45 protein-coding genes and 1 pseudogene are annotated in these 41378 nt (G+C 50.2%); 22 read left to right on the forward strand and 24 right to left on the reverse strand.

Annotated elements, in window-relative coordinates; all coding sequences use genetic code 11:
* The first annotated feature begins 81 nt into the window (after positions 1-81).
* The 3 genes from FDP13_RS19865 to FDP13_RS21720 all read left to right on the forward strand — a co-directional run bounded on the left by FDP13_RS19865 (position 82) and on the right by FDP13_RS21720 (position 1598).
* Positions 82-684 carry a hypothetical protein gene (locus FDP13_RS19865; RefSeq protein WP_143840238.1) on the forward strand — a complete coding sequence of 201 codons (603 nt, stop codon included), beginning with the start codon at positions 82-84 and terminating at the stop codon, positions 682-684.
* A gap of 187 nt (positions 685-871) precedes the next feature.
* Positions 872-1087, forward strand: coding sequence for an AlpA family transcriptional regulator (locus FDP13_RS19870; RefSeq protein WP_143840239.1), 216 nt, complete (start codon positions 872-874; stop codon positions 1085-1087).
* A gap of 154 nt (positions 1088-1241) precedes the next feature.
* Positions 1242-1598 (forward strand): hypothetical protein, encoded by a 357-nt coding sequence (locus tag FDP13_RS21720; RefSeq protein ID WP_199886362.1) that lies wholly within the window; start codon positions 1242-1244, stop codon positions 1596-1598.
* A gap of 586 nt (positions 1599-2184) precedes the next feature.
* On the opposite strand, the gene FDP13_RS19875 is transcribed toward FDP13_RS21720, so the two are convergent.
* Together FDP13_RS19875 and FDP13_RS19880 are read right to left on the reverse strand one after the other, a co-directional pair.
* A complete protein-coding gene (locus FDP13_RS19875; RefSeq protein WP_143840240.1) occupies positions 2185-2601 on the reverse strand; it encodes a hypothetical protein in 417 nt (138 codons plus the stop codon).
* Positions 2602-2687: 86 nt separating this feature from the next.
* Positions 2688-4316 carry a TIR domain-containing anti-phage reverse transcriptase gene (locus tag FDP13_RS19880; RefSeq protein WP_234424448.1) on the reverse strand — a complete coding sequence of 543 codons (1629 nt, stop codon included), beginning with the start codon at positions 4314-4316 and terminating at the stop codon, positions 2688-2690.
* 302 nt (positions 4317-4618) lie between these two features.
* Between FDP13_RS19880 and FDP13_RS19885 the strand changes: the two genes are divergently transcribed.
* On the forward strand, positions 4619-4969 hold the full coding sequence (locus FDP13_RS19885) for a hypothetical protein (protein WP_143840242.1): 351 nt from the start codon (positions 4619-4621) through the stop codon (positions 4967-4969).
* Here FDP13_RS19885 and FDP13_RS19890 read toward each other — a convergent pair whose 3' ends face one another.
* A complete protein-coding gene (locus tag FDP13_RS19890; protein ID WP_143840243.1) occupies positions 4970-5212 on the reverse strand; it encodes a hypothetical protein in 243 nt (80 codons plus the stop codon).
* Between the two features lie 427 nt (positions 5213-5639).
* Here FDP13_RS19890 and FDP13_RS19895 point away from each other — a divergent pair, with 427 nt between their 5' ends.
* The 4 genes from FDP13_RS19895 to FDP13_RS19910 all read left to right on the forward strand — a co-directional run bounded on the left by FDP13_RS19895 (position 5640) and on the right by FDP13_RS19910 (position 10362).
* Positions 5640-6809, forward strand: a complete 1170-nt coding sequence (locus FDP13_RS19895; protein WP_143840244.1) for an integrase domain-containing protein — start codon at positions 5640-5642, stop codon at positions 6807-6809.
* A 236-nt stretch (positions 6810-7045) separates the two neighbouring features.
* On the forward strand, positions 7046-8596 hold the full coding sequence (locus FDP13_RS19900) for a recombinase family protein (RefSeq protein ID WP_234424449.1): 1551 nt from the start codon (positions 7046-7048) through the stop codon (positions 8594-8596).
* 193 nt (positions 8597-8789) lie between these two features.
* Entirely contained in the window at positions 8790-9479 is a 690-nt protein-coding gene (locus FDP13_RS19905; RefSeq protein ID WP_370512565.1) for a ParB/RepB/Spo0J family partition protein, read from the forward strand.
* Positions 9480-9483: 4 nt separating this feature from the next.
* Positions 9484-10362 (forward strand): plasmid partitioning protein RepB C-terminal domain-containing protein, encoded by an 879-nt coding sequence (locus FDP13_RS19910; protein ID WP_143840245.1) that lies wholly within the window; start codon positions 9484-9486, stop codon positions 10360-10362.
* 208 nt (positions 10363-10570) lie between these two features.
* On the opposite strand, the gene FDP13_RS19915 is transcribed toward FDP13_RS19910, so the two are convergent.
* Positions 10571-11485 (reverse strand): LysR family transcriptional regulator, encoded by a 915-nt coding sequence (locus FDP13_RS19915; RefSeq protein ID WP_143840246.1) that lies wholly within the window; start codon positions 11483-11485, stop codon positions 10571-10573.
* A gap of 137 nt (positions 11486-11622) precedes the next feature.
* Between FDP13_RS19915 and FDP13_RS19920 the strand changes: the two genes are divergently transcribed.
* The 5 genes from FDP13_RS19920 (at position 11623) to FDP13_RS19940 (ending at position 14577) form a co-directional block, all read left to right on the forward strand.
* Positions 11623-12369 (forward strand): SDR family oxidoreductase, encoded by a 747-nt coding sequence (locus tag FDP13_RS19920; RefSeq protein WP_143840247.1) that lies wholly within the window; start codon positions 11623-11625, stop codon positions 12367-12369.
* A 79-nt stretch (positions 12370-12448) separates the two neighbouring features.
* Positions 12449-13123, forward strand: coding sequence for a glutathione S-transferase family protein (locus FDP13_RS19925; RefSeq protein ID WP_143840248.1), 675 nt, complete (start codon positions 12449-12451; stop codon positions 13121-13123).
* A 249-nt stretch (positions 13124-13372) separates the two neighbouring features.
* Positions 13373-13618 (forward strand): CopG family ribbon-helix-helix protein, encoded by a 246-nt coding sequence (locus FDP13_RS19930; protein WP_012770154.1) that lies wholly within the window; start codon positions 13373-13375, stop codon positions 13616-13618.
* Positions 13608-13892 carry a type II toxin-antitoxin system RelE/ParE family toxin gene (locus FDP13_RS19935; RefSeq protein WP_012770155.1) on the forward strand — a complete coding sequence of 95 codons (285 nt, stop codon included), beginning with the start codon at positions 13608-13610 and terminating at the stop codon, positions 13890-13892. The genes FDP13_RS19930 and FDP13_RS19935 overlap by 11 nt, the downstream gene beginning before the upstream one ends.
* A 202-nt stretch (positions 13893-14094) precedes the next feature.
* On the forward strand, positions 14095-14577 hold the full coding sequence (locus tag FDP13_RS19940) for a glutathione peroxidase (protein ID WP_143840249.1): 483 nt from the start codon (positions 14095-14097) through the stop codon (positions 14575-14577).
* 141 nt (positions 14578-14718) lie between these two features.
* On the opposite strand, the gene yajD is transcribed toward FDP13_RS19940, so the two are convergent.
* Positions 14719-15066, reverse strand: a complete 348-nt coding sequence (gene yajD / locus FDP13_RS19945; RefSeq protein WP_012770157.1) for an HNH nuclease YajD — start codon at positions 15064-15066, stop codon at positions 14719-14721.
* Positions 15067-15295: 229 nt separating this feature from the next.
* Here yajD and FDP13_RS21880 point away from each other — a divergent pair.
* A pseudogene (locus FDP13_RS21880) lies at positions 15296-15448 on the forward strand (integrase); the annotation flags it as partial.
* Between the two features lie 37 nt (positions 15449-15485).
* Here the strand turns inward: FDP13_RS21880 and FDP13_RS19955 are convergent.
* Positions 15486-16745, reverse strand: a complete 1260-nt coding sequence (locus FDP13_RS19955) for a cation:dicarboxylate symporter family transporter (protein ID WP_143840250.1) — start codon at positions 16743-16745, stop codon at positions 15486-15488.
* 114 nt (positions 16746-16859) lie between these two features.
* Positions 16860-17285 (reverse strand): VOC family protein, encoded by a 426-nt coding sequence (locus FDP13_RS19960; RefSeq protein ID WP_033576984.1) that lies wholly within the window; start codon positions 17283-17285, stop codon positions 16860-16862.
* Positions 17286-17484: 199 nt separating this feature from the next.
* Between FDP13_RS19960 and FDP13_RS19965 the strand changes: the two genes are divergently transcribed.
* Positions 17485-18378 (forward strand): LysR substrate-binding domain-containing protein, encoded by an 894-nt coding sequence (locus tag FDP13_RS19965; RefSeq protein ID WP_033576983.1) that lies wholly within the window; start codon positions 17485-17487, stop codon positions 18376-18378.
* Between the two features lie 109 nt (positions 18379-18487).
* Positions 18488-19111: a glutathione S-transferase family protein gene (locus FDP13_RS19970; protein ID WP_143840251.1), complete on the forward strand. Its 624-nt coding sequence runs from the start codon at positions 18488-18490 to the stop codon at positions 19109-19111.
* A 390-nt stretch (positions 19112-19501) separates the two neighbouring features.
* Here FDP13_RS19970 and arsC read toward each other — a convergent pair whose 3' ends face one another.
* From arsC to FDP13_RS19985, 3 genes are read right to left on the reverse strand one after another with little or no spacing between them, the layout of a single operon-like run.
* Positions 19502-19927: a glutaredoxin-dependent arsenate reductase gene (gene arsC / locus FDP13_RS19975; RefSeq protein WP_143840252.1), complete on the reverse strand. Its 426-nt coding sequence runs from the start codon at positions 19925-19927 to the stop codon at positions 19502-19504.
* A 54-nt stretch (positions 19928-19981) separates the two neighbouring features.
* On the reverse strand, positions 19982-21265 hold the full coding sequence (locus FDP13_RS19980; RefSeq protein ID WP_143840253.1) for an arsenic transporter: 1284 nt from the start codon (positions 21263-21265) through the stop codon (positions 19982-19984).
* Positions 21266-21318: 53 nt separating this feature from the next.
* Positions 21319-21651 carry a metalloregulator ArsR/SmtB family transcription factor gene (locus FDP13_RS19985; protein ID WP_033576979.1) on the reverse strand — a complete coding sequence of 111 codons (333 nt, stop codon included), beginning with the start codon at positions 21649-21651 and terminating at the stop codon, positions 21319-21321.
* 982 nt (positions 21652-22633) lie between these two features.
* Here FDP13_RS19985 and FDP13_RS19995 point away from each other — a divergent pair.
* The 3 genes from FDP13_RS19995 to FDP13_RS20005 all read left to right on the forward strand — a co-directional run bounded on the left by FDP13_RS19995 (position 22634) and on the right by FDP13_RS20005 (position 24124).
* Positions 22634-22984, forward strand: a complete 351-nt coding sequence (locus FDP13_RS19995; protein WP_143840255.1) for a DUF1304 domain-containing protein — start codon at positions 22634-22636, stop codon at positions 22982-22984.
* 87 nt (positions 22985-23071) lie between these two features.
* On the forward strand, positions 23072-23290 hold the full coding sequence (locus FDP13_RS20000; RefSeq protein ID WP_143840256.1) for a hypothetical protein: 219 nt from the start codon (positions 23072-23074) through the stop codon (positions 23288-23290).
* 300 nt (positions 23291-23590) lie between these two features.
* Positions 23591-24124, forward strand: a complete 534-nt coding sequence (locus tag FDP13_RS20005) for a hypothetical protein (RefSeq protein WP_143840257.1) — start codon at positions 23591-23593, stop codon at positions 24122-24124.
* A 73-nt stretch (positions 24125-24197) separates the two neighbouring features.
* Here the strand turns inward: FDP13_RS20005 and FDP13_RS20010 are convergent, their stop codons facing one another.
* On the reverse strand, positions 24198-24539 hold the full coding sequence (locus FDP13_RS20010; RefSeq protein WP_143840258.1) for a GlpM family protein: 342 nt from the start codon (positions 24537-24539) through the stop codon (positions 24198-24200).
* A gap of 430 nt (positions 24540-24969) precedes the next feature.
* On the opposite strand from FDP13_RS20010, the gene pemB reads away from it, so the two are divergent.
* Entirely contained in the window at positions 24970-26274 is a 1305-nt protein-coding gene (gene pemB / locus FDP13_RS20015) for a pectinesterase PemB (protein ID WP_255582725.1), read from the forward strand.
* Between the two features lie 68 nt (positions 26275-26342).
* On the opposite strand, the gene FDP13_RS20020 is transcribed toward pemB, so the two are convergent.
* The 12 genes from FDP13_RS20020 to FDP13_RS20075 form a co-directional block, all read right to left on the reverse strand.
* Complete coding sequence (locus FDP13_RS20020; protein ID WP_033576974.1) at positions 26343-27608, reverse strand: HlyD family secretion protein; 1266 nt, start codon at positions 27606-27608, stop codon at positions 26343-26345.
* Complete coding sequence (locus FDP13_RS20025) at positions 27598-29043, reverse strand: TolC family protein (RefSeq protein ID WP_050516137.1); 1446 nt, start codon at positions 29041-29043, stop codon at positions 27598-27600. Before FDP13_RS20025 ends, FDP13_RS20020 begins: the two co-directional genes overlap by 11 nt.
* A complete protein-coding gene (locus tag FDP13_RS20030) occupies positions 29033-30214 on the reverse strand; it encodes an ABC transporter permease (protein ID WP_033576973.1) in 1182 nt (393 codons plus the stop codon). The genes FDP13_RS20025 and FDP13_RS20030 overlap by 11 nt, the downstream gene beginning before the upstream one ends.
* A 7-nt stretch (positions 30215-30221) precedes the next feature.
* A complete protein-coding gene (locus FDP13_RS20035) occupies positions 30222-30899 on the reverse strand; it encodes an ABC transporter ATP-binding protein (RefSeq protein ID WP_081979800.1) in 678 nt (225 codons plus the stop codon).
* Between the two features lie 262 nt (positions 30900-31161).
* Positions 31162-31554, reverse strand: coding sequence for a hypothetical protein (locus tag FDP13_RS20040; RefSeq protein WP_143840260.1), 393 nt, complete (start codon positions 31552-31554; stop codon positions 31162-31164).
* Positions 31555-31931: 377 nt separating this feature from the next.
* Positions 31932-32426 carry an Hsp20 family protein gene (locus tag FDP13_RS20045; protein WP_033576971.1) on the reverse strand — a complete coding sequence of 165 codons (495 nt, stop codon included), beginning with the start codon at positions 32424-32426 and terminating at the stop codon, positions 31932-31934.
* Between the two features lie 167 nt (positions 32427-32593).
* Positions 32594-33889, reverse strand: coding sequence for a cytosine permease (locus FDP13_RS20050; protein ID WP_143840261.1), 1296 nt, complete (start codon positions 33887-33889; stop codon positions 32594-32596).
* 197 nt (positions 33890-34086) lie between these two features.
* Positions 34087-35094, reverse strand: a complete 1008-nt coding sequence (locus FDP13_RS20055) for a biotin-dependent carboxyltransferase family protein (protein WP_033576969.1) — start codon at positions 35092-35094, stop codon at positions 34087-34089.
* Positions 35081-35965, reverse strand: a complete 885-nt coding sequence (locus FDP13_RS20060; RefSeq protein WP_143840262.1) for an allophanate hydrolase subunit 1 — start codon at positions 35963-35965, stop codon at positions 35081-35083. Before FDP13_RS20060 ends, FDP13_RS20055 begins: the two co-directional genes overlap by 14 nt.
* Before the next feature lies 1 nt (position 35966).
* Positions 35967-37352: an acetyl-CoA carboxylase biotin carboxylase subunit gene (locus FDP13_RS20065; RefSeq protein WP_143840263.1), complete on the reverse strand. Its 1386-nt coding sequence runs from the start codon at positions 37350-37352 to the stop codon at positions 35967-35969.
* 53 nt (positions 37353-37405) lie between these two features.
* Positions 37406-37654, reverse strand: a complete 249-nt coding sequence (locus tag FDP13_RS20070) for an acetyl-CoA carboxylase (RefSeq protein WP_012770182.1) — start codon at positions 37652-37654, stop codon at positions 37406-37408.
* A gap of 29 nt (positions 37655-37683) precedes the next feature.
* Positions 37684-38466, reverse strand: a complete 783-nt coding sequence (locus FDP13_RS20075) for a 5-oxoprolinase subunit PxpA (protein WP_143840264.1) — start codon at positions 38464-38466, stop codon at positions 37684-37686.
* A gap of 128 nt (positions 38467-38594) precedes the next feature.
* Between FDP13_RS20075 and FDP13_RS20080 the strand changes: the two genes are divergently transcribed.
* Complete coding sequence (locus FDP13_RS20080) at positions 38595-39509, forward strand: LysR family transcriptional regulator (RefSeq protein WP_143840265.1); 915 nt, start codon at positions 38595-38597, stop codon at positions 39507-39509.
* Here the strand turns inward: FDP13_RS20080 and FDP13_RS20085 are convergent.
* A complete protein-coding gene (locus FDP13_RS20085; RefSeq protein ID WP_143840266.1) occupies positions 39506-40687 on the reverse strand; it encodes an MFS transporter in 1182 nt (393 codons plus the stop codon). The genes FDP13_RS20080 and FDP13_RS20085 overlap by 4 nt on opposite strands.
* A 97-nt stretch (positions 40688-40784) precedes the next feature.
* Here FDP13_RS20085 and FDP13_RS20090 point away from each other — a divergent pair, with 97 nt between their 5' ends.
* Positions 40785-41276, forward strand: a complete 492-nt coding sequence (locus FDP13_RS20090; protein WP_012770186.1) for a MarR family winged helix-turn-helix transcriptional regulator — start codon at positions 40785-40787, stop codon at positions 41274-41276.
* The last annotated feature ends 102 nt before the right edge of the window (positions 41277-41378 follow it).

Here is a 41378-nt window from a genome sequence, read left to right on the forward strand (position 1 = left end):
AACTACCTGAGTATGCTAAAACTGGGAGCGATCAGGTTATTTTTAAAGCGGTTGTTAAGTTAAGGGACACAGCCTAGCGTTATGGCATCGCAAGGTAACGAAGATGCGCCTGTATCTTACTGCGTTGATGACTTTCTGCCTGACTCCGTTCCCTATTACCACCATGAAGCTGAAACCGAAAACTATCTACAAACCATTTTTCAGGCGGTCAGATTTGGCGTAATAAAGCCGATCCGCGCCTCAGCGACACACGCATGGGGCGACACCACCAACATATGGACAACCAAGATTGACGTAGACACTATCAATCAACACACGGAAATTCACGATGCCACCTTCCTGGCTACCGAGATTTGGCCGTGGGCTAACCAATTACTTGCTGATGATTCACCCTGGTATGGCTTTTCCGATCCCAAAAAAGACACGCCATTACCAGAAAATTGGGGTGAATTCGCCAATCGTGATACCGCATTACTTCTTATCGCGGGTTTGGCAAAGGCGCTTGAAGGTAAAAGTGGTGGTGTTTATAAGTGGGGCAACAAGCTGAATCAGAAAAAACTGGCGGAAGATGCAGCGCTTGCGGTGAGTTGCGCACTTGGCACCGGTGAACCCGACAAAACAGAATCTTTTCGTAAGTTAATTGGCGAAGCGCTGGCAGCCATGTCGTTTAGCCCAGACGCATAATTGACGATCACAGACAGAATAACGGCCAGATCAGATTCTGGCCGTTACCAAACCGACACCACTCATTACCTAACTCTATTTCTGACCCAGCCAACTATTTCCCCCGACTTACCACACTTTGACCGGTAATCCCGGTTAACTATTCGTACCGAACGGATAGCATCGGTTTTACTGGAGATCCTTGTTTATGAGTCTGTTAGAAAGAAAAATCCTGCTGAAAAAAGAAGTGAAAGCTATTTTGCGTGTCAGCTCTGACAGCAGCTTTCAGGAAATGATCAACGCCGGGGAATTCCCGAAAGGCTTTCGTATTGGCCTGCGCCGCGTAGGTTGGTTTGAAGATGAGGTTAACACCTGGCTGTCACAACGGATTGCTGAACGCGATCAGCAATCCGAACACGCATAAGCCAACCCTTCATTTTTATTGCCGCGATAGCGGCATATCGGAATCCCCAAATATGATGATCCAAACATCTGGCATTAGCTGGAACAGGCATTGCTACGCCAAAAATCAGGTAGCAGCCCTTTTTATACACAATAGCTAGTCTATTTCTATCACTATGGAAAGTGCGCAGCGCTTAGCAAACCCAATACAAAACGTATTGACGATAGCAAGCCCTCTGGCTTATCGTTATTTCGTTGCCGCAAAATCGGCAACCAGGTTTAGCAGCCTGAATGTACAAGCGGACGACCGCTTTTTTATCACGCGGTTTTTTTACGTCCGTAAACCGAGTTGCGCCCAAATTATGGTGGGGCGTATTGCCGCTGGTGCGAATGCCGCTGCGTTTGCCCAGGTGCTGGCCGATGCTGGAATGCTGGATAAACCCGCCAAAGGCATTACACGTAAATCACTGCGCATTGACGGCAAGCAGCCACGCTTTGTGGTGCTCATGACGCTCGACGACGAAGAAGAGTAAATCACGGGTAAGATAAAATAAGGTCGGTTCGGTAGGTTCAGTCGGTTCATTATTTTAATACATTGATTTATCGCTATTTTAATTTGAATAGTGAACCGCCCCTGAACCGACTTTAGCCATTTTGAACCGACCTGACCAAATGCCCCTTTTCTGGCTGGCTTAATGAACCGACTTTCACACCGCGTGAACCTACCCCTAGGTCGGTTCAATTCTGAAAATAATTATCCTATCTATCAATCAGTTGACTACGTGAACCGACTGAACCTACCGAACCAAACCACTTTTGCTTATCTATAAGCATTTGCGCACACAAAAATCATGATGGGTTAATCCACTGTCAATGAAAAAGTGCGCAAAACGAAACCGAACGGCGACGGTTAAATGCGCAATGTGGTTCGCAGTGGGTGCGCATATCTGTGCGAACTGCGAACCACGCTGCAACCCGCGCGACACCTGATTTTATTCAATTTGAAATCAATTTTTTGGTCGGTACGCATGTATAGAAATGTTAAGGTTTTTTGCGCAGTCGGCGCGGCGGGAAACAGGGTGGGGAACGTGCTTGAAATGGTAAATTGGAGGATAGTTTCTATCTGTGACCGAGTAAAACAATACTAACATCAGATTCTGTTGGGAGTTTCTTTAAGCCAGCGTCTTTTCTCATGAGCATCACCATTGTGATAAAAGCATCTCGTTGAAGTTTAGTGCTCATGGATGCACCTAATTTTTCAAATTCGGCGAATGCCTGAATTACCGGAGCGGAACCATATAGGCAGATTCTTCCTTTAGCATCGGCAGTTTTCCCCAAAATTTCTCGACACTTTTCTATATCACCCGATGATATTTGCGCTTGCTCGCTAACGCTTTTTAAATAGTCCGTATATGCTTTTGTCTTCATATCACGTAATGAGCGGGAATATTCTATATGCCGAGTAAAAAAATATTGTAAAGAGGCACCAATGACAACACCAATGAAAGGAAGATAAGGAATTAATTTGTCAAACATAATTTTCTCAATGTGTTGTATAAGCGTAATGGAAATTTATCTCATACCAAAATAGCAGGGTATATGTAGTTAGAAAAACAAAGATGCTATTCCAAGAGGGATTTTATATTTTCCGCCACATCCTGAGGGTTATTTTCATAAGACATGTAGAGCTTATCTTGTAATAATGGCAATACACTAGCGACAATTTCCTCATCTTCCTTTTTTACAAGGGTCAGAAGCTTCACTTTACCCTCTGAAATCTCTCGAGCAAGAACAGAATTCAACTCTTTTCTAGGCCAATCTTTATTTACAGAAGATGCAGATAGAATAGCCATTACATATTTAGATTTAACAAGCGCAGAATTTATTTTCTCAATAAGGGAGTCTCCCCACTTTATTTCAACATGATCTATAAATGCCGATATGTTCAACGCCACCAACGCATCATAAATAGGAATAGCAATTGTATCTTTATCCTCACTTGCATGACAAATGAACACATCATAATTCTCAGTAACTCTCATAGCTCGTAATCCTTCTTTTGTTTTTCTCGGGTCATTATGGCTCATCTGAGCCATTAATTTAAGATACAGAGGAAAATCGTCACCTCTAATCATTTTTATAAAACTAAGCCTTCCATATATATGATTACGAAAAATTGAAATAGCATGTTCATTATTTATTGTTTCCAAACCTTTTGCAGCAAAAAAAATCAAAGATGCTTTTAATTTATCTTCTCTCCATTTGTGGATCATAGAACGAGTAACTCTAAGATACTTTCTATCTATATTTACCTTTTCATTTACAACTAATCCAGTAACTTTCTGACATACATTTTTTTCTTGTACCCTGAATTTTCTTAAATTTACCTTGAATCCACACCTTTCAATTATAGATATAACAGTTTCACTGAGTTCAAATTCATCTTCATCACCCAACGTTATAATATCTTTAATCTGTTCTTGGTTAAAGGAAAAAGTAATATCATCAGCATACCTTGTGTATGTTATGTTTTTTCTTCTCGCTAATTGTGTTAGTTGTTTATCAAGAGAAGTAGAGGCCAAATTTGCAAGAGCTGGTGAAGTGCAAGCACCCTGTGGCAAAATACCATCTCTGGTACAGAGTTGTGCTAACACGCTTGCGGCGGGGTGAGAAAAATTGAAGGGTTTACTTTTAAAAATACCATACACTCTTGCAAATGTTACTGAATCAAAATACCCTTCCAAGTCAATATTAACCACATATCTCTTTTTTGTATGGTTAGCAGCATTTGTATATATACTTTTCCCTATTATAAAACCATGCGCAGATTTTTTTGGTCGGTAAAAATACTCAATAATGGGCTTTAATTTTTCTTGAAGTATTGCCATCCCTCCTTGAGGGGCACTTATTGTTCTACTTCCTCCACCTTTTTTTTCGATATCAAACTGCCTATAATTACCTTTCTTATGATATAGAATATATAGCAGTTGCCCAACCGGAACCTCAAGAATATTAGCCACATCATTTGCAGAAGTGATAACTATATCCTTATTTATAATTTTCTCACAAATATCTATTATTTCTTCTTTTGAAGCCTGAGAGTGGTTTTCTAGTTTTTTATTATCCCACTTTAATTTCTTCCCAGCTTTATAGGGTTCAGGCTCCATTCGTGGCAAATCAGGTATTGGGTCTTTCACACCCTTGATAGTATTAGTCAAGCCAAGTATCAATAACTTGTCATGTAAAGACACAACCCACCCCATAGTTGTACTGCATTGTAAAATTACGACCCTGCCCAATCACTTTACGCAACGTATAGCTGACAAACTTTTACAACGAATAACCATTCGATGAACGATGGCATGATATGCTAACATTAGATACCTCGAGGCGAAACAACCTCACAGATTTAAGGCAGAGCCGTATGAGAAAAGCTACCATAGCTAGCTAAATTTATAAAGATTTTATCTATTAAAATTTAATGCACGCTTAGCCTGCAATGTTCAACTTTATAGATGCTGACGAGCGGACATAACATAATTCCCCTGCTACCATGAAAAACGACAAAAAACAGAACCAACAATCAAGATCATCCGGTTGGGGCGGGAAGCGTACAGGCGCAGGCGCTCCCGTTGGTAATACTAATGCGGTGAAACATGGGGAACGCAGCCGCCAGGCATTCTTTCCTTTGGCTGGTGATAATGGGCGATTCACGCAGTTACAATTGCTACGAGTAAGAAACCTGCTCCTTGCTGAACATGTCGGCGAGTTGATGCACAGATCTCTTTCTCTGGGTACAGCCGAGTGGCGCGAGTTTATGTTGCTAGATGGGATTTTATGGCAACACACCCGAAAAATGATGATATTAGAGCTTCGCCAGGCAAAAGCAAACCATGCATCATAATCAAAGATATTTTGACAATACGAAACGCAGTTCACGCCAATTACTTTCATAGCCAGGAACGCCAGCATCTTTCAATGACGCAATCAGTTCATCAAAATCAGCACCTGTAGTTGCTATCTGCTGATCGTTGTTTTTGGCAACCGCGACAACCTGCTTTTGTGAATCGTCAAAACTAACTTCAATATGCCAGCCGTTTTCCATGTTGTAGCCAATGCACATAAACACCTCAGATTCAGATAACATACAACCAAATGCTATATGCTTTTAATCAGCCACACACTGTATCAGAAGTAACGCAGCCACACTTCATGTAGTCAAAGGTAACAATTGGCTGATTCTGTTAGGGCTTACTAAGCGATAAAAAATCGTACTCACCGCTACCATTTTTCAGAGTGACTTTTCGTTTTAGTTATATGAAAAAAAATAAATAAAAAATCAAACCAATATAAACAATAATTTAAACTATAAATTCAATTTCTCTCGTGCCGTCAGTACCGGTTACTAACGGAAACCCCACAGAAACCCGCATCCTCTCTGAGTTTGCGGGTTTTTTGTTGCCTGTTATCTGCCGGTTTGCTACGTTTTTACCCGAAAAATTTAGGCATACGATTGGGCATACCATGCCACTATGCCTAAATCTCGTATGCCTAAACGAGACAGGGAATGATTCATGGCACGACAAACCAGACCGTTAACCAATACGGAAGTTAAAGCAGCAAAAGCAACCGATAAGCCGGTCGTGCTTTATGATGGTGATGGTCTGGAACTGCTGATTAAGCCCGTCAGCAATACCAAGCTCTGGCGCTTTCGCTATTACAAACCCACTACTAAAAAACGTGCCATGATGGCATTCGGTGCCTACCCCGCAGTGTCCCTTGCTGATGCACGTCGCATGAGGGACGAAACGCGCCAGTTACTGGCAAACGGTATCGATCCGCTCATCAACCGTGAAAACGAACGTCTGCGCGATGAAATGACCAAAGGGAACACGTTCGCCAAAGTTTCCGCCGACTGGTATGAAGTAAAAAAATCACAACCACTGGCCGAGAACACCATTAAAGATATCTGGCGTTCGCTGGAAAAATACGTGTTCCCGTTCATCGCAAACCAGCCTATCAGCCAGCTTACCGCACGCCATTTCATCACCGCGCTGGAACCGATACAGGCCAGCGGCAAACTGGAAACCGTTAAACGGGTTAGCCAGCGTATTAACGAAGTGATGGACTATGCCGTTAACTCCGGCCTGATACCGGCTAACCCGGCAGCGAAGATCCGCAAAGCGTTTCAGACGCCGGTGAAAACCCATATGCCGACCATCCGGCCAGAGGCATTACCTGGCCTGATGAAAACGCTATCGGTCACCAGCATCGAGCTACAAACCCGGTTATTGATTGAATGGCAATTGTTGACCGTTGCCCGCCCGGCTGAAGCCGCAGAAACCCGCTGGAGCGAGATAGACCTTACGCAGAACACCTGGACAATCCCGGCTGGCCGCATGAAGATGCGCCGCGAGCACGTCATTCCCCTGCCCCCACAAGCGTTAGCCATTCTGGACGCCATGAAGCCAATCAGCGGCCACCGGGAATATCTGTTCCCTTCCGCTAAAGACCCCAAACAGCCGATGAACAGCCAAACTGCTAACGCCGCATTGCGTCGCATGGGCTACAAAGGCGTGCTGGTGTCCCACGGCTTGCGCGCTATCTTCAGCACCGCTTACAACGTAGCAGAAGCCTGGCGCCTGAGCAGCGTGTCATGGGATACCATTAATCGTCACAGACGGCTGGTTAAAGAAGAGGGTATTGATGCTCAGGCACCAGGACACACCAGATTTACGGCATAAGAACCGGACAGAAGAAGCCCAGAAAAACCGATTATCGACTTCTCTCTGTGTAATCCTCATCTCGGTCAGGTACAGCTATCAGCCCCACTTCATTGGCGGATGTCCTGCCTCAATACTTCCCTCATTTCTTACCTAACATGCTCAAACCCTGATGGCAAAAAAATATTGTATTTGGTTGATTTTTGATCAATTGTTGCGGGTGTGAAACTTTCCTGAGATTGCGTAGAGCTAAGATCATGGAATTAAATTCTGTTGAAAAACAAAAAATTAAAGTCGCTCAGTATCTTCGGATGTCCACTGAGCACCAACAATATTCGCTGCATAATCAAGCTACATTCATCAAAGACTACGCAGATAAACATAACATGATCATCACTCATACTTATGATGATGCAGGCAAAAGTGGTGTAACAATCTTAGGGCGTTTAGCACTTCAGAAACTGTTGAACGATGTCATTTACCGCAATATAAAAATCCAAGCAGTCCTCGTCTATGACGTAAGCCGTTTTGGTCGTTTTCAAGACATCGATGAAGCTGGTTATTACAGCCATATTCTCAAAATGAATGGGGTTGATGTCATTTTCTGTGCTGAGCATATACCAACAAAAGAGCACCCTCTTGAAGCAATGCTAATGCTGAGTCTCAAACGCGCAGGGGCTGCGGATCTCAGTAAAAATCTATCAGACAAAGTTTATGCAGGACAGGTCAACCTAATCAAACGTGGCTACCATCAAGGCGGCACTCCTGGATATGGGTTAAGACGACAACTTATTGATGAAAAACATACCCCAAAAGAAATTTTGTTATTTGGTAAAAGAAAGAGTATTCAAACTGATAGGGTAATTCTAATTCCTGGTCCGAAAAATGAACGAAAGATCGTAAATGAAATATATGATATGTTTATTTTCAAAAACATGCCTGAATTTATAATAGCTAATATACTAAATGAAAGAGGAATAAATGCAGAAAACGGAACTATCTGGTCGAGATCTAAAATACATCAAATATTAACCAATGAAAAATACATTGGCCATAACGTTTATAATAAAACATCTTATAAACTTAAGAAAAAATTCATAAAAAACCCTAAGTCAGAATGGATAATATGCGAAAACGCCTTCACACCAATAATTTCAAATAAAAAATTCATTTTAGCTAAAGAAATAATACTTTCACGATCTCATCACCTAACAAATGAACAGCTTTTAGAGTATTTAAAAACAAAACTTAAAGAAAAGGGAAAGCTTTCTGGAGTTATCATTGACGAGGATGACACTGGCCCTTCCAGCTCAGTATTCAAAAACAGGTTTGGGGGGTTGTTACGAGCCTATGAAATAATAGGCTATCGACCTGAACACGATTATCAATACATTGAAATAAATAAACACCTCAGAAATTACCATTATATTGAAATTGATAACTTCCGAAAGAAATTAACTGCACTTAACAACTCAGTTGATACTGAATCCCATTCACCATTAATATTAATAAACGACAACCTCAGTATTTCATTCATAATAGCGCGTTGTAAAAAACTGCCTTCTGGCAGACTACGTTGGAAAATAAGGTTTGAGAATTCATTAAAGCCTGATGTAAGTATAGTTGTCAGAATGGACAGCATTAATAAAACCCCAGTAGATTATTATATATTCCCTTCTCTGGACATCCTGTTTGAGCGAATAATGCTCTCAGAAAAGAACACTTTTCATTTTGATTTTTATCGCTTTGATAATCTGGAAAAATTTTATCATATGATAGAAAGAACAGTTATATCGGAGGCTTTATGAGAAGAGCATCATCTGATAGTCATCAAATAGTCTTAGTTGAAATATCATTAATAAAAATATCAAACCCAAGAACAAGAAATAAATTCATTCATAATGAGATAAAAGAGAATATTGAAAAGACAGGACTAAGAAAACCCGTTTCTTTAAGAAAGATAAAAATTTTGAGTATGCATTAATCTGTGGGCAGGGACGGTTGGAAGCACTGGTTAAATTAGGTGAAAAATATATCCCTGCGATTGTCAAAGATGTTGGCGAGGAAACGGGATATATCATGAGTCTTGCTGAAAACATTGCCAGGCGGAACCCCAGGACAGTAGAGTTATTTGAAGTAGTCAGAGATATGAAATCACGAGGTATGTCAGACTCAGAGATTGGAGAACATTTAGGCTATTCAAAAAATTGGGTTAATAATATAACCATGCTTCTTGCAAAGGGTGAACAAAAATTGTTAACTGCTGTAGAAACCAGAAAAATCCCATTATATTTAGCAGTGGAATTTGCAAGGAGTAATACAGAAGAATCTCAGCAACTATTTCTTGATGCTTATGAAAAAGGATTAATAAAAAGCAGAGATGTTATAAAAATAAGAAATATTCTTGACAGAAGAAGTGAAGGAAATAAAGGAAGCAAGAATATAGAATACATTCACAATAAAAATCAGAAAAAAATGTCTCCAGAGGAATTGATGGACGTTTACCAAGAAAATATTGATAAACATAAATCATTACATGCGAGATCGGAATATGTATTAGAAAATCTCACATTAATTAAACAGATCATTCAGGAGCTTATTTCACATGATGATTTCATCCAAATATTGAAGTCAGAAAACTTAAATGACATACCAACATTAATCATAGACTCAATTCTTAACAGAGGTTAATAAAATGATAAAATTTTGCTTTGGAAAAGAGTTTATTGATATAGACATACAAAAACTCACGCCGTCAAAGAATTTAATTCCAAATGTAAAAAAAAGCATAAAATACATTCAAATAAAAACATCAATAGAAGAGATAGGGCTAATAGAACCAATAATCGTTTATCCGGAAAATAATGGGGAAACAATAAAAATACTCGATGGACATTTAAGAGTAGAGGCAATGAAAGAAATTGGTTTAGATAGTGTCGCATGTCTTATATCTACCCTGGATGATGCATACACACCCAATAAACATGTAAATAGATTAACCATTATTCAAGAGCAAAAGATGTTAAAAATAGCCATGGAGAGAGTTTCAATTGAAAAATTAAGTTCTTCATTAGGTATATCCATTGATACACTTAAAGGAAGATCTAAACTTCTTGATGGGATAGATCCAAAGGTCATTTCTTTACTATCCGATAAACATACCCCCAGAGCAATTTTTAATGTAATAAAAAAGATGAAGCCAATACGTCAAATAGAAGCAGCTAATATGATGATAAGTTTCGATAACTATAGTAGAAACTTTGCCCTGTCACTATTGAATGGTACAAAGCCAGATTTATTAATTAAAGGAAAAGAAAATTCCTTAACAACATCAGAGACAAGAAAAAACATACAGCGTCTAGAAAGAGAAATGGCAACGATACAAAATGAAACAAATCGAATAGAGGAAATTTATGGAGCTAACACACTAAAGTTTGTCATTGCAAAATCATATATAAAGAAGTTATTAGATAACAACAAGGTATTACATTGGTTAATTGAGCATAATCCAGATTATCTAAAAGAGTTAAAAAAAATATCATCCATAAATTCGCTAGAAAAAACAAAAAATTAATATAAATCTAACTCGGATACGGAGACTGTCACGGTCGATATGGACAATAACGTTTTTCGGTCGCTTACGACACCAGAGCGCCATTTGCAGCGCATCACAAGCCAGTTTCTCCGTCATTCGCGACGACTACATACTTTATGGGGAGCCGGTCAGTTAAGGGACACAGCCTAAGATTGACTAAATTTTACTAATGATTCAGATATGTTCGTTATCTCAGGCTCATTTCATTGAGTTGGTAAACTTTGAATGCGGGATTTTTTTCAAAAATTTCAGCAACAAAATCCATGAACACAATCGCCCGTTTTGGTAAAAGTCGATTAGCAACATAAACGGCTTGAATGGGAACGGGTGGTGCAGTGTAATCAGTCAGTAATAATTGTAAGTTGCCATTTGCCAGTCCCTCCTCGAACAGCCATTCTGGGCCCTGTGCGATCCCAACCCCGGCATTGACAAATTTCTGTACGGCTTCGGGTGAATTGACCCTGAGCCGACCAGAAATAGGGACATTGATATCCTGAAATCTCCAGGTAGCTCCTGTTGTTAGCAAGGTATAGATCAAACAATCATGTTTTTTTAAATCCTCTGGGGTATTAGGAGTTCCATGTTTAGCTAAGTACTTGTTACTGGCAACACAGACTCGCTCATACATGCCAAGTCTGCGGGCACGCATAGCACTGTCCTCCAGGTGTCCAATGCGGATTGCCAGCTCAGCCCCTTCATCAACGAGGTTGATATAGCGGTCATTAATCTGTAGCTCGAGTGTTAGCTCAGGGTAGCGTTCTAAAAAATCTGGGATGTGTGGAACTAAGAATGTGTGAGCCAATGCTGTGGGGCAAGCAACGCGTAATAGCCCTGTGGGTGTAACATTTTCTCTGAAAGAAGACTCTGACTCTTCGACGGCTTCCAGAATACGCCTTGCTTCCAGATAATAACGTTCTCCTTCAGGCGTCAGGGAAAGCTTGCGGGTTGATCGGTGAAGTAATCGGGTCTGCAAATGCTCTTCGAGGGTTGCAACATGACGACTCACGTTCGGTTGCCCTAAGCCTAAATCCCTACCCGCTGCGGAAAAGCTGCCTGTTTCAGCGGTACGGACAAAGCATGTCATCAAAAGTAATCTGTCCATCCTAAAATCCATTCATGCTTTTAATGCATGGAACATATTTGAAAATACAATCTTATCACCATGTGAGCATGAAATTATAGTGGCTATCAAATCGGTCATTCGCCGATTAGTTGTTAAAACTAACAGGAGATTTTCACATGTCTAGATTACAAGGTAAACGCGCACTGATTACGGGTGGAACAAGTGGTATTGGTCTTGAAACAGCGAAGCTGTTTGTGGCAGAAGGCGCACGCGTAATTGTTACTGGTGTCAACCCTGATTCTATCGCAAAGGCGAAAGTAGAACTGGGTAATGATGTGTTAGTCGTGAGCGCTGATTCCGCTGATGTGAATGCACAGAAAGCGCTGGCGCAAACGGTTAAGCAACACTTTGGTGAACTGGATATCGCTTTCCTGAATGCGGGTATATCAATGTACATGCCCATCGAAGTATGGACAGAAGAGATGTTCGACCGTATTTATGATATCAACGTTAAAGGCCCTTACTTCCTGATGCAGGCACTGCTGCCAGTGTTCGCAGGCTCTGCATCAGTGGTCTTTAATACCTCTGTAAATGCGCACACCGGACCTGAGAACTCTTCCGTTTATGGCTCAACCAAAGCGGCATTGCTGAACATGTCAAAAACACTTTCTAACGAGTTACTTTCTCGTGGAATTCGTATCAACGCAGTGAGCCCAGGCCCTGTTGATACACCGCTTTACGATAAGGCGGGGATTCCAGTGGAATATCATGATCAAGTGATGAAAGATATCGTTGCAACCATCCCTGCCGGTCGTTTTGGTAAGCCTCAAGAAGTCGCGCAAGCGGTACTTTACTTCGCATCTGATGAGTCTGCCTGGACCGTGGGTTCAGAAATCATCATCGACGGCGGCGTTTCAATCTAAGCCACCAAAATAAGATTTACCGTTCATCAAGCCCGCCACCTTTTATGGCGGCGGGCCATCATTTTATCTGGAGTTTGAGATGTCTACCCATGACCTAACACTGATTAGCCACCCGCTATGTCCCTTTGTGCAGCGTTCAGCGATCGTTCTTCTCGAAAAAAATGTGCCATTTGAACGCGTAAATGTAGACCTATCGGCGAAGCCTGATTGGTTTCTTGCTCTGTCACCCACAGGCAAGGTGCCGTTACTTAAAGTGCGTCAGGCAAACGGCGAAGATGCCATTATTTTCGAGAGCATGGTGATCTGCGAGTACCTTAATGAAACGCAAGACGGTAATTCGATGTATGCTGACGATGGATTAGTCAGAGCCAGACAGCGCGCATGGATCGAGTTCTCTACATCAATGCTTGGAAATGCATGGCAATTTTTAAATGCAACTGATCAAGCCATCGCAGACAGCAAACGCGCAGTGTTCCGTGAGCAACTTGAACGTATTGAATCCGAATTGAGCTTAGGGCCTTATTTCTCTGGTGCCGAATTCAGTATGGTTGATGCGGTCTACGCGCCTATTTTCCGTTACTTCTCCATCATCGATGCATCAGTATCTGAGGCGATTTTTGAGGGACTTCCGCGTACTTGCGCATGGATAGCTGCACTTGCGAAAAGGGAAAGCGTAAAAGCCGCTGTATCATCAGATTATGCCGAGCTTTTCCAAAATCATCTTCGTCAGCATTCTGCAATTCTCGCGGCCTGAAGATATTCACTGGGCAACCGTGACCGGCTCCCCATTGATTAAAACACGGCAATGTGAGTAATTCCGCCACCGACTGAGAGAACAATTTCGAACTTCCGCTTCACTCTCAAAGCTGCCTGTTATGAAAGCTTAACGTAAGATTTTTCCCGTTTTCCAAGAGGGCTACTTACAGTATTAAGTAGCCGCTTGCCGCCAATCTCCCTAGTAACTACAATGTATACAAAACATACAACGTAGTGAGGTGAAAATATGGGCGTCATGTCCGTTCGCTTAAATGATGAAACAACCGCGCAGCTTGATGCGCTGGCTAAAGCTACAGGGCGTACCCGCTCTTTTCTGGCTGGGCAAGCCATTGAAGACTATCTTGCGCGGGAAGCCTGGCAGATAGCAGAGATCGAGCAAGCCATTAAAGAAGCCGATGCGGGTGATTTTGTCTCATCAGATGAAATGAATAACCTGTTTAGGAAGTTAGGTACGGCAAGACATGGAAATTAAATGGCTGCGTAAGGCTGCGGCCAATTTGGAAGCCGAGTACCGCTATATCGCGCAGGACGATCCACAAGCCGCCAGCCAGTTTGTAGATGAAGTTCAAAGAGTAACGGAATTACTACCGCAACAGCCAGCAATGGGAAGGCCAGGCCGTGTGCCAGGAACGCGTGAGCTGGTGTTAACGCACTCCCCCTACATCATCCCCTACCGAGTGAAAAATAATATGATCCAGATTCTACGCGTCTTTCATATACACAGGCGTTTACCATCAAAATGGTGAGCAACCACCTTTTTGAATTTTAACGAACGTACATCCACCAACTCACCGCCACGCTGAGCCGCCATTGGTTGTATTTTAACCAGAGAACTCTACTACGCGGTAAGACTAAATTTAGGGGGGACTACAATGCACTGCTCTCTTTCTTTGGGTACAGCCGAGTGGCGCGAGTTTATGTTGCTAGATGGGATTTGAGGATTCCGATATGACGCCCTTTCATCAACTTACAGCCACCAACCTGAGTGGCCAGCTTATCGCTATGGCCGACTACGCAGGTAAGGTGGTTCTGGTCGTTAATACCGCCAGCCATTGCGGCTTCACGCCACAATACGGCGGCCTTGAAGCGCTCTACCAAAAATACGCCGCCCAGGGTTTGGTGGTACTGGGCTTCCCCTGCAACCAGTTCGGTAAACAGGAACCCGGCAACGCCGACGAAATCGCGCAGACTTGTCACATTAACTATGGCGTGAACTTCCCGATGTTCGAGAAAGTAGACGTCAACGGCACCACAGCGCACCCGGTGTTCCGTTATCTGAAAAACGAATTGCCCGGCGTGCTGGGTGGGCGAATCAAGTGGAACTTCACTAAGTTCCTGATCGGTCGCGACGGTAAACCGCTCAAGCGGTTTGCACCGTTCACCACCCCGGAGAAAATGGAAGCCACAATCCTTGCGGCACTTGAAATCTAAGTGTTTCGATAATTCGAACCATTCAATTTTAGAGCGCTTACGAATAACTCATTATCCGTGGGAGGATCACTTCCGCTGTTCGCTCATCTCAGTCCTGCTTCAATGTCTGCGGGACTTAGCCAAAAGCGGGTGTTGCTGGCACTATTTCTTCTTATTAAGCATCGACTTTAGATCGGCAAAGGGATTATAGGTTGCTACACCCACATCTTTTTGCGCGTCTTCCCCCGCCACAACGGTTGTGCCGTACTGCTCGGCTTCAGTGTACTTGGAGTGTTCGTGGTCATGGCAATACAGACACAACAACTCCCAGTTGCTGCCATCTTCCGGGTTATTGGTATGGTCGTGATCGATGTGGTGAACCGTTAATTCGCGTAAGTTTGAATAAACAAACTCCCGTGAGCAGCGCCCACACACCCATGGATAAATTTTTAGTGCTTTCTCACGATAACCGCTTTCCAGCCGCGAGTAGTTTTTTGGGATCAAAGCCATTGCCGATGCCACCTGTTATTTATAAAGAGATAATTTTACAATATATCCCATATATGGAACAGAAAGAGACGCTTCGTCGTAGTCCGTCTTTCGTGGGTCAGCAACTAATCCACCAGCACAGAGAACGGCATTCCAGCGACCATTGAGTCGCTGCTTGCCTCTCGCTCTATGCAGACCTTTTACTGGACGAATGCAATCGAAAAGCTCATTTCGGCAGTCCAAAAATCTCTTCTACCACGCGCGGAAACCGATACAGGCCCGCGGCAAACTGGAAACCGTTAAACGAGTTAGCCGGCACATCAACGAAGTGATGGTCGATGCCGTTAATTCCGGCCTGATAGCGGCTAACCCGGCGGCGAAGATCCGCAAAGCGTTTCAGACGCAGGAGGGAACAGACAGCGTTCCCTGTTACGACCCTCTCAGTTCTTATTTAACTCCGTTCGTGCATCGCCGGCCAGTACGGTTTCTTTTTCCCACTGGTTAATGACTAACGGAGCGACAATGTTACCCAGGACGTTGAGCGTAGTCGTACCACTGTCGATTATGCGGAATATGCCGGCAATCAGGGCAACGGCATCAAGCGGAAAGCCCGCTGAAGCCAACGTCGCCGACAGGATGATAATGGCGAAACCCGGTACGCCGGCAGCGCCTTTTGACGTCAGCACCATGGTGACGACCAGGATAACTTGCTGCATCAATGTCAGATCAATGCCATAGAGCTGCGCCACGAATATTGTTGCCACACCGAGAAATATTGATGCGCCATCAAGATTAAAAGCATAGCCAACCGGCACCACAAAGCTGACGATTCGCGCGGGTACGCCGTAGCGTTCCAGCTTGTACATCAGTTGAGGCATGACGGCGGCGGAAGCGGCGCTTGAAAAGGCGAGCACCAGTTCCTGACGGAAGTGCTTTATCAGTTTAAATATGTTCTCGCCGATCAGAACGCAGATTCCGCCCAACGCAACCAGGGCAAAGAGAATCAGGCCCAGATAAACCGTGCCGACAAGTTTAAGCAGTGGCAGAAGCGAGGCGAAACCGAAAGTCGAAACGGTGGCGCCAATCATGCCAAAAACACCAACCGGCGCGTAAGCCATAACGATGGACACCACCCGAAACATGCCGTCTGATACGCTCCGCAGCACGCTGAGAATAGGCGCTGTTTTTTCTCGGGAAAGGCCGTTGAGCGCCAGCCCGAAAAGGGCGGCAAAGAACAGAACCGACAGCAGCTTTCCTTCCGAGAGCGCAACAAACAGATTGTCCGGCACGATATTTTGCAGGATCACCAGTGCACCGCGGGCCGGCTCCATTTTCATCTGGCCGTCGCTGTGCGCCATACCCTGTATATTGGTCCCCTCACCCGGCGAGATAGCATTGGCCAGGACCAGCCCGAAAACACTCGCCAGCCCCGTGACGATAAAGAAATAGACCAGTGCTTTGACGCCCATCCTTCCAAAGGATTTATTGTCGCCACTTCCCGTGATACCCAGGATCATGCAGCAGAATACAATCGGCACCACGACCATTTTCATCATCTTGATGAAAATATCTCCGAGCGGCTTGAGAATTTCATGACTCACCCACTGCTGATATTCGGGATGCGTGTTGAAATACCATCCCACCATGATTCCCAGTGCAAGCCCGATAACTATCTGCCAAACCAGTGTAATTTTTTTCATGTCCAGCCTTCAAATTAAGCAAGGCAGCCTTTGCCGAGGGTCGGCAAAAACCACGCGTGATACATTCGGGTGAAAACAGAAATGTGGCACGGCCTGAGGGCCGTGCTCGGGAGATTATTTTGCGAAAAGCTGACTGATATCTTTGAACGCCTTAAATTCCAGCGCATTACCGCAGGGATCGAACAGGAACATGGTGGCCTGCTCCCCAACCTGGCCTTTAAAACGGATATAGGGCTCAATAACAAACTGAGTACCTAACGATTTGAGACGTTCGGCCAGCGCTTCCCATTCATCCCACTTCAGCACGATGCCAAAATGCGGCACTGGCACATCATGGCCGTCAACAGGGTTTGAATGCGCGCTTTCCTGAGATGCGGTTTTAGGATGCTCATGGATAACCAGTTGATGACCATAGAAATCAAAATCCACCCACAGCTCGCTGGAGCGACCTTCACTCAACCCGAACACCTCGCCATAAAAACGTCGGGCGGCCTTAAGGTCATAGACAGGGATTGCCAGATGAAAGGGAGAAAGGCTCATTTATACATCCTCACAGTAGAATCGTTACTTTTTTCAGGTAATCACCTGATTTAATAGGAGTAATGCAAAGTTCTGGGCCAGAATCATATCTGGCTCGTCCTTAACATTACCGTCACAAATGAGGGTATAAATAATTTAAATTGATTAAAATCAATATTTATCTTTATATAGTACAAATTATTTTTGTGTTTGTTGACCTATGATCCGTGAGCTGAAGACATTTCTAATGGTGGCAAAGGAAGGAACCTTTGCGGCGGCAGGCAATAAAATCGGCCTGACGCAGGCTGCTGTCAGCGCCCAGATGCAGCGGCTTGAGGCGGAGTTAAATTTTTCGCTCTTTGACCGATCAGGGAGAAATGCACGCCTCAATCAGAAAGGGCTGCAACTTGTCTCCCAGGCACAGGAGCTGCTTTCATTGTATGACGGTCTGGGCGAGAAGCCGAACCGGGCCATTCCCGGCAAAACCGTGACCATTGGCGCCATTGCCTCCGTGCAGCGTACCCTGCTTCCGGATGCGTTGACGCAGTTCAGCAAGCAACGTTCGGGATGTCGCATCCGCGTCGTACCAGGGTTGTCGATGGATTTAATCAATCTCGTTGATGCCGGCGAAATTGATATCGCCGCTGTACTGAAGCCACCGTTCACTTTGCCGCTGGGGCTACAGTGGAGCCTGTTGGCTCATGAGCCTTTCCATCTCATCGTGCCGAAAAACGTGAAAGGCGGCGATATTGCCGATCTGCTGATCGGACAGCCATTTATCCGCTACGATCGTTCTTCTTTCGGCGGGCGTCAGGTGGATCGTTTCCTGAAAGAGATGAACTTTACCGTCACGGAAATCTGTGAAGTGGACGAGTTGGAAACCATTCTTAAGCTGGTGGGTAACGGCGTGGGTGTCGCCCTGCTGCCCCAGATTGCCGCCTGGCAGTGCTGGCCTGCCTCTATCCGGGCGATTAGTCTTGGGCCGCACGTTTTTTATCGGGATGTCGGGCTCATTCATCGGCCGCTTGAGAGTATGGACGATGACGTCAGGCGCATTTCAGAACAGATCATCATGCAAGCCCGGCGAGATGGTCAAGCGCAACCGGGCAGTTAAACCCACGGGGACGGCGAAACCATGCCGGCATCCTGTTGCCAGTGGAAAGAAAATATTAGGCTGGTGTATTGTTGTTGAACGATTAATCACGCGGAAGGACATCCGAAGTATGCTCAAAATACTTGGCAAAACGACGTCAATAAATGTGCGCAAAGTACTCTGGACTTGCGAAGAAGCGGGGCTGGATTATGTGCAGGAAGATTACGGTAGCGGATTTGCCTCGACCCAAACCGATGCTTTTCGTGCCATGAACCCGAACGCCATGGTGCCCGTGTTGATTGACGATGAATTCGTGTTGTGGGAATCCAATTCGATTTGTCGCTATCTGGTGCGCAAAGCCGGGCGCGATGACCTGCTTCCCAGCGAACCGCAGGCGTGCGCTAACGTCGAGCACTGGATGGACTGGCAGGCGACCGAATTTAACAACGCCTGGCGTTATGTGTTTCCAGCCCTGGCGCGCAAGAATCCGGCCTATAACGACCAAAACGCGATTGCCGCCGGCATTAAAGAGTGGAACCACTGTATTGGTATTCTTGAGCAACAACTTCAGCGCACAGGGGCATGGGCGGCAGGTGAGACGTTTACGCTGGCCGATGTGGTGCTCGGGCTGTCGGTGAATCGCTGGAAAATGACGCCGTTTCCCCACCCCGACGTCCCCGCCATTGACACGTGGTTTGCACGCTTGAATCAGCGACCGGCATTTCTGCGTCATGGAAATAACGGCATGGTCTAACAAACTGAATTTGCCGTGTGACTGGGTTACCTGTTGCTCGTTTTCGGCGAAATGTTGATGCAAAGAGAGACTGGCGTGTACGGTGCCTGCCGCCAGCTCGCTGATGAGGGGGTGATCCAATCAGGAGAACACCCGATATCGGCCCATCCCACAGCGGCACTTCCGGGGCCGACCATCACAGCTCATGAAGTTAACCGCGCGCCTTTGCAAACGCCCGCACATCAACGCTGAATTCTGCGTCGCGGGCCTGTTTAGTATTAAGCAATCCGACGGTTGTCAGCCATCTGTTCGCTCTGGTGTTTGTCATAATGAAAACCACCCAGCTAGCGACCCAGGCACGGTTTGTTTGTTATCGCTTATCTCCTGACCCGCGATGATTTCAATTCAATGTTATTTCACTCTCTTCCCAAACTGATCAACTACTTGCTCGCCATCTTCTTTGATGAACACACCTTGTTGTGCATCAGGCAGGATATCCAGCACCACTTCTGACGGGCGGCATAACCGGGTGCCGAGCGGCGTAACCACTATCGGACGATTGATCAGTATGGGATGAGTCAGCATAAAGGCGATCAACTGTTCATCGCTGAAGCTATCGTCGGCCAGACCTAACGCGGTGTAAGGTTCAACGTTTTGACGCAGCAACATGCGTGGGGTGATACCCATCGCGCTAATCAGCCCCTCGAGTTCCGCTCTGGAGGGCGGCGTTTCAAGGTAGTGGATAACGGTGGGTTCAACACCGCTATTACGAATCAGCGCCAGTGTATTGCGGGATGTGCCGCACGCCGGGTTGTGGTAGATAGTAATCTCTGTCATTGCCCTATTCTCTTTGAAAGCCTGCGTTGAAGTTGAAGTTGAAGGCCACGCCGGTTAGATAGAAAGACGCAGCGCCAGCGCTGCCAGCGTTACGAACAGCACCGGTAACGTCATCACCACGCCCACGCGGAAATAATACCCCCAACTGATGCGAATCTCTTTTTGCGCCAGCACGTGCAACCACAGCAGCGTGGCAAGGCTGCCGATAGGGGTCAATTTGGGGCCTAAATCACAGCCGATAATGTTGGCGTAAATCATTGCATCACGAATGACGCCATCAGCCGCAGAAGCATCAATCGACAATGCGCCGATAAGCACCGTCGGCATATTGTTCATCACCGATGACAACACTGCCGTGAGGAAACCGGTGCCGATTGTCGCCATCCATAGCCCCTGAGCGGCAAAATCATTCAACACGCGTGTCAGAGAATCCGTCAGTCCGGCATTACGCAGACCATACACCACCAGATACATGCCCAGTGAAAACACCACAATCTGCCAGGGCGCACCACGCAATACCGTGCCGGTATCAATGATGGCCCCTCGCCGGGCAACCAGCCAGAGGATCACGGCGGCCACCGTTGCGACCAGGCTGACGGGAACGCCCAGCGGCTCCAGCACGAAAAAACCGCCTAACAACAGTGCCAGTACAAACCATCCGGCGTTAAACGTCTGCCTGTCGCGAATTGCCGCCGCGGGATCTTTCAGCTTGTCCAAATCATAATCGGTTGGAATCTCCCGACGAAAAAACAGATGCAGCACAACCAACGTAGCAACGACAGCAGCGATATCCACCGGAATCATCACCCACGCATAGGTATTGAAATCGATACGAAAGTAATCCGCCGTGACGATATTAACCAGATTAGAGACGACCAGCGGCAGACTGGAGGTATCTGCAATAAATCCGGCGGCCATCACAAAGGCCAGCGTTGCGCCGCGGCTAAAACCCAGCGCGGTCAGCATCGCCACGACTATTGGCGTCAGGATCAGCGCGGCGCCATCATTCGCAAACAGCGCAGCGACCAATGCCCCCAGCACAATCATCAGCGTGAACAGTCGTTTGCCGCGGCCCTGTCCTTTGCGCGCCATATGCAGCGCCGCCCACTCAAAAAAGCCCGACTTATCGAGCAGTAAGCTGATAATAATCACCGCAATGAACGTCGTCGTCGCGTTCCAAACGATGTGCCACACCACGGGAATATCTTCCAACTGAATCACCCCGGTCGCCCAGGCCAGCACCGCCCCAAGCGATGCGCTCCAGCCAATCCCCAACCCCCGCGGCTGCCAAATGACCAGAATTAACGTCAGTATAAAAACGGCTGCAGCCAGTAACATGCCATGCCTCCATCAACACATATGAAATAACGAATATATAAAGATAAATTTTTTTATTCACAAACCCGCTGGTGACCAAGCCGTTTTATCACGTCGGCAACAGCGTGACGTTGGCTTAACCACGCCTGTTCGATAATCGCGGCGCACCAGGCCGGCACATGGGGCGAAAGCCGATAATGAATCCATTTACCCTGGCGACGATCCACGAGCAGCCCGGCATCCCGCAATAGCGCAAGATGGCGGGAAATCTTGGGCTGAGGCTCCCGTAGCCCCTCACATAAATCGCACACACACAACTCACCCGCTTCTCGCAGCAACAGCACGATCGAAAGGCGAGTTTCATCAGACAATGCTTTAAACAGCTCCAGCGGGGTCAAGGTAGTCATGAAATTCTCCAGAAAGCGCCCTTACATAGGTTAAAACAGATATGTTTATCATAGCAACCCTTGCTTGCTGGCGATAACCGCTAAACGACACCCGTCGGATAATGCATTTAAATCGTTTTTGCTTGCGTTATTTAAATCCGACGGATAAATCCAGAAGCTGACAAAACTCACTCGTTCGATCGTATATTTGCTTCTTGCTTATGCCCGTCATACTTCAAGTTGCAGATGCGTTGGCTTTATTACTCGGCCCCTCCCTGGGCCTCGCCCTTTCAGGGCCGCAGCAAGCAGCGTTCAAATCTGCTCCCGGCAGATTTGTCGTTCACCCGAATCACTTACCTGAGTAAGCTCATCGGGATGAAATGAGAGACATCCTGTCTCTCACCAGAGGCCAGCCTTTGGCTGGTCAAATTCGTTCCCGACGAATTTGTCTCTCTCTTGCCGCGTTACAAGGCTCTAACGAGCCTTGCCCTGAAGGGCCAACGCGTTGCGTTGTTCAAAACGCAACACGTTTTGTCCTGCAACTCGAATTATTTTGGGTATACGCCAGTAGAAAGAAGATATTAAGGTAGAGAAACCAGAACATGACGAAAAATGAATACACTGCATTCCACGTTCGATTTTCTTCAGATGTTCATTGCACGAGTAAGGCGGGACAATAACATTGCGATTGAACATTATGCGGAAGATGTAATAAACCGGCGTTCCGCTACATGCTGAACATATTCAAAACCACAATGCGAGAACAAGATACCCAACTCATAGCCGCCCAAGACTATGGTTTAGGCCGGTTTTGAATCATCGACATCCGACCGCCCCTTGTTATGCCCAAACACATAAAAGATTGCCTGTTAAGAAAGGCATCGCAAAAAAATCAAGGCCATCGGTTTGATGAAAAATAGGGGTTTTATCGTTCAGGCTACTGCCTCGTTTACCGTAATTATCTATACTCCCCTGTACCTATCCTCATCCACTAAGGGCTCCCGTGTTAGCTAATATCCTTGTCGCCGTTGTCGCCGTCATACATCTCTACATCCTTGTTCTCGAAATGTTTTTGTGGGATACGAAAATAGGTCGAAAAGCATTTAATCTCAGTGCTGATTTTGCGCGCGAAACCCGTACGTTGGCTGCGAATCAGGGGCTGTATAACGGCTTTCTGGCGGCAGGTTTACTTTGGGGGCTATGGCTGGGTGAAAACGGAATGCAGGTCACTGTCTTTTTTCTGGTCTGCGTGTTGATTGCCGGAATTTTCGGTGCAGTGACGGCCAGCCGGAAAATACTTTACGTTCAGGCGATACCGGCGTTGGTCGCGTTAATAGCCTTTCTTTTCCATTGATTACTAAAGTTTCCTAGCTGATAACGCCCTTCATCATCCCCTCTATCTACAAAAGGATAAAGAGACCGGTGCGGTGAAGGGTTTAGCATGGAACGTAAAGCGTTTCGTCTGAGTTTTGTCCTGGAAACCGATGCGAACAAAGATTCTCAAAACTTCAAAATAAGCATAATCGCTACTGGCTTCTCTCCCGTCGCCAAGATCCTCCTTACAGATAAATTCCAGATATCCCCCACAGCCACGCTGATGGCGCAATACACTGACCGGAGAATATCGGCGGCAGTCGTAACAATCGGCGAAAAACGCTAAAGTAAGCCAATCTGATATAACGCAGGGAACACCATGCGGCTTGATGACTGGTTATGGCGTAAGAAACTGATTGCCTTGCTGATTTTTGTGGTAGTGATTGAACTGTTGTTATTGCTGGTGCCCTGGGATCGCTTCTGAATCCCTGACAACTGTAACCATAAGCAAATAAATCGTTCAGAGAATCCGTCAGTCGACGTAAGATAGACGCATTCTTATATTCTTATCGCCAGGCGCATACGGTCCCTGTCCCCCGTCAGGTGCCAGGCTCATTACCATCGCAACCACATCACGAGGGATCACATGAACAAGCCACGTACTTCTTTGCTGGCGCTTGCCCTGTCGCTGCTGTCGCTAACGGCATCGGCTGCCGAGGGTTACAAAAACCTGAAATTCGGCGCATCCGCCGCCGCCATTCGGCAACAGGCGAATTGTTCACTGCGTGGCCCGGAAATGATTCTGGGACAAACTGTGTACATCTGCCCTGACTTTAGTTTTGCCGATAAAAAAACCCAGGCGATTTTCAGTTTCAACGGCGACAAGTTTAACCGTCTGGCCATCTCAATCGCGTTGGCCGATGTGCCAAGCGTCGTGGAAGGGCTGAAAAGTAAATACGGCATGACGGCACCGTTGTCCGCCAGCGACGTAGATACTTTCATGAACAAGCCGAACACCCGTGTGACCGCCCGGTTCGATAAAAACAATATTACGCTGGTGTTCGACAATAGCACCGACAATCAGAAAGCTATTTATCTGGTGTACAACGCTGAAAACAGCGTCAGCGCCGGCCCAACCGCTGCACCGGCCACCCGCGGCATCACCAAAGACGACCTGTAACGACGACGATATCCGACATCGCTGCCCGGCGCTCGCCGGGCGCGGTTTTCGGTCAGCCCCGCTCCGTGCCGCCTTATCCGGCGTGGTAGCCGCTCCAGATTTTCACCAGCGCCGCCGCCGACAGACTCCAGCACACCACCGCCAGCATCAGTGCCGGCGGCAGACGCATCACGCCGGTAAAGTAATAGAGCGAAATCAGGTACACCAGATAGGGGATCACCGCCCAGATGCCGAACAGAATCGTGGCGCGCAGCGCCTCCACGCCGCGTTCCGTTCCCACGATGTAATGCGCTATCAGCGCAAACGTCGGGAATAACGGCGCCAGCCCGGCAATGTAGTAATTACGGGTTTTGGCCAGCAGGCCAATCAATACCACCACGATCGCGCCCAGCGCCGCTTTTATCAGTAATGCCATATTTGTGATGTTCGATTATCAGTGTGCTATTCGGCTCGTCTGTTACGTCCGCCCTTTCCGCCTGATCGACCCGGCAGTTGCTTCTATACCCAAAATAATTCGAGTTGCAGGAAGACGGCGACGCAGCGAATCCCCGGGAGCTTACTCAAGTAAGTGACTGGGGTGAGCGAGGAAAGCCAACGCACCTGCAACTTGAAGTATGACGGGTATATATCTAACAGAAAACCCGCTAATATCTAACAGAAAACTCGCCAAAAAACAGGATTGACGCCTTGTTTGCGGCAACCGTTCGCAGATAGAAATGAAACGCAGGTTTATTTTTAAAAATTTATGATCCCGCTTCGCGTTTTTTTGGCCTGGGTTGCGTAGGCTGCCACAGCCTGATGCCTAACCGCCCTTAAACATGACCGCAACCCAAGAGGAGCACGCTGTGAGCCTGACACACTATTCCGGGCTGGCCGCCGCGGTGTCGATGTCAATTCTTATGACCGCCTGCGGCAGCCAGATGCCGAATCACTCAGCGCGTTTTCAGCCGGTTTTTCCCGGCACCGCCGGCCGCCCGGTGCTGTCGGCACAGGAAGCCGAACGCTTCACACCACAACACTATTTCGCCCACGGCGGTGAATACGCCCGACCGGTAACGGATGGCTGGACGCCAACCCCAATTGAAACCGCACATGTCGCCGCCGCTTATGTCGTCGGCCCGCGCGTGGGTGTAGCCGGCGTTACCCACACCAGCATTCAGCAAGCGGTGAATGCCGCGCTACGTCAGCATCCAGGCCAGACGCGGGTATACATCAAACTGCTGCCAGGCACCTACACCGGTACGGTATACATCCCCGAGGGCGCGCCGCCGCTGACGTTATTCGGTGCCGGTGATCAGCCGGAACAGGTAGTCGTGTCGCTGGCGCTGGATTCAATGATGTCGCCGGCCGACTACCGCGCCCGCGTCAATCCGCACGGTCAGTATCAACCGACCGATCCGGCCTGGTATATGTACGATGTCTGTGCTTCAAAACCAGGCACAACCATCAATACCACCTGTTCAGCCGTGATGTGGTCACAGAGCAACGATTTTCAGTTGAAAAACCTGACGGTGGTGAATGCGCTGCTGGATACGGCCGACAGTGGTACGCATCAGGCCGTTGCGTTGCGTACCGACGGCGACCGGGTGCAACTGGAAAACGTTCGCCTGCTCGGCCGCCAGGACACCTTTTTCGTCAATACCAGCGATCGCCAAAACAGCTATGTCACCGATCATTACAGCCGCGCCTACATCAAAGACAGCTACATTGAAGGGGATGTGGATTATGTGTTCGGTCGCGCCACTGCCGTGTTTGACGGGGTGCGATTCCATACCGTGTCCAGCCGTGGTTCAAAAGAAGCCTATGTGTTCGCACCGGACAGTATTCCGTCGGTGAAATACGGCTTTCTGGTGATCAACAGCCGGTTGACCGGCGACAGCGGTTATCGCGGCGCGCAGAAAGCCAAACTGGGGCGCGCCTGGGATCAGGGCGCGAAACAGACGGGTTACCTGCCGGGGAAAACCGCCAACGGCCAGTTGGTGATCCGCGACAGTACCATTGACAGCAGCTACGACCTCATCAACCCGTGGGGTTCCGCCGCCACGACCGACCGGCCATTCAAGGGGAATATCAACCCGCAACGCCATCTGGACGACCTCCACTTCAACCGGTTGTGGGAGTACAACACCCAGGTGCTGCTGCGCGAGTAATACCGGTAGTCGTATTGCCTCCAACTGAAGCGAGGCGCCAGGCCGGCGCCGCTGTTTTCTTGATACACTCAGCGGGCGGCGGCATGGCAACACTGCCACTTTCGAACCTCGCCGGGTTCCAGCCCTTTCACCAGAACGCCCTGTGGCAACGGACTGACGACGTCAATCCGCCTGACTTCCGGCGCTGACTGTGGTGTGGGGCGATAATAAACCGCCGTCTTCCCCTGCTCATCCTGGCCGATCTCATCCGGTAACAACACCATACCTTTCGGATCGGAAACAAGGGTGATGGTTATCAGTGCGGACATACCAAACCGCGGCACCGCCTGCCCGGCGCGGCAGCAATCGAGATTGAAGACGACATCATAGGTGGCGCCGGGCTGCCCTTCGGCGTAATTGGCCTGCGGGCTGACCATCCGTAACGTACCGGCCAGCGGCTGGCCGGGCAGCGCCTCACTGGTCAGCGTGACGGGCATACCCGGTCGCAGATGGTCGATATCGGCTTCGTCGGCTTTGGCCCGCGCATCAAAACGCGTCACGCCCGCCAGCATGAATAACGCTTCCCCCGCGCCGACACGCTGGCCTAGCCGGGGAAAGGCAATCTTATCTTTATCGTCGTTTTGTATGCGAACGGCATAGCCGTCGCCGGGTGCATACAGCCAACCGTGTGCTTGCTGGTCACGAATTTGCTGTAATTTCTGTTCGGCGTTATTCAGCTCCAGTTCAGCCACCGTCTGATTTTCCGCACTTCCCGACGCCCGTGCGGATGTCAGCGCCTGACGCGCCGCCTGTAATTCCAGACGGCGGTTGGCCAGTTGCTGAACCAGACTGTCGCGCTCCGAACGTGCAATAATCCCTTGTCGATACAGCGGTTGTGCCGCATTCAACTGGCTGACGGCGTCCCGTTCGCTCATTTCCGCCATGATCAACGCCCGCTGAGCCGACATCACTTCATTGCTGTTTTCCCAAGCGCGTAAATTTCTCAGCGACTGACGCGCCTTGAGAAATTGCGCCTGTCCGTCGCGATACTCAATCTGCAACGGGGTGGTATCCAACGCCAGCAGGGGATCGCCTTTATGCACTTCTTGCCCCTCCTGTACGTTCAACTGGCTGATATGACTATCAAAAGGGGCGCTGACCACATATTGCTCCGCCGCCTGCACGTGCGCCAACAGCGTAATATGGTTTTCCACCGGCGATGGCGTGACAGCACGCCATTGTGTCTCGGTTTCGCTTTCGGTCTTGGTCGGCCGCGATAAAAACGCCGAGACCGCCGCCAGCATCATTACCCCGCCAAACACCCCCCACCGCCGCCAACGAATATTACCGATCATTCTGCTCTATTCCCCAGTGGTTAAGGGTGGTGCCCAGCACGCGATCCAGCTCAGCACGCGCGTTGAGATAGGCGATCTGCGCGGACACGCGCGCACTTTGCGCGGTGCGCAGACTGGTCTGATAGCTCAGCACCTGAAAGTTCGATGAGCGCCCTGCCAGTAGCTTGGCCTGCTCCGCCTGCAATGTTTTTTCCGACAGTCGCGTCAGGCGGTCGGCAATCAAAAACTGCTGCCAGTTGCTATTAAGCGCGTTGACCTGCTGCGTGACCGTTTCTTCCAGTTGCTGACGCACATCCGCCATCTGTAATAGCTGTATTTTCCCCGCCACCCAAGCGCGCTGCTCTTCCTGACGCGCCTGCAGGTCGTTCAACGGAATGGAGACATTCAGGCCGACATAGCGCTGCCAGCGGCCATCATCCTCGATATCCGCCGCCCGGGTATTCACCCGCCCGGCCCCGGCGACCAGGTCCACCCCCCACAGGCGCTGGTTTTTCGCCTGCATCAGGTAGATCTGCTGTTTGTCCGCCGTGAGTTGCTGAATCAAATAGTCAGGTTGATTTTTCATCGCCAGCGCTATCGCCTGCGGCGCTTTCAGGGTGATCGGTTGTATATCGAGGCGATCGCTGGCGCTCAACGGCGTACGGGTGTCAATGCCCAATAAACCGTTCAACGCCAGACGTCGCTCGTTCAACGCATTCTCCTGCTGTTCCAGATTTAACTGCTGCGAGGAGATATCGGCATCGCTTTGGAGTTTGTCGAGCGCCGCCTGCCTGCCGCTGTCAATCAATGCCTGCATTACATCACGCTGGGCGCCGGCCCGTTGCAGGGATTCCTGCGCCAACACCACCCCTTGCTGCGACTCCAGCAAGCCGTAGTAAGCCTGAACAATCTGCGTAATGGTGTCTGTCATCTGCTTTTGCTGGTTCAGGTGACCAATGCGCTCATCAAGCCGGGCCAGACGCACCGGTGCAGTATTGAATTCAACACCGGCGCCCTTTAACAACGGCTGCACGACACTGACCGAGTTTCCCAGACTGCGGGAACTTCCTGTCGATGACTGGCCGGAATAGTCATCGCTCCAGTCAGCCTCAAACTGCGTGCCCAACGGCGTCAACAAGCTGGCGGAAAGACCGGCATGATTTTCCTGCCCGGGCAACTGCGCCCCCATGTTGTGACGATACTGATTGTTCAACACCAGATGCGGCCGGAAGCCATCTTCGGCAACCACCAAATCAAACTTGTCCATCAGCCGGGTTAACGCAACGCTTTTCAGCGTATTACTGTTACGCACGCCCAGCGCGACGGCATCGGCCAGCGTGAGCGGCACCCGCGCCTGTGATAACGCCGCTCCGGCTGTCGCACCATTCGCCAGCGATGACCAGGGCGCGACCAATAACGATAAAAAAGCGACGGCATACGCCGGGTTAATGTTCACGTAACGCCTCCGCAGGGGATAAACGCGCGGCGGTCAACGAGGGTTTCAGACCAAAAAAGACCGCCAGTACCAACGCGCTGCCGATAGCCAGCGGAAACACCCACGGATCGACCATCAGCGGCCAGTCGGCGTAACGGGTATAAGCCCAGGCGAGCAGCGCCCCTGCTACGCTGCCCAGCACCGCGCCGGGCAGTGAAAGCAGAGCGGCTTCCAATAGAAACAACACGCCGATATCCAGCGAACGGGCGCCAATAGCCTGACGCAGGCCGATCTCATGCCGACGCGTCGACACACTCATCACCATGACGTTCATGACGCCAATACCGCCCATCAGCAGCGCTACGGCGGCCAGTGCCGCCAGCAGGTAGCGGAAGGTCGCATTTTGTTGCGCCATGCCGTCGATGAGTTGCTGCTGGAGCTGAATCTGGATCGTCCGCGTCGGCAGCATCTGTTCAAGCCAGGGTCGGATCGCATCGACAACCGACGTCAGGAGCGTGGTCGACGTCACTTGTATGTACAACAGGTCTGTGGTCGCAAAAGGTGAAATCCGCGTGATGGTATCCAGCGGCACCAATACGACATGGTCGGCCATCTGCCCGCCGATTGATAACGTCGCTGATCTCAGGGTGCCAATCACATCAAAGGCGTAATGGCCGAGCGGGAAAGTGCGCGCCGGGGCAGAACCCGAAAGCCGGGAGGCCAGACTCGCACTGACGATGGCATAGGTGCTGCGGCTGTCGTAACGGGAAAACGCCCGCCCCTGCGCCAGCGTCAATCCCAGCAACGGCATCAGATCGGGCGTAGAGCCGATCACCATCAACGGGATGCCGTTCTCATCCCCCTTCTGCGGCAACGAGGTATTCCAGCGCGCTACCGGAACAACACGCCGAATGCCGTGATGCACATGGGACAGCGCCGACAGATCCAGCTTGACAGGCAACAACGGCACCGGCGAGTGACTGTCCTCCTTGATGCCGATATCGACCACAATGATATCGCCGCCCAAATGGTCAAACGCACTCAATGCCATCTGCTGGGCGCTTTTGCCCAGCATTAACAGCGTCACCACCAATGCGCTACCCACACCGATACCCAACATCGCCAACGACGCACGTTGATGGAAGGCAATCAGATTGCGGCAGGCTTCAAGCCATTGTTGCATCACATTCATGCCGTACTTACTCCGCAACCAGCACGCCGTCTTTCATGCGGTAACGTCGCTGTAGCCGTTGTGCCAGTTGCTCGTCGTGGGTCACCATGACAAGGGTTAATGCCCGCTGACGGTTGATGTTCAGTAACAGGTTGAGGATTTCTTGCGCGGTTTCGGCATCCAGGTTGCCGGTCGGCTCATCCGCCAGCAACACGGAGGGTTCACCCACCAGCGCCCGGGCCAATGCGACCCGTTGGCGCTGACCGCCGGACAGCGTTGCCGGGCGTTGCAGGCGATACGGGTACATCCCCAATTCGCCCAGAACACCGACGGCACGGCGGCGGGCCTGCACCACGGGAATATTTCGATACAGCAGCGGCAGCGCCACGTTATCCAGCACGTTATGGCTGTCCAACAAATGAAAATGCTGGAACACAAACCCCAGTTTTTGATTACGCAGCCGGGCACGCAAACCCGCGGAACACAGCCGGATATCTTCACCATCCAGATGATAACTGCCTTGTTGTAGCGGCTCCAGCAGCCCCAGAATATTGAGCAGCGTACTTTTGCCGCTGCCGGAGCGGCCAAGAACGGCACAGGTTTCCCCATGCCGAAGATGTAATGACAGTGAATGCAATAGGGTCGTATCACCATAGCGGTGGTGCAAATTTTCAATCCGAATCACAGGTATAGGTTTCCCGTCCATATGCCCAAGAAAAGCCGTGAGCGACAGCGACCAGAGAACGACAGTTGTCGCAGCGATAGTGGCTTACAGATAATTATCTTAGAAAACGAACTCCATAATTTTTCTGCAACGATCACCAATCCTAAATTTAAAATAGGGTTACCTTAGCCCGAGCCATAGTGATGACTTCAAAAAACAAAAATTGTAAAAACCGACAAAAATATAACCAACCTCTACGCAAAAACCCGGCGTCATTTTATTTACCTAACATTGTCAGTGTTTGTTAGTACTGTACAGTACTCGTTATTGCTACCATTGGGCGATCTAACTTCAGATGTTTTTTCCCTTTCATATATAAATCACCCCTACAAGGGTTATTGCCAATATTGCCATCCTTACTGTCAGGCACATAAAAATCAATATCGACATAAACAGGATGTTTTCCCATCACGGTCTCACCACTATCATCTTTAATATAAATGCGCGGTAAACTTTCACCGCCCTTGAAATCACCACTGAGATTAGCGCCGTCTTTACGGTAAATAACAGCGCAATAACGACTTTCGTTAATCACATAAGTCTTTCCATCATATAGATTTTCGTCTTTAGCCGCAGCCATACCTGACAAAAGGAGAATCGACATCACACACAAAATCCCACCATTTACATATTTCATGAGAGCACCCTCTAAGTAAGTTAAGATTAATAAAACCGCACAAAGCGTCATATCCACACTCTAGAATCAGGATTTTCACCTGTGAGTTTTAATACACATTGATTACCTGTTACTGAATTAATGATTTCTACTGATATCGCACAGCCATACAACTCTGATAATAAGAGCTTATCCGACCCCATCCATATCGGTATCAGAATATTCCCAACCCTCACCGAGGGGGAATCATCACCATAAAATAAAAGAGAATAAATATTTTCATACACCGATAGACAACCTGAAACTTATCCAAAAACATCAGGAAATTATTTAAATTATTATCTATAAAAAAACCCCGGCAGTGGCCGGGGAAAAAGAGTGAGCAATAATATAAGGAATTATTTTTCGTGTTCCAGTGCCTGAGAAACCTTTTGGTTACGGTTTTCAATGGCAATTTTTTTCGGCTTTTCGTTTTCCGGAATATCCTGCTGCAAATGAATAGTCAGCAGGCCATTTTCCAGATGTGCGCTTTCCACCTTGACATGTTCCGGCAGTGAATAGCTGATGCTGAAATCGGTGCGGTTGATGCCGCGATACAGCCAATTCTCCTGCTCCTGCTCTTGCTGCTCCTGCGAGACTTCGTCCTTGTGTTTACCGCTGATGGTGAGCTGACCGCCATGTGTATTGATCTCCAGTTCCTCTTCGCGCCAACCGGGCACGCTGACCGTAATGCCATAGTGCGTGTCGTCAAGTCGGCGGATATCGTAGGATGGCGTGGCGGTGAGCGGCGTGTCGCCGGTTAATTGGCTGAACAGCCGGTCGATACGGTTAAAACGATCGGAGAACAGTGAGTCGGTAACAGCCGGAAATAAAGACACGGATTTGAATGCCATGGTTAACCTCCTGAATATATCGTGACACACATTCAAAAGTGCAAACCGCAAGGCAACAGCATTGTCTTGCTTTCATTATTTCATATAGATCCGTATGCGATTTTTTCAAGGCCAGCAGCTAACAAATTAGCCGGTGAAGTCAGGCGAGCTTCCCTGCCCCGCTACTCTCAGGCGTTACGGTTATCCGGCAATAACCGGTACAACGCCAGCGCCACCACAAAGGTCACCGGTGCGGAAAATGACTGTAACAGCGCACTGCCATGCATCAACGCGACCCCGGCAATCACACTCAGCAGCCAGGCGACAAGGCCGGTCGGATTAAACGCACGTACCGTCGTCGGCGCGGCGCGTCCCCCGAGAATATGCGCCAGCGCCACACCGACCCACGCCACCACAAACACCCCCTGATAAGCCAGCGCTTGCAAGATATAGGCGAACACATCCGCCAGCATCAGCACATAGACCGCAACCCCCACCACGCAGGCCCAGACAATCTTGCGATAGCGCATTCGAAACAGTCGGTCAAAAAACACCTGCATATTGACGGTAGCCAGATAATAGTTGGCGGTATTGATGCGTGTTTGCGTCACCCACACGAACAGTAACCCCCAAAAACCGAGCAGGTTAAGGATATTGACTACCACCGCGATTTCACTGACGCCGTTCTGCTGGGCAAAACTGCTGACCAGATAGATACCGACCGCGCCATTGAGCAAAAAGGTGATCAGATAGAACGGCATACCGAAGTTGATGCGCGCGTGGTACTGGCTATCTTCCTGGCGGCCGAAGCGGGCGTAATCAAAGGTGTACATCATTAAGATCCACACCCCCATGTAGTAAGTAAAGCAGTTCCACCAGCCGTAGGCAGGCGGCGACGCCGGACCGAACGACAACCATTGCGGCTGATAGCCATAATGTTGGATAGACACCGCCACCGTCAGCGCCAGCCCGAGCAGGTAAAACGGCAACAACACGCCGTTAAACTTGTCCAGCCAATGCTGCACGCTGCCGAAAATCAACGGCACGCTGTAAAGCACCACCAGCAACGCCGCCCAATGATAATCCAACGCGGGAAAGAGGTGATTAATCGCGAACGCGATCACCGAACCTTCAAACACCGCGTAATAAATCGCGGTAGAGAAAAAGATCAGCGTCGCCAGCGCGGAGCCGGCCTGGCCGAAGAGCTGGCCGGAAAATGCCGCGACCGACAGGCCGCTACGGATAGCAAAACGGCTAATCACCGCGTTGATCACGCCGTAACACACCACGGACAATGCCATGCCGATAATGGCGTTGCGCGCGCCATAATTCAGCGCCAGCGACGCCCCCACGACAATATAAAAAATCGCGCTGCACACCGCCCACCAGGCCATGGTCAGCGATAGTTTTCCCATACGCTCTGTTCCAGACACCGTATCGGCAGGCGTCAGCACCGCCCCTTGTACCCCGGATATTTCCGCCATACCCCCTCCACAGACCTGTCGTTGATGTATCTTGATTGACGTTGATGATCCTGCCGCAGCAGGTTTTGAGGCCGAACGCACCCGCCGTGACGGCAATACCGCACGGTCAGTGATGCATTCGGTAGAGTCAGACATGCCCCGCCGATACCGTAGCCCTGGTGTTGGCGCGGGGTGAAATCCGGCGGGGCTGTCTGAAATCAGCGCGTTAACAACTGTTCCAGCCGCTCAAGGCGGTGGCGATAGTGCCGGCGGGCAAGTAACGCGGCCTCCAGCGATACCGGCGTAAAGCGAACGCCGTAATGCGGCTGCAACTGCCCGATGAGGTCCAGATCGCTGCTGATCACCGTCCCCAGCGTCATGTAGCCGCCGCCGGAGACCGCGTCGCGCAGCAGAATGATCGGCTCCAGTCCGCCCGGCACCTGCACCGAACCGATGGGGTAGCAGGCATCCACGATATTGGACGGGTCTGAGCCTGCGCCGAACGGCGGTGTACGCGGTTCAAACGCCAGCGGCGCGCCGCCTTTCAGGCGATAACCGATGCGGTCGGCCTCGGTGCCGACCCGCCATTCGTCGGCGAAAAACTGCTCGACTGCGGCCGGGGTGAGCCGATGGATATACAGCCCGGTCACCATACGCAACGTCACCTGCTTCTCCAGCAGTGGGAGGCAATCCGCCGGCACCGTCATATCGGGGGCGACCTGGCGTATCGGCATACCGACCGGCAACACATCGTTGGCGGCCAACCGCCGCCCCTGATAACCGCCCAGCGCGCCGAGCGCATAGGTTGAGCGACTGTCCAACACCGCCGGCACCGCAATCCCGCCGGCAACCGCCAGATAGGCGCGGCAGCCTGCCGTGGTCGGGGCGAACCGCAACACCTGGCCGCCACGCACCGCAAAGGTGGTATTCATCGGCATCGCTTCGCCATCCAGCAACGGCGACATGCGCGCGCCGCATACCGCCACCACCGCATCACCTTCAAACTGTAATTCCGGCCCCAGTAGCGTCATTTCCAACACCGCCGCCTGTACCGGGTTTCCCACCAGCAGGTTCGCCAACCGCAGCGAATACTGATCCAACCCGCCGGATGGCGGAATACCGAGATGGTAATACCCCTCGCGGCCGGTATCCTGTATTGAGGTCGCCAGTCCGGGCCGGATAACGTTGATCCGCACGCCCGAGGTCCGCTCGCTACTGCGCTGCATACAGCACCCCCTGAAGATAGTGTTTATAGCCGGTTGGGTCGGCGAGGAATTTATCCAACTCAAAGGTGACCGGGCGAATACGCAGGCTGAAGCGCCCCGTCGCCACCGCCTCGACATCCTGCTCATAACGCGCCAGATCGATAGGCTTAAACTGCACGATGTCGCCCGCGCGGAAAAACACCATCGAGGGTTGCAGGTAATCCAGCCGTTGTTCCGGGTCGTAAATCGGCGCCGGGGTCACACCAAACAGCTGATAACCGCCCGCCCCGCGTACCGAGTAAATACAGCCGAAACAGCCGCCATGCCCCAGCGACAGTTTGGGGGTATCGGTACGCGGTCGCAGGTATTTCGGCACCTGAAGCTGTTGCGCCTGCTCGACCATCTGGAACATGAACGGTAATCCCGCCACGAACCCCACCATCGACACAAACCACGGCGTGCCGCTGTGCGCCGCAATAAATGCCGCCACATCCTGATAACCGTTGATTCGGGCGGCGTATTCCAGATCGGTGGCCGCCGGCTCCTGGTGACGATCGCGAAAACGCATCAGGGTTTCGTGCGTCCAGGGGTCGTTGTACAGCACCGGAATTTCGATGATGCGCGTGTCGAGCACCGTCATCGCCTGCGCCTGGCTTTCGGTCTGTCGCACCTGCTCCAGCAGCGCCTGCGGTGCGATGACATCCGGGTTAAAGCGCACCTGAAAAGAGGCGTTGGCCAGGCAAATATCCAGTACCCCAGGCAACGCCTGCTGTTCCAACGCGCGGGTCATCGCCAGCCCGCGAAAAAATGCGCCCAGCGACATCGCCTCGTCAATTTCGGCAAACAGGTGCTCATCACCGCCGAAGGTGTAACGTATTGCGGGAAACGTCATCTCAGGCCTCCTTCGTCAGCGGCAGCGTGTCGGTGTCCCGCGCCTGTAGCCAGCTTTCCAGCGAGGTGGTATCAAAGCGACCGGCGCGCAGCCGAGGGTCAGCCAGCAGCCACTGGTGCAGAGACTGCGTCGTGGTCACCCCGCCGATGCGCAACTGACGCAACGCCTGTTCAGCACGGGCCAGCGCCTGCGCACGGTCCGCACCCGACACCACCAGTTTCGCCAGCAGGGAATCGTAATACGGTGGGATGCGGTAACCGCTAAACAGATGGCTGTCGATACGGATACCGGGGCCTTGCGGCCACGTCAGCGTGTCTACCACGCCGGGGCAAGGGAAAAAGTTACGCGCCGGATCTTCCGCATTGATGCGCATTTCACAGGCATGTCCGCGTAAACCAATCGCCTCCTGACGCAGATCCAGCGGTTCACCACCGGCGATACGCAGCATCCACTGCACCAAATCGACGCCGGTTACCCGCTCCGTCACCGGGTGCTCGACCTGAATCCGCGTGTTCATTTCGATAAAATAGAACTGCTCTCGTTCGGTATCGAACAGGTACTCCAGCGTACCGGCGCTGCGATAACGTAGCTGTTGCGCCAGTTGCACGGCGCTGCGGCATAAGGCGTCGCGCTGCGTCGATGAAAGCGCCGGCGAAGGCGCTTCCTCAAAGACTTTCTGGCGGCGGCGTTGCAGCGAACATTCACGTTCATACAAGTGCACCGCCCGTTCGCCATCCCCCAAAATTTGAACTTCAATGTGGCGAGCGTGGCGAATAAACAACTCCAGATAAACATCCCCACAGCCAAATGCCGCTTTCGCTTCGCTTTGGGCGATCGGCAATTCCCGCTTTAGGTCGTCCTCATTATTCACGACCCGAATCCCGCGTCCGCCGCCGCCTGCCGCCGCTTTGATCAGCAACGGATAACCTATCTCCGTCGCCGCCTGCAACGCCGCTTCCAATGATGACAGCACCCCGGAACCGGGAACAACCGGTACCCCAGCAGCCTGCGCGGTGCGCCGCGCTTCGGCTTTGTCACCCATCAGGCGGATGGTTTCCGCCGTCGGGCCGACGAACACCAGCCCGGCCTGCTCCACCGCTGCGGCAAATGTCGCATTCTCGGACAAAAAGCCGTACCCCGGATGCACCGCCTGCACTCCGCTGTCTTTGGCGGCTTGCAGCAACGCTGCCTGATTCAGGTAACTCTGGTCGGCGCGCGCCGGCCCCAGCAGTATCGTTTCATCCGCCAGACGCGCGGGCAACGAATCGATATCGGCTTCGCTACAGGCGGCTACCGAGGTCATCCCCAGGCTGCGTGCGGCATGAATAATGCGGACGGCAATTTCCCCCCGGTTGGCGATAAGCAATTTTCTGATCGGCTGACGCATCGTCGCTGCCCTCCTGATGACGTAATAATTAGGCTGTATGGTCGTGTTGAGCGTTATTCATCGATTTTTATGATGGCAATAACCTGGCCCGGCTCTAACGCATCCCCGTTATTGATACAAAACGAGACTAACTCCCCTGCCTGCTCGGCATAAATTTCACTGAACTGTTTCATTACTTCGACCAGCCCAATAACCGTATTCGCCGTAACCGGGGTATTCTCTTCAATAAATACCGGGGTGTCCGGCGCGGGTTGGCGATAAAAAATACCCGGTAAAGGAGAACAAACTTCATATGTTTTCATTAGTCCCACTCCTTGTAATTCGTTATCAATTACCAATGATTCACACTATTTTGCAGCGGCGAACGCACGTGAATATTGGCGTTATTCAACGCCTCTCGCGTCGTTTTAATTAATGCCAATGCGCCGGGTGTATCGCTGTGAATACACACCGATTCAAACTCGACGGCAATATCTTCGCCATCGATAGTGGTCACCTTGCCCTCTAAGCAGGCACGCACCACTTTTGACGCCACCCTGGCCGGGTCCAGCGCGCCGACGCGACGGGTGAAGACGATTGAACCGCTGGCGTCGTACTCTCTGTCGCCATAAAATTCACAAATAACAGGATGTTGTAACTTTTTCGCTTCCTGCCATACCAAGGACCCATGCAGACAAAATAACCGTAATTCAGGGTCCAACCGGTGTAGGGTTTCGACAAACAGCTGCGCAGACGGGCGATCTCGGGCCAAATGCATATACAGCGCGCCGTGCGGTTTGACATGCTGCAACGGTAATTGATAAAGCCGGGTAAATTCCCGCAATGCGCCCAGTTGATACAGAATGTCATTGACCATTTCCTGCGGATGACTATGAATATGCCGCCGGCCAAACCCCACCAGATCGCGAAACCCGGGATGGGCACCTACCGCTACGTCATTTTCCCTGGCCCATTCAATCGTCTGCCGTATCGTTGTCGGATCGCCGGCGTGAAATCCGGCGGCAATATTGGCGGAACTGATATAAGGCATAATCTCCTGGTCGACGTCATCGCCTATTTTCCAGGGGCCGAAGTTTTCGCCCATATCGGAATTCAGATCGATTTCATATTTCATAATTATTTCTTATTTGTGATGGTTTTGTTTAAAAATAATATAGAGCCACAATTTTCCATTCGGAAAGACGTATTTTTAGAACGTTCACTATCTGAAAAACAGAATGCTTGCTGATAAAGGAACTGGTTATGGTGACATTGCGTCAGATCCGCTACTTCATCGCCACCGCCGAAACGGGGCAAATCTCACAAGCGGCGATTCATCTCAATATTTCGCAGTCAGCGGTGACGACGGCGATTCAGGGGCTGGAAAACCTGCTGGGAAAACCGCTGTTCCTGCGATCGGTGCATGGCATGACGCTGACCGAGAACGGCAGCTACTTTCTCAACCACGCCTACGCGGTGTTGCGCAGTGTTGATGACGCGATGAACATTCCGCTGACCGATAATCGCATCAGCGGTTCGCTCAATATCGCCGCCAGCTATACGGTGATGGGCTATTTTCTGCCCTTTCATCTGCAACAACTGTCAGACGGTTTTCCTCACGTCGCCATTCATCTCAACGAGCGCGAGCGGCAGGACATCGAACAAGGATTGCTGGACCGCTCTCTGGATCTCTCGCTGGTGTTGACCGCTAACCTCACGCACCCGGAAATCACCTCGGAAACACTGTTCAACTCGGAACGGCGCTTATGGCTGCCCAGCCGCCATCCGTTATGCGATCAACCGGAAGTCAGCCTGGCGGATGTCGCTAACGAACCCTTCATCATGCTGACGGTGGATGAAGCGGATCACAGCGCTATGCGTTATTGGGAATTGAGTGGGCATCGCCCGAAGGTGATGCTGCGCACCAGTTCCGTTGAAGCGGTACGCAGCATGGTGGCGAATGGCCTGGGTGTGGCGATCCTGTCCGATCTGGTGTACCGCCCCTGGTCACTGGAAGGGCGGCGCATCGAAACGCGCTCGCTGACCAACAGCGTTCATCCGATGAGTGTTGGGCTGGCCTGGTATCGTGATGCGGAATTTACTCCGGCGATGCAGGCGGTGCGGGAATATTTCCGCAACCTGTTCCTGACGCCGCAGTTGGCATTTTCGCGCCGTTAAGCCGATTCAGTCATCCGATAGCGCGGCCCAAAACGCAGCGCCATCAGAATCAGCGCCGCCACGCCTGCCGCCATCACCTGCCAGGCTTGTTCCAACCCGCTGGTATACTGCCTGATGACGCCGGCCAGCAGCGGCATCAGGCTGGCTATCAGGTAACCGCCGCCTTGCACGAACCCCATCAGCGCCCCGGCCTGGCGCGGATCATCCACCTGATCCAGCGCGATAATCAGCGACAACGGAAACAGCGCGCCGATCCCCAGCCCCAAGGCAATCATAATCGGCAGCACCAACGTCTGCGGCGCCAGTATTAGCCCCGCCATACCCAGCAACAACAGCAGCAACACCGGCAGCAGCAGATAACGCCGGTCCGGAAAGTCATTAATCAGCCATGAAACCACTAACCCGGCCACCACTTCGGTAAGCGTCAAACCGCCCAGCAACAGCCCGCTATGCGCGGAGCTCCAGCCAAGCTGGGTGTAATACGGCGGCAGCCAGGCCAGTACCAATGTATAGGCGCCGGTGCCGATACCAAAAAAGATCATCAACGCCCAGGCCCGCTTGCGCGACGGCGCAGCTCTGTCGCTTTTGCGTGGTGCAGCCTGGGGGAGTGGGTCAAGCGATACGGTGATCATCCAGGCAATGGCCGCCAGCGTCGCCAGCCCGCCCCACAGAGCCAGTGCGCCATCCCAATCGATAATATCCGCCAGCGGAGAAATACTGGCGGCGGCCAGCGCGGCGCCGCCCATAATCGCGGTGGTATACAATCCCATCAGACGGCTGCTCTGCCGGCTGAAGCTACGGCGTAAAAACGATGGCATTAAGGCCTGGATCAACGCAATGCCGATACCGGCCATCGCCGCGGTGAACAACAACCCGATTGTACCTGTAAGCCAGCAGCGCAGCAGACAGGCAACCGCGATCCCCACGATACCGATGCCGATGCCACGGTATTCCCCCAACCGGGACTGTAGCCACCCACCATAGAGCGCGCAGATGCCCATCGCAAATACCGGCAAGGTGGTCAACAGGCCGGCTTGCGTATCTCCCATACCGGTAGCCGCCTGAATGCGCGACAGTAAAGGACCGACGCCGGCCAGTACCGGTCGCAGGTTTAGTCCAAGCAGGATGACGGTGGCAACAACAAAAAACCGTGACCTGGTACGAATCGAGTGTGACATAACGCTCCCTAGAACTTCCTGATGCTTGAGCAGCCGTATCTATTATCCGTATAATATCTTCACAAAAAGAATCTTAACGTCAAGATAAATTATACTTATGACAACTCGGGCAGATAACGCTTACGAACAATGGCAACGAGAAAGGCCAGACATTGATCCCTTCCCGATGCAACTGCTGGGAAGGCTGTTTGAAGCCTCATTGCGACTTGAACGGGATCATCTCAATCCGTTATTCGCACGCTTCGGTTTACGTCCTGGGGAGTTTGATGTACTGGCGACGTTACGACGCAGCGGAGCACCTTATGCGCTGACGCCGACGCAACTGTACGAAACGCTGATGATGTCATCAGGCGGCATGACGAATCGCATTGATCGGCTGGAACAGGCCGAATGGGTGGCGCGTCAAAGCAACCCGCAGGACCGACGCGGCACGCTGGTGACACTGACGGAAAAAGGACTCGCCTTGATGGAGACGCTGCTGACGTTGCATGTCGAGAACGAGCGGCAGTTGCTGGCGTCGTTAGATGACGAAGAACAGCATCAGCTCAATCAGTTACTGAGGAAATTGCTGGCGGGTTTGCCGCAATAATAATAAAAAAATCCGCCCATTTGGGTAACACCGTTCACTTAAGGTGTTTTGAGTGAACGGGATACTGGGTTTTTGAGATCCGAACGGCCCTCGCTTTGGGCC

Origin of the sequence: Dickeya sp. ws52 (genome assembly GCF_007210685.1) — a bacterium.
In the GTDB taxonomy this organism is placed as follows: Bacteria; Pseudomonadota; Gammaproteobacteria; order Enterobacterales; family Enterobacteriaceae; genus Dickeya; species Dickeya chrysanthemi.

What these genes read in the sequence shown, in the direction of transcription:
- FDP13_RS19865 (WP_143840238.1), top strand. Translation starts at nt 82, where the DNA reads ATGGCATCGCAAGGTAACGAAGATGCGCCTGTATCTTACTGCGTTGAT.
- FDP13_RS19870 (WP_143840239.1), top strand. Translation starts at nt 872, where the DNA reads ATGAGTCTGTTAGAAAGAAAAATCCTGCTGAAAAAAGAAGTGAAAGCT.
- FDP13_RS21720 (WP_199886362.1), top strand. Translation starts at nt 1,242, where the DNA reads ATGGAAAGTGCGCAGCGCTTAGCAAACCCAATACAAAACGTATTGACG.
- FDP13_RS19875 (WP_143840240.1), bottom strand. Translation starts at nt 2,601, where the DNA reads ATGTTTGACAAATTAATTCCTTATCTTCCTTTCATTGGTGTTGTCATT.
- FDP13_RS19885 (WP_143840242.1), top strand. Translation starts at nt 4,619, where the DNA reads ATGAAAAACGACAAAAAACAGAACCAACAATCAAGATCATCCGGTTGG.
- FDP13_RS19890 (WP_143840243.1), bottom strand. Translation starts at nt 5,212, where the DNA reads ATGTTATCTGAATCTGAGGTGTTTATGTGCATTGGCTACAACATGGAA.
- FDP13_RS19895 (WP_143840244.1), top strand. Translation starts at nt 5,640, where the DNA reads ATGGCACGACAAACCAGACCGTTAACCAATACGGAAGTTAAAGCAGCA.
- FDP13_RS19900 (WP_234424449.1), top strand. Translation starts at nt 7,046, where the DNA reads ATGGAATTAAATTCTGTTGAAAAACAAAAAATTAAAGTCGCTCAGTAT.
- FDP13_RS19910 (WP_143840245.1), top strand. Translation starts at nt 9,484, where the DNA reads ATGATAAAATTTTGCTTTGGAAAAGAGTTTATTGATATAGACATACAA.
- FDP13_RS19915 (WP_143840246.1), bottom strand. Translation starts at nt 11,485, where the DNA reads ATGGACAGATTACTTTTGATGACATGCTTTGTCCGTACCGCTGAAACA.
- FDP13_RS19920 (WP_143840247.1), top strand. Translation starts at nt 11,623, where the DNA reads ATGTCTAGATTACAAGGTAAACGCGCACTGATTACGGGTGGAACAAGT.
- FDP13_RS19925 (WP_143840248.1), top strand. Translation starts at nt 12,449, where the DNA reads ATGTCTACCCATGACCTAACACTGATTAGCCACCCGCTATGTCCCTTT.
- FDP13_RS19930 (WP_012770154.1), top strand. Translation starts at nt 13,373, where the DNA reads ATGGGCGTCATGTCCGTTCGCTTAAATGATGAAACAACCGCGCAGCTT.
- FDP13_RS19935 (WP_012770155.1), top strand. Translation starts at nt 13,608, where the DNA reads ATGGAAATTAAATGGCTGCGTAAGGCTGCGGCCAATTTGGAAGCCGAG.
- FDP13_RS19940 (WP_143840249.1), top strand. Translation starts at nt 14,095, where the DNA reads ATGACGCCCTTTCATCAACTTACAGCCACCAACCTGAGTGGCCAGCTT.
- yajD (WP_012770157.1), bottom strand. Translation starts at nt 15,066, where the DNA reads ATGGCTTTGATCCCAAAAAACTACTCGCGGCTGGAAAGCGGTTATCGT.
- FDP13_RS19955 (WP_143840250.1), bottom strand. Translation starts at nt 16,745, where the DNA reads ATGAAAAAAATTACACTGGTTTGGCAGATAGTTATCGGGCTTGCACTG.
- FDP13_RS19960 (WP_033576984.1), bottom strand. Translation starts at nt 17,285, where the DNA reads ATGAGCCTTTCTCCCTTTCATCTGGCAATCCCTGTCTATGACCTTAAG.
- FDP13_RS19965 (WP_033576983.1), top strand. Translation starts at nt 17,485, where the DNA reads ATGATCCGTGAGCTGAAGACATTTCTAATGGTGGCAAAGGAAGGAACC.
- FDP13_RS19970 (WP_143840251.1), top strand. Translation starts at nt 18,488, where the DNA reads ATGCTCAAAATACTTGGCAAAACGACGTCAATAAATGTGCGCAAAGTA.
- arsC (WP_143840252.1), bottom strand. Translation starts at nt 19,927, where the DNA reads ATGACAGAGATTACTATCTACCACAACCCGGCGTGCGGCACATCCCGC.
- FDP13_RS19980 (WP_143840253.1), bottom strand. Translation starts at nt 21,265, where the DNA reads ATGTTACTGGCTGCAGCCGTTTTTATACTGACGTTAATTCTGGTCATT.
- FDP13_RS19985 (WP_033576979.1), bottom strand. Translation starts at nt 21,651, where the DNA reads ATGACTACCTTGACCCCGCTGGAGCTGTTTAAAGCATTGTCTGATGAA.
- FDP13_RS20000 (WP_143840256.1), top strand. Translation starts at nt 23,072, where the DNA reads ATGGAACGTAAAGCGTTTCGTCTGAGTTTTGTCCTGGAAACCGATGCG.
- FDP13_RS20005 (WP_143840257.1), top strand. Translation starts at nt 23,591, where the DNA reads ATGAACAAGCCACGTACTTCTTTGCTGGCGCTTGCCCTGTCGCTGCTG.
- FDP13_RS20010 (WP_143840258.1), bottom strand. Translation starts at nt 24,539, where the DNA reads ATGGCATTACTGATAAAAGCGGCGCTGGGCGCGATCGTGGTGGTATTG.
- FDP13_RS20020 (WP_033576974.1), bottom strand. Translation starts at nt 27,608, where the DNA reads ATGATCGGTAATATTCGTTGGCGGCGGTGGGGGGTGTTTGGCGGGGTA.
- FDP13_RS20030 (WP_033576973.1), bottom strand. Translation starts at nt 30,214, where the DNA reads ATGAATGTGATGCAACAATGGCTTGAAGCCTGCCGCAATCTGATTGCC.
- FDP13_RS20035 (WP_081979800.1), bottom strand. Translation starts at nt 30,899, where the DNA reads ATGGACGGGAAACCTATACCTGTGATTCGGATTGAAAATTTGCACCAC.
- FDP13_RS20040 (WP_143840260.1), bottom strand. Translation starts at nt 31,554, where the DNA reads ATGAAATATGTAAATGGTGGGATTTTGTGTGTGATGTCGATTCTCCTT.
- FDP13_RS20045 (WP_033576971.1), bottom strand. Translation starts at nt 32,426, where the DNA reads ATGGCATTCAAATCCGTGTCTTTATTTCCGGCTGTTACCGACTCACTG.
- FDP13_RS20050 (WP_143840261.1), bottom strand. Translation starts at nt 33,889, where the DNA reads ATGGCGGAAATATCCGGGGTACAAGGGGCGGTGCTGACGCCTGCCGAT.
- FDP13_RS20055 (WP_033576969.1), bottom strand. Translation starts at nt 35,094, where the DNA reads ATGCAGCGCAGTAGCGAGCGGACCTCGGGCGTGCGGATCAACGTTATC.
- FDP13_RS20060 (WP_143840262.1), bottom strand. Translation starts at nt 35,965, where the DNA reads ATGACGTTTCCCGCAATACGTTACACCTTCGGCGGTGATGAGCACCTG.
- FDP13_RS20065 (WP_143840263.1), bottom strand. Translation starts at nt 37,352, where the DNA reads ATGCGTCAGCCGATCAGAAAATTGCTTATCGCCAACCGGGGGGAAATT.
- FDP13_RS20070 (WP_012770182.1), bottom strand. Translation starts at nt 37,654, where the DNA reads ATGAAAACATATGAAGTTTGTTCTCCTTTACCGGGTATTTTTTATCGC.
- FDP13_RS20075 (WP_143840264.1), bottom strand. Translation starts at nt 38,466, where the DNA reads ATGAAATATGAAATCGATCTGAATTCCGATATGGGCGAAAACTTCGGC.
- FDP13_RS20080 (WP_143840265.1), top strand. Translation starts at nt 38,595, where the DNA reads ATGGTGACATTGCGTCAGATCCGCTACTTCATCGCCACCGCCGAAACG.
- FDP13_RS20085 (WP_143840266.1), bottom strand. Translation starts at nt 40,687, where the DNA reads ATGTCACACTCGATTCGTACCAGGTCACGGTTTTTTGTTGTTGCCACC.
- FDP13_RS20090 (WP_012770186.1), top strand. Translation starts at nt 40,785, where the DNA reads ATGACAACTCGGGCAGATAACGCTTACGAACAATGGCAACGAGAAAGG.